This is a genomic window from Roseburia sp. AF42-8, assembly GCF_003435965.1.
Taxonomy (GTDB): Bacteria; Bacillota; Clostridia; order Lachnospirales; family Lachnospiraceae; genus Roseburia_C; species Roseburia_C amylophila.
In genome coordinates this window covers 1-57,158 of sequence record NZ_QTVB01000017.1, presented here as the reverse complement: position 1 = coordinate 57,158, position 57,158 = coordinate 1, and the positions used below count along the sequence as shown (strand labels likewise).

At 41.5% G+C, this 57,158-nt stretch carries 58 protein-coding genes, 15 tRNA genes, 1 rRNA gene and 1 pseudogene; 9 read left to right on the top strand and 66 right to left on the bottom strand.

Going from position 1 to position 57,158, the window contains the following annotated elements; all coding sequences use genetic code 11:
* Positions 1–117 precede the first annotated feature (117 nt).
* Complete coding sequence (locus DW059_RS09035) at positions 118–1,566, top strand: nicotinate phosphoribosyltransferase (RefSeq protein WP_117698549.1); 1,449 nt, start codon at positions 118–120, stop codon at positions 1,564–1,566.
* A gap of 174 nt (positions 1,567–1,740) precedes the next feature.
* Here DW059_RS09035 and DW059_RS09030 read toward each other — a convergent pair whose 3' ends face one another.
* The 5 genes from DW059_RS09030 to DW059_RS09010 form a co-directional block, all read right to left on the bottom strand.
* On the bottom strand, positions 1,741–2,757 hold the full coding sequence (locus DW059_RS09030) for a glycosyltransferase family 2 protein (protein WP_117698548.1): 1,017 nt from the start codon (positions 2,755–2,757) through the stop codon (positions 1,741–1,743).
* A 30-nt stretch (positions 2,758–2,787) separates the two neighbouring features.
* Positions 2,788–3,933 carry a UDP-galactopyranose mutase gene (gene glf, locus DW059_RS09025; RefSeq protein WP_117698547.1) on the bottom strand — a complete coding sequence of 382 codons (1,146 nt, stop codon included), beginning with the start codon at positions 3,931–3,933 and terminating at the stop codon, positions 2,788–2,790.
* Positions 3,934–4,279: 346 nt separating this feature from the next.
* Positions 4,280–5,368: an A/G-specific adenine glycosylase gene (gene mutY / locus DW059_RS09020; protein WP_117698546.1), complete on the bottom strand. Its 1,089-nt coding sequence runs from the start codon at positions 5,366–5,368 to the stop codon at positions 4,280–4,282.
* Between the two features lie 52 nt (positions 5,369–5,420).
* Entirely contained in the window at positions 5,421–5,615 is a 195-nt protein-coding gene (locus DW059_RS09015) for a hypothetical protein (protein ID WP_117698545.1), read from the bottom strand.
* A 114-nt stretch (positions 5,616–5,729) separates the two neighbouring features.
* A complete protein-coding gene (locus tag DW059_RS09010) occupies positions 5,730–6,899 on the bottom strand; it encodes a pyridoxal phosphate-dependent aminotransferase (protein ID WP_117698556.1) in 1,170 nt (389 codons plus the stop codon).
* A gap of 691 nt (positions 6,900–7,590) precedes the next feature.
* Between DW059_RS09010 and DW059_RS09005 the strand changes: the two genes are divergently transcribed.
* Positions 7,591–8,385 carry an enoyl-CoA hydratase-related protein gene (locus DW059_RS09005; protein ID WP_022243431.1) on the top strand — a complete coding sequence of 265 codons (795 nt, stop codon included), beginning with the start codon at positions 7,591–7,593 and terminating at the stop codon, positions 8,383–8,385.
* A gap of 81 nt (positions 8,386–8,466) precedes the next feature.
* A complete protein-coding gene (proC, locus tag DW059_RS09000; RefSeq protein WP_117698544.1) occupies positions 8,467–9,285 on the top strand; it encodes a pyrroline-5-carboxylate reductase in 819 nt (272 codons plus the stop codon).
* A 94-nt stretch (positions 9,286–9,379) separates the two neighbouring features.
* Here the strand turns inward: proC and DW059_RS08995 are convergent, their stop codons facing one another.
* Positions 9,380–9,763 (bottom strand): hypothetical protein, encoded by a 384-nt coding sequence (locus DW059_RS08995; RefSeq protein WP_022243433.1) that lies wholly within the window; start codon positions 9,761–9,763, stop codon positions 9,380–9,382.
* Positions 9,764–9,781: 18 nt separating this feature from the next.
* Positions 9,782–10,540, bottom strand: a complete 759-nt coding sequence (locus DW059_RS08990) for an adaptor protein MecA (RefSeq protein ID WP_117698543.1) — start codon at positions 10,538–10,540, stop codon at positions 9,782–9,784.
* 165 nt (positions 10,541–10,705) lie between these two features.
* On the opposite strand from DW059_RS08990, the gene DW059_RS08985 reads away from it, so the two are divergent.
* Complete coding sequence (locus tag DW059_RS08985) at positions 10,706–12,025, top strand: DNA polymerase Y family protein (RefSeq protein ID WP_117698542.1); 1,320 nt, start codon at positions 10,706–10,708, stop codon at positions 12,023–12,025.
* On the opposite strand, the gene DW059_RS08980 is transcribed toward DW059_RS08985, so the two are convergent.
* From DW059_RS08980 to DW059_RS08930, 11 genes and pseudogenes are all read right to left on the bottom strand, one after another.
* Positions 11,931–12,362: a hypothetical protein gene (locus tag DW059_RS08980; RefSeq protein ID WP_117698541.1), complete on the bottom strand. Its 432-nt coding sequence runs from the start codon at positions 12,360–12,362 to the stop codon at positions 11,931–11,933. The genes DW059_RS08985 and DW059_RS08980 overlap by 95 nt on opposite strands.
* Complete coding sequence (locus tag DW059_RS08975; RefSeq protein ID WP_117698540.1) at positions 12,355–13,170, bottom strand: metal ABC transporter permease; 816 nt, start codon at positions 13,168–13,170, stop codon at positions 12,355–12,357. Before DW059_RS08975 ends, DW059_RS08980 begins: the two co-directional genes overlap by 8 nt.
* Positions 13,167–13,913, bottom strand: a complete 747-nt coding sequence (locus DW059_RS08970; protein ID WP_117698539.1) for a metal ABC transporter ATP-binding protein — start codon at positions 13,911–13,913, stop codon at positions 13,167–13,169. The genes DW059_RS08975 and DW059_RS08970 overlap by 4 nt, the downstream gene beginning before the upstream one ends.
* Positions 13,910–14,902: a metal ABC transporter substrate-binding protein gene (locus DW059_RS08965; RefSeq protein ID WP_117698538.1), complete on the bottom strand. Its 993-nt coding sequence runs from the start codon at positions 14,900–14,902 to the stop codon at positions 13,910–13,912. The genes DW059_RS08970 and DW059_RS08965 overlap by 4 nt, the downstream gene beginning before the upstream one ends.
* The gene (yihA, locus tag DW059_RS08960; protein WP_022243441.1) at positions 14,892–15,485 is read right to left on the bottom strand and encodes a ribosome biogenesis GTP-binding protein YihA/YsxC; all 594 of its coding nucleotides are present in this window, start codon (positions 15,483–15,485) and stop codon (positions 14,892–14,894) included. The genes DW059_RS08965 and yihA overlap by 11 nt, the downstream gene beginning before the upstream one ends.
* A 14-nt stretch (positions 15,486–15,499) precedes the next feature.
* The gene (gene lon / locus DW059_RS08955; protein ID WP_117698537.1) at positions 15,500–17,827 is read right to left on the bottom strand and encodes an endopeptidase La; all 2,328 of its coding nucleotides are present in this window, start codon (positions 17,825–17,827) and stop codon (positions 15,500–15,502) included.
* A gap of 16 nt (positions 17,828–17,843) precedes the next feature.
* Positions 17,844–19,097, bottom strand: a complete 1,254-nt coding sequence (clpX, locus tag DW059_RS08950; RefSeq protein ID WP_117698536.1) for an ATP-dependent Clp protease ATP-binding subunit ClpX — start codon at positions 19,095–19,097, stop codon at positions 17,844–17,846.
* A gap of 129 nt (positions 19,098–19,226) precedes the next feature.
* A complete protein-coding gene (gene clpP, locus DW059_RS08945) occupies positions 19,227–19,808 on the bottom strand; it encodes an ATP-dependent Clp endopeptidase proteolytic subunit ClpP (protein WP_022243444.1) in 582 nt (193 codons plus the stop codon).
* A 115-nt stretch (positions 19,809–19,923) separates the two neighbouring features.
* Positions 19,924–21,264, bottom strand: coding sequence for a trigger factor (gene tig, locus DW059_RS08940; protein ID WP_117698535.1), 1,341 nt, complete (start codon positions 21,262–21,264; stop codon positions 19,924–19,926).
* Positions 21,265–21,519: 255 nt separating this feature from the next.
* Complete coding sequence (locus tag DW059_RS08935) at positions 21,520–21,735, bottom strand: alpha/beta-type small acid-soluble spore protein (RefSeq protein WP_022243446.1); 216 nt, start codon at positions 21,733–21,735, stop codon at positions 21,520–21,522.
* A 124-nt stretch (positions 21,736–21,859) separates the two neighbouring features.
* Positions 21,860–22,410, bottom strand: a pseudogene (locus tag DW059_RS08930) (DJ-1 family glyoxalase III).
* Positions 22,411–22,603: 193 nt separating this feature from the next.
* On the opposite strand from DW059_RS08930, the gene DW059_RS08925 reads away from it, so the two are divergent.
* Positions 22,604–23,059, top strand: coding sequence for a CYTH domain-containing protein (locus DW059_RS08925; protein ID WP_117698534.1), 456 nt, complete (start codon positions 22,604–22,606; stop codon positions 23,057–23,059).
* On the opposite strand, the gene DW059_RS08920 is transcribed toward DW059_RS08925, so the two are convergent.
* Both DW059_RS08920 and DW059_RS08915 read right to left on the bottom strand, forming a co-directional pair.
* Positions 23,052–23,606 (bottom strand): DUF1653 domain-containing protein, encoded by a 555-nt coding sequence (locus tag DW059_RS08920; RefSeq protein ID WP_117698533.1) that lies wholly within the window; start codon positions 23,604–23,606, stop codon positions 23,052–23,054. The two genes, DW059_RS08925 and DW059_RS08920, sit on opposite strands and share 8 nt — an antisense overlap.
* Positions 23,607–23,635: 29 nt before the next feature.
* Entirely contained in the window at positions 23,636–24,163 is a 528-nt protein-coding gene (locus DW059_RS08915) for a hypothetical protein (RefSeq protein WP_117698532.1), read from the bottom strand.
* A gap of 302 nt (positions 24,164–24,465) precedes the next feature.
* Between DW059_RS08915 and DW059_RS08910 the strand changes: the two genes are divergently transcribed.
* Positions 24,466–25,809, top strand: a complete 1,344-nt coding sequence (locus tag DW059_RS08910) for a TrkH family potassium uptake protein (RefSeq protein WP_117698531.1) — start codon at positions 24,466–24,468, stop codon at positions 25,807–25,809.
* Between the two features lie 33 nt (positions 25,810–25,842).
* On the top strand, positions 25,843–26,493 hold the full coding sequence (locus DW059_RS08905; RefSeq protein WP_117698530.1) for a potassium channel family protein: 651 nt from the start codon (positions 25,843–25,845) through the stop codon (positions 26,491–26,493).
* Positions 26,494–26,621: 128 nt separating this feature from the next.
* On the opposite strand, the gene DW059_RS08900 is transcribed toward DW059_RS08905, so the two are convergent.
* From DW059_RS08900 to dltA, 11 genes are all read right to left on the bottom strand, one after another.
* Positions 26,622–27,251 carry a cytidylate kinase-like family protein gene (locus tag DW059_RS08900; protein ID WP_117698555.1) on the bottom strand — a complete coding sequence of 210 codons (630 nt, stop codon included), beginning with the start codon at positions 27,249–27,251 and terminating at the stop codon, positions 26,622–26,624.
* Between the two features lie 9 nt (positions 27,252–27,260).
* The gene (locus tag DW059_RS08895) at positions 27,261–27,971 is read right to left on the bottom strand and encodes an ABC transporter ATP-binding protein (protein ID WP_117698529.1); all 711 of its coding nucleotides are present in this window, start codon (positions 27,969–27,971) and stop codon (positions 27,261–27,263) included.
* Positions 27,972–27,984: 13 nt separating this feature from the next.
* Positions 27,985–28,743 carry an ABC transporter ATP-binding protein gene (locus tag DW059_RS08890; RefSeq protein ID WP_117698528.1) on the bottom strand — a complete coding sequence of 253 codons (759 nt, stop codon included), beginning with the start codon at positions 28,741–28,743 and terminating at the stop codon, positions 27,985–27,987.
* A gap of 1 nt (position 28,744) precedes the next feature.
* Positions 28,745–29,824: a branched-chain amino acid ABC transporter permease gene (locus tag DW059_RS08885; protein WP_117698554.1), complete on the bottom strand. Its 1,080-nt coding sequence runs from the start codon at positions 29,822–29,824 to the stop codon at positions 28,745–28,747.
* Positions 29,825–29,833: 9 nt separating this feature from the next.
* A complete protein-coding gene (locus tag DW059_RS08880) occupies positions 29,834–30,709 on the bottom strand; it encodes a branched-chain amino acid ABC transporter permease (RefSeq protein ID WP_117698527.1) in 876 nt (291 codons plus the stop codon).
* Positions 30,710–30,806: 97 nt separating this feature from the next.
* Positions 30,807–31,958, bottom strand: coding sequence for an ABC transporter substrate-binding protein (locus tag DW059_RS08875; RefSeq protein WP_117698526.1), 1,152 nt, complete (start codon positions 31,956–31,958; stop codon positions 30,807–30,809).
* 213 nt (positions 31,959–32,171) lie between these two features.
* Entirely contained in the window at positions 32,172–32,321 is a 150-nt protein-coding gene (locus tag DW059_RS08870) for a teichoic acid D-Ala incorporation-associated protein DltX (protein ID WP_117698525.1), read from the bottom strand.
* Positions 32,290–33,486 (bottom strand): D-alanyl-lipoteichoic acid biosynthesis protein DltD, encoded by a 1,197-nt coding sequence (gene dltD, locus DW059_RS08865; RefSeq protein ID WP_117698524.1) that lies wholly within the window; start codon positions 33,484–33,486, stop codon positions 32,290–32,292. The genes DW059_RS08870 and dltD overlap by 32 nt, the downstream gene beginning before the upstream one ends.
* 2 nt (positions 33,487–33,488) lie before the next feature.
* Positions 33,489–33,728: a D-alanine--poly(phosphoribitol) ligase subunit DltC gene (dltC, locus tag DW059_RS08860; RefSeq protein ID WP_117698553.1), complete on the bottom strand. Its 240-nt coding sequence runs from the start codon at positions 33,726–33,728 to the stop codon at positions 33,489–33,491.
* 86 nt (positions 33,729–33,814) lie between these two features.
* Positions 33,815–34,969: a D-alanyl-lipoteichoic acid biosynthesis protein DltB gene (gene dltB, locus DW059_RS08855; RefSeq protein ID WP_117698523.1), complete on the bottom strand. Its 1,155-nt coding sequence runs from the start codon at positions 34,967–34,969 to the stop codon at positions 33,815–33,817.
* A complete protein-coding gene (dltA, locus tag DW059_RS08850; RefSeq protein ID WP_117698522.1) occupies positions 34,966–36,504 on the bottom strand; it encodes a D-alanine--poly(phosphoribitol) ligase subunit DltA in 1,539 nt (512 codons plus the stop codon). The genes dltB and dltA overlap by 4 nt, the downstream gene beginning before the upstream one ends.
* 259 nt (positions 36,505–36,763) lie before the next feature.
* Here dltA and DW059_RS08845 point away from each other — a divergent pair, with 259 nt between their 5' ends.
* Positions 36,764–37,015, top strand: coding sequence for a kinase to dihydroxyacetone kinase (locus DW059_RS08845; protein WP_117698552.1), 252 nt, complete (start codon positions 36,764–36,766; stop codon positions 37,013–37,015).
* A gap of 49 nt (positions 37,016–37,064) precedes the next feature.
* Positions 37,065–37,144, top strand: a tRNA-Leu gene (locus tag DW059_RS08840).
* Between the two features lie 69 nt (positions 37,145–37,213).
* Here DW059_RS08840 and DW059_RS08835 read toward each other — a convergent pair.
* The 35 genes from DW059_RS08835 to DW059_RS08670 all read right to left on the bottom strand — a co-directional run.
* Entirely contained in the window at positions 37,214–38,035 is an 822-nt protein-coding gene (locus tag DW059_RS08835; protein ID WP_117698521.1) for a hypothetical protein, read from the bottom strand.
* A 110-nt stretch (positions 38,036–38,145) separates the two neighbouring features.
* The gene (locus DW059_RS08830; protein ID WP_117698520.1) at positions 38,146–38,664 is read right to left on the bottom strand and encodes an RNA polymerase sigma factor; all 519 of its coding nucleotides are present in this window, start codon (positions 38,662–38,664) and stop codon (positions 38,146–38,148) included.
* Between the two features lie 101 nt (positions 38,665–38,765).
* On the bottom strand, positions 38,766–39,167 hold the full coding sequence (locus tag DW059_RS08825) for an FtsX-like permease family protein (RefSeq protein ID WP_117698519.1): 402 nt from the start codon (positions 39,165–39,167) through the stop codon (positions 38,766–38,768).
* A 35-nt stretch (positions 39,168–39,202) separates the two neighbouring features.
* Positions 39,203–41,317, bottom strand: coding sequence for an ABC transporter permease (locus tag DW059_RS08820; RefSeq protein WP_158552091.1), 2,115 nt, complete (start codon positions 41,315–41,317; stop codon positions 39,203–39,205).
* The gene (locus tag DW059_RS08815) at positions 41,310–42,017 is read right to left on the bottom strand and encodes an ABC transporter ATP-binding protein (RefSeq protein ID WP_330408355.1); all 708 of its coding nucleotides are present in this window, start codon (positions 42,015–42,017) and stop codon (positions 41,310–41,312) included. The genes DW059_RS08820 and DW059_RS08815 overlap by 8 nt, the downstream gene beginning before the upstream one ends.
* Positions 41,993–42,913 carry a sensor histidine kinase gene (locus DW059_RS08810; RefSeq protein WP_022243469.1) on the bottom strand — a complete coding sequence of 307 codons (921 nt, stop codon included), beginning with the start codon at positions 42,911–42,913 and terminating at the stop codon, positions 41,993–41,995. Before DW059_RS08810 ends, DW059_RS08815 begins: the two co-directional genes overlap by 25 nt.
* On the bottom strand, positions 42,901–43,569 hold the full coding sequence (locus DW059_RS08805) for a response regulator transcription factor (protein WP_117698517.1): 669 nt from the start codon (positions 43,567–43,569) through the stop codon (positions 42,901–42,903). Before DW059_RS08805 ends, DW059_RS08810 begins: the two co-directional genes overlap by 13 nt.
* A gap of 242 nt (positions 43,570–43,811) precedes the next feature.
* Positions 43,812–44,300, bottom strand: a complete 489-nt coding sequence (locus DW059_RS08800; RefSeq protein ID WP_117698516.1) for a pyridoxamine 5'-phosphate oxidase family protein — start codon at positions 44,298–44,300, stop codon at positions 43,812–43,814.
* Complete coding sequence (locus DW059_RS08795; RefSeq protein WP_117698515.1) at positions 44,297–44,485, bottom strand: hypothetical protein; 189 nt, start codon at positions 44,483–44,485, stop codon at positions 44,297–44,299. The genes DW059_RS08800 and DW059_RS08795 overlap by 4 nt, the downstream gene beginning before the upstream one ends.
* Before the next feature lie 271 nt (positions 44,486–44,756).
* A tRNA-Lys gene (locus DW059_RS08790) sits at positions 44,757–44,829 on the bottom strand.
* A gap of 73 nt (positions 44,830–44,902) precedes the next feature.
* A tRNA-Gln gene (locus tag DW059_RS08785) sits at positions 44,903–44,971 on the bottom strand.
* A gap of 35 nt (positions 44,972–45,006) precedes the next feature.
* A tRNA-His gene (locus DW059_RS08780) sits at positions 45,007–45,080 on the bottom strand.
* Positions 45,081–45,126: 46 nt separating this feature from the next.
* A tRNA-Arg gene (locus DW059_RS08775) sits at positions 45,127–45,200 on the bottom strand.
* Positions 45,201–45,222: 22 nt separating this feature from the next.
* Positions 45,223–45,293 (bottom strand) — tRNA-Gly (locus DW059_RS08770).
* A 6-nt stretch (positions 45,294–45,299) separates the two neighbouring features.
* Positions 45,300–45,373, bottom strand: a tRNA-Pro gene (locus DW059_RS08765).
* Positions 45,374–45,497: 124 nt separating this feature from the next.
* Positions 45,498–46,007, bottom strand: a complete 510-nt coding sequence (locus tag DW059_RS08760) for a metallophosphoesterase family protein (RefSeq protein WP_117698514.1) — start codon at positions 46,005–46,007, stop codon at positions 45,498–45,500.
* A gap of 13 nt (positions 46,008–46,020) precedes the next feature.
* Positions 46,021–46,620 (bottom strand): XTP/dITP diphosphatase, encoded by a 600-nt coding sequence (locus tag DW059_RS08755; RefSeq protein ID WP_117698513.1) that lies wholly within the window; start codon positions 46,618–46,620, stop codon positions 46,021–46,023.
* A gap of 1 nt (position 46,621) precedes the next feature.
* A complete protein-coding gene (locus DW059_RS08750; protein WP_117698550.1) occupies positions 46,622–47,701 on the bottom strand; it encodes an N-acetylmuramoyl-L-alanine amidase family protein in 1,080 nt (359 codons plus the stop codon).
* Between the two features lie 11 nt (positions 47,702–47,712).
* Complete coding sequence (locus DW059_RS08745; protein ID WP_117698512.1) at positions 47,713–49,428, bottom strand: lectin like domain-containing protein; 1,716 nt, start codon at positions 49,426–49,428, stop codon at positions 47,713–47,715.
* The gene (locus tag DW059_RS08740; RefSeq protein ID WP_117698511.1) at positions 49,425–50,582 is read right to left on the bottom strand and encodes a THUMP domain-containing class I SAM-dependent RNA methyltransferase; all 1,158 of its coding nucleotides are present in this window, start codon (positions 50,580–50,582) and stop codon (positions 49,425–49,427) included. The genes DW059_RS08745 and DW059_RS08740 overlap by 4 nt, the downstream gene beginning before the upstream one ends.
* 63 nt (positions 50,583–50,645) lie before the next feature.
* Positions 50,646–50,936, bottom strand: a complete 291-nt coding sequence (locus DW059_RS08735; protein ID WP_117698510.1) for a rhodanese-like domain-containing protein — start codon at positions 50,934–50,936, stop codon at positions 50,646–50,648.
* Between the two features lie 115 nt (positions 50,937–51,051).
* Positions 51,052–51,228, bottom strand: coding sequence for a hypothetical protein (locus tag DW059_RS15915; protein WP_022243479.1), 177 nt, complete (start codon positions 51,226–51,228; stop codon positions 51,052–51,054).
* Positions 51,229–51,502: 274 nt separating this feature from the next.
* Entirely contained in the window at positions 51,503–53,872 is a 2,370-nt protein-coding gene (locus tag DW059_RS08730; RefSeq protein ID WP_117698509.1) for a Crp/Fnr family transcriptional regulator, read from the bottom strand.
* A gap of 54 nt (positions 53,873–53,926) precedes the next feature.
* A complete protein-coding gene (locus tag DW059_RS08725) occupies positions 53,927–54,370 on the bottom strand; it encodes a DUF1700 domain-containing protein (protein ID WP_117698508.1) in 444 nt (147 codons plus the stop codon).
* A 39-nt stretch (positions 54,371–54,409) separates the two neighbouring features.
* The gene (locus DW059_RS08720; protein ID WP_117698507.1) at positions 54,410–55,018 is read right to left on the bottom strand and encodes a hypothetical protein; all 609 of its coding nucleotides are present in this window, start codon (positions 55,016–55,018) and stop codon (positions 54,410–54,412) included.
* A gap of 79 nt (positions 55,019–55,097) precedes the next feature.
* On the bottom strand, positions 55,098–56,039 hold the full coding sequence (nudC, locus tag DW059_RS08715) for an NAD(+) diphosphatase (RefSeq protein WP_117698506.1): 942 nt from the start codon (positions 56,037–56,039) through the stop codon (positions 55,098–55,100).
* A gap of 75 nt (positions 56,040–56,114) precedes the next feature.
* Positions 56,115–56,188 (bottom strand) — tRNA-Arg (locus DW059_RS08710).
* 31 nt (positions 56,189–56,219) lie between these two features.
* A tRNA-Leu gene (locus DW059_RS08705) sits at positions 56,220–56,303 on the bottom strand.
* A 3-nt stretch (positions 56,304–56,306) separates the two neighbouring features.
* Positions 56,307–56,379: transfer RNA gene (locus DW059_RS08700), tRNA-Val, on the bottom strand.
* 4 nt (positions 56,380–56,383) lie between these two features.
* Positions 56,384–56,457 (bottom strand) — tRNA-Asp (locus DW059_RS08695).
* Between the two features lie 20 nt (positions 56,458–56,477).
* Positions 56,478–56,551 (bottom strand) — tRNA-Ile (locus DW059_RS08690).
* Between the two features lie 6 nt (positions 56,552–56,557).
* Positions 56,558–56,630 (bottom strand) — tRNA-Thr (locus tag DW059_RS08685).
* Positions 56,631–56,705: 75 nt separating this feature from the next.
* Positions 56,706–56,777: transfer RNA gene (locus DW059_RS08680), tRNA-Glu, on the bottom strand.
* A gap of 28 nt (positions 56,778–56,805) precedes the next feature.
* Positions 56,806–56,877, bottom strand: a tRNA-Asn gene (locus DW059_RS08675).
* A gap of 67 nt (positions 56,878–56,944) precedes the next feature.
* Positions 56,945–57,158 (bottom strand): 23S ribosomal RNA (locus DW059_RS08670); the annotation flags it as partial.

Sequence of the window (57,158 nt, the reverse complement as noted above, 5' to 3'; positions counted from 1 at the left end):
AATGGTTATAATGAAGCATATTTATACTCATTACTTGCTTTTTTGTAAGTAAAAGTCTATAAATTCATCTGACAAGACACCTGTATTTACAGATGTAAAAGAAAAGGAATATCACATATGAGTACATTAAATTTGACATTGTTGACTGATCTTTATGAGATGACAATGATGCAGGGATACTTTAAAACCGGCAACCGTGATGTGGCTGTTTTTGACGCTTTTTACCGCACCAATCCATGTGATGGCGGTTATGCAGTCTGCGCGGGATTAGACCAGATGATTGACTATATCAAGAATCTTCATTTTGACGAAGAGGATATTTCCTATTTAAGAAGTTTATCCATCTTTGATGAAGACTTTTTAACTTATTTAAGTAACTTTAAATTCTCCGGTGATATCTATGCAATTCCGGAAGGAACTCTGATTTTTCCAAGAGAGCCTCTTGTAAAAGTGGTTGCTCCGATTATGGAAGCCCAGTTAATCGAAACTGCAGTCTTAAATATCATCAACCACCAGAGCCTGATTGCCACCAAGGCTGCCCGCGTATGCTACGCTGCCCAGGGTGATGGCGTCATGGAATTTGGTTTAAGACGCGCCCAGGGTCCTGATTCCGGAACCTACGGCGCCAGAGCTGCTGTTATCGGCGGCTGTAAAGGTACTTCCAACGTCCTTGCCGGTCAGATGTTTGACGTCCCGGTACTCGGAACCCACGCCCATAGCTGGATTATGAGTTTCCCGGATGAATATACCGCCTTCAAGAAATATGCAGAGCTTTATCCATCTGCCTGCATTCTTCTTGTCGATACCTATGATACTTTAAAATCCGGTATGCCAAATGCCATCAAGGTATTTAAAGAAATGAGAGATGCCGGCATTCCGCTTACCTACTACGGAATCCGTATGGACAGTGGCGACCTTGCTTATCTTTCCAAGAAAGTCCGCAAAATGTTAGATGATGCCGGATTCCCGGACGCAGTTATCTCCGCTTCCAATGATCTGGATGAGTATCTGATTGAAAGCCTAAAGATTCAGGGGGCTACCATTACTTCCTGGGGTGTTGGAACCAACTTAATTACTTCCAAAGACAATCCTGCTTTCGGCGGTGTATACAAGCTGGCTGCTATCCAGAATGAAGCCGGTGAATTCATTCCAAAGATTAAGCTTTCCGAGAATGTGGAAAAAGTTACAAATCCTGGCAATAAAACTGTTTATCGTATTTATGATAAAGAAACCGGTAAGATTAAGGCTGACCTTATCTGTCTGGTGGGCGAAGTCTTTGATGAATCCAAGGACATGAAGCTCTTTGACCCGAACGCCCCATGGAAGAAAACAACTCTTCCTGGTGGAAGCTATACGCTGCGTGAACTTCTTGTTCCGGTTTTCCAGAAGGGCGAATGTGTTTACGAATCTCCAAGTGTTATGGATATTCAGCGTTACTGCACCAGAGAAAAAGATACCATCTGGGATGAGACAAAACGTTTCGTAAATCCACAGGAAATCTACGTTGATTTATCCGACAAATTATATGAAATGAAAACTGCTCTCTTAAATAAAGAGCATATGTAACTACAAGAAACACTCTTTGCGAGCATACAATTTTTCTCGTTACTCGCGTAAAAAAGAAACCGCCTTTACCGTTTTTCCCGGCATAAGGTGGTTTCTTTATATAAGCAATAATGCCCTCTGTTGTTTTTCTTTTCTACAAACCTACGCTCGTTTATTCACATTTTTTCTTTCAGCTTAGTTAAATCCGACAATCTTCTGGGTCAGCTTATATGCTGCAACAGAAATCTTTCTTCCACCCTTACCCGGAAGATTCATGGACTGTCCTAAAATCCCCCTTCTTAAATGATGGAAGAGACGAAGATCATAACCTTTGATATAAGACCACAGTTCCCGTTTCTTCATGAGATTTTCTTCTGTCTCGGAACGCAGGCAAAGTACTGTTGATACTACAGTAATAATTTCAAGGTAATTAAACATATATTTTCTTAATTTTGGGTTTGCAATTTTCCACAAATTCACTTCTTCTATCATCAGTTTATTTACCTTAATCTGCTGATCAATTCTTCCAATCATAACCTTTTCATTGACAGACTGGTCTTCCCTTCCGATAAAATAACGATAGAAATCCACATTCATATAATACATGGTCTTTACATATGGCAATGGATTGTATACAAAAAGATTATCCACATAGAAGGTGTGTCTTGGCAGCTCAAGTCCACAATCCTTTAATAACTGAGTACGGTAAATAACAGAATGCATCAGAATATAATGTCCCTTGCTGATATGCCTTACATCAGACCAGGTAAAGACTTCATTTTCCGGGAACATTCTGGTATATTTCATTACTTTTTTATGCTCTGCGCCCTGCTTCTCATATACGAAATTGCTGATAAACATATCAAGAGTAGTACTTCCGCCCACAAGTTCCCGTAATTTAGCAAGAATCTTGTGATAGCTCTCTTCATCTACCCAGTCATCACTGTCTACCACTTTAAAATACAGTCCGGTTGCATTGGCAATACCGGTATTTACAGCTGCACCGTGTCCACCATTTTCCTGATGGATTGCCTTAATAATAGTAGGATATTTCTTCTGATAACGGTCAGCAATCTCTGCTGTTGCATCCTTTGAGCCGTCATCTACGATTAAAATCTCCACATCTTCTCCACCTGTCAGCAGTGTTTCAATACAATGTTCCATATAATCCTGTGAATTGTAACATGGAATGGTTACTGATAATAATTTCATTCTTTTTCTCCAATCGTTTTTCGAAACATTTTATTTTAAAAGTTCTTTGGTAAGTTCTAATGCTTTCTCTGTCATGGCATCAATATTATAATATTTGTATTCTGCCAGTCTTCCCAAAAGATGCATATTCGGATATTTTCCGGTCAGTGCTTTATATTTTTCATATAATGACTGATTTTCTTCATTTAAAATGGCATAATAAGGAATCTCTCCTTCTGCTCCACTGTATGCAAATGGATATTCCTTTACAATCGTGGTTCCATCTGCCTGCTGCCCGGTCAGATACTTAAACTCCGTAATTCTGGTATAATCCTCGCTTACCGTATAATTTACAACACTGTGTCCCTGATAATCCGGTTTGTCATAATATTCAAAATCAAAGCGGAGGGAACGATATGGCAGCCTTCCATAACAGCATGCAAACAACTCATCCAGTGCTCCGGTATAAATGACATTTCCTTCGAATTTCTTTCCATCAAAATAAATGCCGTCCTCTGTAAATTTCAGTACCTCTCCGGCATCTACACCAGTCCTCACCTCAATATCCGGATGGTCTAACATCTTTTCGAACATTGCGGTATAACCTTCCTTTGGCATACCCTGATATTTATCCTGGAAATATCTGTTATCATAAGAAATCAGCACCGGCACACGTCCTGTTACCTCCGGGCTTATCTCCTCTGGTTTCTGTCCCCACTGCTTCATCGTATAATAAAAGAAAACATTTTCGTATACATAATCCGCAATCTTCCGGATATCTGCATCTTCATTTTCCCGTAATTTCATAATTGGGACCCGGCTTCCCTCTCCGTATGCGGCAATCAGCTTCTGCTCTAACCGGTCTGCCTGCTCTTTCCCATAAACCATATGTAAAGTATTCAGGTTAAATGGTACCGGAATCAGTGTCCCATGCACATTTGCTACTACCTCATGACCAAAGAAATACCAGTCTGTAAATCTTGACAGATACTGATATACTTCTTCCTTATTTGTATGAAAAATATGTGGACCATATTCATGTATTACAATTCCATGGTCATCCGGTCTGTCATAACAGTTTCCTGCAATATGATTTCTCCGTTCCAATAAAAGAACCTTCTGCTTTCCTTCTTCTGCCAGCTTTCTTGCTGCCACACTGCCGGCGATTCCGGCTCCGATTACAATGCTGTCGTACATTTCTGTTCTCCTTCCCCCTTGGTAATCCTCATTCAATTATACACATTTGTCATTTGTTTTCCAATTCATTTTTTCTTAGGATTTCTTTAAGGCACTTCGTTTACAATTTATTCATATTTTATTTACAGCCTTCTAACAATCCGGGCATATTGTTTTCACATTCTGCTTTTATACTATAACTAAGCTGAGAAAGAAAAAAGCGATAATTTTATTTTTTCATAGACCTTGCAGCTGATGCAAGGTTCCTCCCAAAAAATAGTGTTTTTAACACTTACCATAAAAAATCTTTTTCATATGAAAGGCCGGTGATAATCACCGGCTCCCTCTTTTTTCTATGGCTTTTCTGCTATTCTTCCTTATATCTGTCATTTCCAAGACGAATGTTCATATATCCTGTGTATCTGGAAAATGCTGCCGGAATCGGATACTGTTCTTCCGTTTCTTTCACATCCACAAAGAGCATATTCTGATACTCCTGCTCTGTCTCATCAATCTGCACTGCATATCCTGTCATATGCCATTCAATATGGGAAAAAATATGCCTGCTGTCTTCTAATTTTTTCAAACGAATCGGTGACAACCCCATTTTCTTAAGATAGGTAATAACTTCCTCTTCCTTAAGATGCCCTTCCACATTTGGAAATTCATAGAGTCCAGCTAAAAGTCCCTTGTTGGCCCGTTTATGCAAAAGGACCTTATCCTCTGCCTTTATAACAAGAACTGTTCTGTCCTCTATCCTTCTTGCCTTCGCCTTGCTCTTTACCGGAAGTTCTCTCCAGCGTCCGCTCTTTTGTGCCCGGCAGACTTCTTTCCAAGGACATGCTTCGCATAAAGGTGCCCCATTCGGCAGACATACCGTTGCACCAAGCTCCATCAGTGCCTGGTTAAAAGCTCCCGCCCTGTTTTCCGGCATAATTTCCAATAAGTCCTTCTCCATTGCCGTCCGCACAGATGCTTTCATGATATCCGCATCATCCTCTGTTACCCGGGATATGACACGGAGCACATTTCCATCCACCGCCGGTACCGGAATGCCAAATGCGATAGATGCGATGGCACCTGCCGTATAATGACCAATTCCTTTCAACTTTGTCAGTGCCTCATAATCTGCCGGAAGCTCTCCATGATAATTCTCCATGACCGTCTGTGCTGCGATCTGCATATTTCTCACCCGGTTGTAGTATCCAAGTCCTTCCCAGAGTTTCAAAAGCTTCTCCTCCGGGCAGTCTGAAAGTGCTGCCACATCCGGCAGCTCCTCTAAAAACCGGTCAAAATATGGTTTTACCGCTTCCACTCTGGTCTGCTGCAGCATAATTTCAGACACCCACACCCGGTATGGGGTCGGCTCATTGCGCCAGGGCAACACTCTGGCATGGTCTTTAAACCAATTTAATAATGGTTCTATCAGGGTTGTCAGGTCAAATGGTTCTCTCATGGTTCCTCTTTCTAATTCTATTTCTGTTTCGTGGGTGCAGGGTTGTACGTTGCTATCGATAGTTTGAACCGAGCATATCCCGGCAGTCCGTTAAGTTCTGATGCCACATAAAGCCGATAAGTGGCACTAAGAATTTCGAAGGGATACAGCCTTCGCTGGCAACCGGTGCAAATTCACATCCATGTTCATATGCACCTCGCTGGCACATCCCTGTGCCAGCGTTGCCGGATGCCGGACGAAATTCCAAGTGCCACTAACCGCCTTTATCAGGCATCCTTACTTAACGGACTGTCCGGGTATCTTATCAACAATACCATCTACTCACGTAAATCAAATGCATCACATAATAATTTTCCAATTATTAGAACTGTGCTACGAATTCAGCAATTTTCTCCAGACAGGCACGAATGACATCCTGCGAATATGCATAGGAGCACCGTACAAAGCCTTCTCCGCATGTACCGAAGGCATTTCCCGGGATAACGGCTACCTTCTGTTCCTGCAACAGGCGGTTACAGAATTCTTCACTGGTAAGTCCTGTTTTTCGAATGTCCGGAAATACATAGAATGCGCCTTCCGGTTCTGCTACGGATAATCCCATCTTACGGAATCCCTCTACCATCAGTGTTCTTCTGGCATCATACTCTTCCCGCATGACTGCAATCTCTTCATCTCTCACCGGACTGGTCAATGCTTCCAATGCCGCATACTGGCTGGTGGTTCCTGCTGACATAGTTGTAAACTGATGTATTTTATTCATATGAAAAATAACATCCTTTGGTCCTGCTGCAATTCCCATACGCCATCCGGTCATGGCAAATGCTTTGGAAAATCCGTTTAATACAACGCAGCGCTCATACATGCCCGGAAGGGATGCGATGGAAACATGTTTCTTTCCATAGGTTAATTCTGCATAGATTTCATCGGTAATCACGAACAAATCATGTTCCTTTACCACTTCTGCGATTGCTTCTAAATCTTCCTTTTCCATAATGGCTCCGGTCGGATTGTTCGGATAGGAAATCAGTAAGACTTTGGATTTCTCCGTTATCTTTTCCTCTAACTGTTCTCTGGTCAGACGGAATTTATTCTCCGCTCTTAATTTTAATGATACCGGAACACCGCCACATAATTCAATACATGGAATATAGGAAACGTAGGAAGGTTCTGCCACTAAGACTTCCTCCCCCGGATTCACCAGTGTCCGAAGAGCTAAATCAATTCCTTCGCTGGCTCCCATGGTAATCAGTATTTCGTCCTGTTTATCATAATGCAAATCAAATTTTGTCAGATAATCCGCTGCCGCTGCACGCAGCTCTACCGTTCCGCGGTTATCGGTGTATTTGGTATCCCCCTTTTTTATAGAAGCAATCGCTGCCTCTCTTACATGCTCCGGTGTCGGGAAATCCGGTTCGCCTACACCCAGTGAAAGTGCACCTTCCATGGTATTTGCCACATCAAAGAAATCCTTGATTCCGGAATCCGGCATATCCTGTACGATTTTTGATAAGTATGATTTTGTATCTTTCATTTTCATTGACCTCTCTTTGTACAAGTCCTGTCATGTAATTACGCAATTATTTTTTAGAAGCAGTGGTTTTCGAATTTTAAGCAGCTTTTCTATAGCCTTTTTAGAAATCAGAATGCTACAATTCTAAAAAAGTGCTTTTTTCTCTTGGGATAGTGCCTGTTTTTCCAATGTTTGACAGTATGCCTTCTGCGGTTCGCCTGATTACGGATATCATTTAGGTGCCCTGCTAGCAGCTCTTGGCATTTCTTTTGTTAACTGGCAATCCTGGCACATGGATGTGCCAGGAAGGCGCATTGGAGCACGGATGTGACTATGCGCCGGTTGCCGGAAAAACAGCTTTATAAGCAGAAATGCCTAGAGCTGCTTAAAGGTGCCTTAGATATCCGTAACAGACGGACCACAAAAGGCATCCGGTCAAAGCAGGCGGCAAAACAGACAACAATAAGAAAAAAGCACTTTTAAGAATTGTATACATTCTGCTTTCAACAAAAAATCTTATAGAAAAGCTGCTTAAAATTCCAAAAATCCGCTTTCTCACAAAAACCATTGCGTAATCACATGACAAGTCTTTTCCTATTGTAGCACAATCCCTGTAAAATACCAGTTTTTATTGACAAATCCTCCCAAAAGTTATACCATTATAAGTATTGAAACATTGTTAATAATTTATCAATCAGGAGGGTCCTATTTCATGAACAACTTAACTTTAACAGTTGAAAACGAAATTGCAGTTCTTACTATTACCAGACCTGCAGCATTAAACGCATTGAATTCCGAAACATTGGATGAACTGAACACTGTTCTTACCGAAATTGAAGGAAGAGACGATATCAAAGTCGTTATCTTAACCGGTGGTGCTGATAAGAAAGGTAACGAATTCAAATCTTTCGTTGCTGGTGCTGACATCGCTGAGATGGTTAACTTCTCTGCTGCTGAAGCAAGAGCATTCGGTATGAAAGCTTCTGTTCCATTCTTTAAATTAATGAATATGAGACAGGTAACTATTGCTGCTGTTAATGGATTCGCTTTAGGTGGCGGATGCGAAATTTCTATGGCATGTGATATCCGTATTGCTTCTGACAACGCAGTATTCGGACAGCCTGAGTGTGGTCTTGGAATCATCCCAGGATTCGGTGGTACACAGAGACTTGCCCGTCTTGTTGGCATGGGACGTGCAAAAGAAATGATCTTCACCTGCGATAACATCGATGCAAACGAAGCATACCGCATCGGACTTGTAAACAAAGTTGTTGCAAAAGAAGAATTAATGCCAACCGCAAAAGCTATGGCAGAGAAAATTATCTCTAAAGGAAGCTATGCAGTATCTATCGCAAAAGCTGCTATCAACAACGGATATGATATGGATATCAAGAATGCTGTTGAAATGGAAGCTAACCTGTTTGGCGTAACCTGCTCTACCCATGATAAAAAAGAAGGCATGAGTGCTTTCTTAGAGAGAAGAGCTGCTGACTTAACAGATTTCTAATTGAACTTATACTTAGACAATATCAAAGGGGATATTCCAGTATCATCTGGGATATCCCCTTTCATAAAAGGAGAATGCATCATGTTAGATAAAAAAATTGGTTTTATCGGAAGCGGTAATATGGGTCGTGCCATGATTGGCGGAATTATCTCTTCCGGTCTGGTTCCTGCCAGCCACCTGATTGCCAGTGCGAAAACCCAGGTCACACTGGATACACTTTCTGAGCAGTATGGTATCCGCACCACCTTAGACAATGAGACTGTTGCTGTAGAATCCGATATCATTTTTCTTGCTGTAAAACCATATCTTTATGAAACAGTCATCAAAGAAATCAAAGACAGTGTTACCGATGACAAAATCATAGTTGCCATTGCTGCCGGACAGACCATTTCACGGATTGAATCTTTATTCAGCAAAGATATTAAACTGGTTCGTACCATGCCAAATACACCGGCTATGGTTCAGGAAGCCATGTCTGCCATTACCCCAAATGAGCATATCATAGAAGAAGAAACCAAAATGGTTGTCTCTCTCTTTGAAAGCTTTGGTAAAGCAGAAATTGTACCGGAAAGTCTTATGGATGCCGTAGTCGGAGTCAGTGGTTCCTCACCGGCTTATGTCTATATGTTTATTGAAGCAATGGCTGACGCAGCTGTTAATGACGGTATGCCGCGTGCCCAGGCTTATAAATTTGCTGCCCAGTCCGTTCTTGGTGCAGCTAAAATGGTATTAGAGACCGGTAAACATCCGGGTGAATTAAAGGATGCAGTCTGCTCCCCGGCCGGAACTACCATTGCTGCTGTGGCAAAATTAGAGGAAGGCTCCTTCCGCAGCACCGTAATTGCTGCCCAGAATGCCTGCTCTGAAAAATCCCGTGCCATGAGCAAACTCTCCGATTGATATTAAAGGCATATAAGAAACCCCGGAAGGACTAATTTACATACAATCGTTCTTCCGGGGTCTTTTCTATCTTTACTGTTTATTTTACCTGCTTTTATAAATCTTTAAGCACATCATCATAAAGGGCATCTAACATTTCCTTCAACTGCTTTTCAATGGTATCAAAATAAATTTCTGCTGTATCGTTGTCAAATTCCATCTCATTGCCGATTTCCATCACAATGTCAAGGATTCCGCTGTTCAACTCATCAATTGCATTTTCCACAATCTCTTCAAAAGTGCAGTAGGCATCGCCTGTCATATGCACAATAAAATCTTTCTTATCTATCTTTCCACGAAATTTGTATTCATCGGTAAAAAGGCTCCAGCCATCTCCGGCTGCCTCCCGCATCTCATTCCGAATGGATTTATAATCCAGTGGTACATAGTTCTGCTTAAAAAATTCTTCAAACGATGCTTTATCTTTATATTCTTCCATTCCAATTCCTCTGTCTGTCTAAATTTCCTGTAAATGTTCTAACGCCTGCTCCGGCAAAATGCATTTTCCATGCTCCATAATATATGCCCGGGTCGGTCCATGCGCATAAATATCATCTGCAAATTCCAAAGAAGCACTTAAAAGACGACAAAGCTGTTTATCACTAAGTTCTCCCTTCTCAAGCAAAAGATAATAAGCATCCTCTCTGGTCAGATAATAAAGACTACTCTTCATCGGCAGTTCCAGACGGACGCCCTTGGCATAACAAATTGCACGTTCCATGCTTGCAAAGCAAAGCTGATAAAAATTCCGGTCTTTTAGTGTAAAGCCACCGGTAGACTGTTTCTTATCTGTGCTTTCTTCTGCCTTGGATTCTGACTGCTCCGGTTGTATTTCTGCAATGCCTTCATCCGTATGATTCTGATTTGCCAGCTCTTTTGACGTCTGTTTCAGCTTTTCAATATCAGGAGCATTCTTAACCAGACTTTCTACTGCAGACTTCAGATTTTCCAACATATTGCTGATGCCAAGCTCCGGCTTCTCCGAAAAAGTAAGTGCCAGCGTATGCTCCGGCAGTACTGCAACCTGAATGGTAATATTTCCACCCTGTACTTTATATCCGACCTCTTCTTCTGCCATGGAAATAATCTTACGCAGAAACGATTCTGTTCTTCCGTCATTCTGCAGAAAATCATCTACTTCCAGTCCATTTTCCATTAATTCTTCTTCTGAAATAATACAGCGCACCGTATCCACATCGATTCTTTTAAATCTCATAAACAATCACCTGCCATTATTCTCGCTGCGTTTTCCCTTATTTGTAACCTTACTATACACTAAAAGCCCTTTCTTTTCAACCGGAAAGCTTTTATAATATAGGTATCCAAGGTATTAAGCCCGTAAGCAACTGGCAATTCCATAATACGGTAAAGGAGGAGCATTATGCACCGGATTATCTTTCATATTGATGTCAATTCTGCTTTTTTAAGCTGGAGTGCTGTCGACCGCCTAGAGCATGGTGAAACTTTAGATATCCGCACTATACCGGCAATTATTGGCGGTGACTCTGCTACAAGACACGGTGTGGTTCTTGCCAAGTCTGTGCCTGCCAAAGCCTATAAGATTGTCACCGGCGAACCGGTTGCCAATGCTTTACGTAAATGTCCCACCCTTATGCTGGTTCCGCCGGATCATGCCATGTACCAGAGAAAAAGCCATGCACTTATGGAACTGCTACATACCTACACCGATGATATCGAGCAGCTTTCCATAGATGAATGTTTTCTTGACTTTACGCCCATTGCCCACCAGTATGAATCTCCTCTTGCAGCAGCCAAAATCATTTCTGCAAATATTAAATCACGATTTGGTTTTACCGTTAATATTGGAATTGCTCCAAATAAGCTTCTGGCGAAAATGGCAAGTGATTTTACCAAGCCGGATCGGATTCACACTCTTTTTCCGGATGAAATTGCCAAAAAAATGTGGCCGCTTCCAGTGGATGATCTCTACATGGTAGGGCATTCCAGTGCTGCCCGGTTGAAAGCACTTGGCATCCGTACTATCGGAGAACTTGCAGCCACTGACCCGGATTACCTCCGGCAGGAATTCAAAAGCCACGGCACACTGATGTGGGAATATGCCAATGGAATCGGAGATGACCATGTGCATTCTACCAAGCGGGAAGCCAAGGGGATTGGCAATTCCACCACTTTAAAGGAGGACGCCCGCACCTTAGCAGATGCAAAAAAGGTTCTTCTCTCTCTTTCCGAATCTGTATCCATGCGCCTCCGGAAAGAAAAAATGTTGGCCCAGAGTATCACGGTAGAAATCCGCTATCATGATTTTACGAATACTTCCCACCAGTGCGGTCTCCTCTCAGCCACAAATACTACAGATGCCCTTTATAAAACTGCCGTTTCCCTTTTCCAGCAGCTCTGGAATAAGGAACCTGTCCGGCTCCTTGGCATCCGTACCAGCCGTCTGCTTCCTGAAGATGCACCGGTGCAGCTTTCTATTTTTGATTATGCAGCCGATTCATCAGCATCTGCCATGATTTCTACAGAAAGTACAGCTTCCGGCAGTCCGCTCCCAGATGGCAATAAAAAAAGCTGCACCCAGATGCCTTCTGCCAATAAGCAAAAGCAACTGGATGCAGCCATTGATTCTATTCGGAAACGTTTTGGGTCGAAGGCTCTTGTCCGGGGGAGTTTTCTTCCGTCTCCTGAGTCAGATCCGAAAAAGAATCATCCATCGGACTGACGTTTGAGATGGTATAGTAGAATAATGGATCCGGAAGTTCATCCTTATATCCATTATCGTTTAATATAAACTGGAAGGTTCTGTTACTGCTTCCCTCTGCATCACTATAGGTTAAGAGGGAGGCAGTTACAAGATAACTTCCATCCTCTTGTGCAATCCAGTCGTCAAGCTGTGCCTGCACCGTCGTATCCTCACCATAAGGCATCTGAAATGCCCCTTTATCTATAATGTAACTCTTACTTTCATTCTCATAGCGGATTGCAGTAAACTTCCTGCCAGAAGAAAGGTAAGTAAAAGTGCGCCTTTTCTTCCTTTTTTCGTGGTTCTCATCATGCATTTCTCCTTCCGTATACATAAGTTGCAAAATAAATGATGGCTGCTACAATCACAATCATCGGACCGGTTGCAACATTGGTAAAATAGGAAATCATCAATCCGAGCAATCCCGAAAACAAGGAAAAGATAACAGAAAATAAATGATATTCCCGCATGTTGACCGAAATATTCCGGCTTGCTGCTGCCGGAAGAATCAGCAGTGCATTGATGATCAAAATTCCAATCCATTTAATGGAAAGCATTACAATTAATGCAATAAAAATTGCAAAAATATTTTCTATCAGCTTCACCCGGATTCCCCGGCTCTTTGCCAGTGCCCGGTGCAGGCTTACTGCATTTAACTTATTAAATGCCATGCCCCAGAAAATCAGTGTTGCTGCAAAAATCAGAATCAGATAAATAATTTCTTTTTTTGAAATGCTTAAAACATCACCTACCAAAAGACTGGAATATTTACTGAAATTTCCGCCTTTCGATAAGATGGCCAGTCCCACAGCAATACATGCTGAAGAAAAAACGGAGATAATCGTATCTCTGGATGCCGATGCTTTACTGCTGATATAGTTTAGTAATAATGCAAAAATTACTGCAAAAATAATCATGGATAAGGTCGTATCTGCAACTCCCATCACAACGCCAAGAGCAATTCCCGTCAATGCAGAATGGCCTAATGCATCTGAGAAAAATGCCATTTTGTTATTTACAATCATGGTTCCAAGGATTCCAAACAATGGTGTGATAATCAGGATTGCGATAAATGCATTCCGCATAAATCCATAAGACCACCACGCGGTAAAAAATTCTATCATCCCCGCACCTCCATATCTGTAAATACCTGTTTAAAAGCATCACTGTCATAGACTTCCTTCGGTGTTCCCTGGGTCAGCACTTTGCCATCTATGAGCACCACATGGTCTGCATATTTTCTTACATAATCAAGGTCATGGGAAATCAGTAAAACTGCCAGGTCAAAATTTTCCTTCAGATATTCGATATTCCGGTAAAATAACTCCATACCATTCTGGTCAATACCAGACACCGGCTCATCCAAAAGCAGCAGATTCGGTTCATCCATCACTGCCATGGAAAGAAGTACACGCTGTAATTCCCCACCGGAAAGATTACATACCTGCTTGTCAATCAAATGCTCGGCTTCAAACATTTTTAAGCTTTCTTTGATTTCCTGATACAGCTTTTTACTCTTATATAAAAATACCGGCCGGTTGGACTGATAGCTTGCAATCATATCATAGACACTGACCGGAGTGGATTTCTCGATATTTAGATTCTGTGGTACATAACCAATCCTAAGCTTCTGGATATGACCATTTTCCCTGTCCTTAAATTCAATGCTTCCCGTGTGTGGAATGTCATTTAAAATAGCCCGGATCAGAGTTGATTTTCCTGCTCCGTTCCGGCCAATCAATACTGTCAGTGTTCCACAATGAATATGCAGATTCACATCTGACAATATCTGCTGTTCTCCAATGGTAACACCCAGATGGTTAATCCGGATACAATGCAGTCCACATGGTTTTACTATTTTTCTCATTCTGTAAAAGCCTCCTTCAGCAGTTCCATATTCTGTCTCATTGCATCAAGATAGCTGTCCTTTTCATACTCCCCGCGGGTTAAGGTATCAAGATAACATACTTTCGCATCGGTCTCCCGCTCTACTGTATCTCCCATATCTTTGCCATAGAGTTCTTCTGCCAGCACCACTGATATATCATTCTTTTCAATGACGCCCATCACATCTGCCACTTCACCGGCACTGACCTGACGCTCCTCATCCAAATCCATGGTATAGGAAATCTCCATATCATAGTCCTCTGCCACATAAGCATAAGCTTCATGGAAAATAACAATATGCTTTCCTGCTAATTCTTCCTTTAAGGACTGCTGCTCGCTCTCTAAATCCTCAAGCTTTGCAAGGTACTCTTTCGCATTGCTTTCATAAACATCCTGATGCTTTGGATCTATGTTGCAAAGTCCTTCTAAAATATTTTGCACCTGCTGCTTATAAAGTGCAATGCTCATCCATGCGTGGGCATTCACATCTCCGTGATTATGTCCTTCTTCATGGGTATCCTCGGTATCTCCGTGGATATGCTCCTCTGCTGCATCTTCGTGAGCATGTTCCTCTCCTTCATCCTCTTCAGATAAAAGATTAAGTCCCTCGCAGGCATTTACAATGGAAAGATTCTTATAATCTGCTGCCACATCCGATAAAAAAGATTCGATTCCGCCACCATTTACAATAAACACATCTGCACCGGAAAGGAGCTTCATGTCCGCCGGAGTCAGCTGGTAATCGTGAAGACAGCCAGTCTGCGGCTCACTGAGATTCTGCAAATTTACACCCGGAGTGTCTCCGATGACATTCATTGCTGCAATATACATCGGATAAAAGGATGTTACTACCGTAAGTTCACTATCCTGCTGTTTTGTCTCTTCTTTTACATATAATTGTGTCAGTCCTGCACCAGTCAATAAAAGTACCAGCAAAAGAACCGTTACAAATACATATTTATTCTTCATAGCCAACAGCCTCATCCATAATCTGCCAGATTTCTTCCCTGCCCTGCTTGGTTACTGCAGAAAACGGAACAATTACCGTTCCCGGTTTTACTTTCAGACCTTCTTTTACTGCCTTGATACATTTTGGCACCTGGCTTCTCTTCAGCTTGTCCAGCTTGGTTGCCACAATAACCGGATCAAAGCCCTGATGGATAATCCAGTCATACATCAGTTTATCATTGGCAGACGGGTCATGCCTGATATCAATTAGTAAGAATACCCGGCGCAGCTGCTTTGAGGTATGCAGATAATTTTCAATCATTTTACCCCATTTTGCTTTCTCACTCTCTGCTACTTTCGCATAACCATATCCCGGCAAATCCACCAGATACATGGCATCATTGATATTATAGAAATTAATGGTCTGTGTCTTTCCCGGCTGTGCAGAGGTTCTTGCAAGGGATTTCCGGTTCATCAGTGCATTAATTAATGACGACTTTCCAACATTGGATTTTCCTGCAAATGCCACCTCCGGCAATGTATTCTCCGGAAGCTTACTGGTAACACCACACACCGTTTCCAAGTTTACTTCTTTTATAACCATTTTCTGCTCCTTTACTACTCTTTTACAAAAGCAACCTTTAAGATATCTTCGATGGTATCTGCATAGACAATTTCTAAATCCTTTTTAATCTCTGCTGAGAGTTCCTCGATATCTTTTTCATTTTTTCCCGGCACACAGACTGTCCGGATACCGGCATTTTTCGCTGCTAATGTTTTCTCTTTTAATCCACCAATCGGAAGCACTCTGCCGCGGAGGGTAATCTCTCCTGTCATGGCAACATCAGCACGCACCTTTTTCCCGGTAATGGCAGAAAGCATTGCGGTTGCCATGGTAACACCGGCGGACGGTCCATCCTTTGGTACGGCTCCTTCCGGAATGTGGATATGTATATCATGTCTGGTAAAGAAATCGTCCGGTATCTGATACTGCTCACTGACAGAACGGATATAACTGATTCCAGCCTGTGCAGACTCTTTCATGACATCGCCAAGCTGTCCTGTCAGTTTAAATTCACCTTTTCCCGGCATTACATTTACTTCGATTTCTAATGTATCACCACCGACACTGGTCCATGCCAGTCCCCGGACAATACCAACCTCGTCCTTCTCATTCTTCTTATCAAAGGTATATTTCTCTTTGCCAAGATAATGTTCTAAGTTCTTTGTGCTTATAGTAACTTTCTTTTTCTTGCCCTCGTAAATCTCTCTTGCTGCTTTTCTGCAGATTTCACCGATTTTGCGTTCTAAGTTACGCACACCGGCTTCTCTTGTATAGCTGCGAATCAGCTGCTCAATTGCACCATTCTGGAATGTAAGCTCTGATTCCTTTAAGCCATTTTTCTCAATCTGCTTTGCTATAAGATGCTCTTTTGCAATGTGAGCCTTTTCATTTTCCGTATAACTGCTTACCTCAATCAGCTCCATGCGGTCTAACAGAGGTCTTGGTATTGTCTGTACGGAATTGGCTGTCGCAATAAACAATACCTCAGATAAATCTACCGGAAGCTCCACATAGTGGTCCCTGAAATGGCTGTTCTGCTCATTATCCAATACTTCCAGCAGTGCAGAAGATGTATCTCCCTTATAATCACTGCTAACTTTATCAATCTCATCTAAAAGCATCAGCGGGTTCTTTACTCCGGCACTCTTTAAACCATTGATAATTCTGCCCGGCATTGCCCCCACATAGGTCTTTCTGTGTCCACGAATCTCTGCCTCATCACGGACACCTCCTAGACAGATTCTGACATACTTTTTATTCAATGCTTTTGCCACAGAACGGGCAATGCTTGTCTTGCCGGTTCCAGGAGGTCCCACCAGACAGATAATTGGACTTTCTCCTTTATGAGTCAGATTCCGGACTGCCAAGAATTCCAGCATACGCTCTTTTACTTTTTCCAATCCGTAGTGGTCTTCGTCTAAAATTTTCTCTGCATTAGCTAAATCTTTATTATCCTTAGACGCCTTATTCCATGGCAGTTCCAGCAATGTCTCAATATAGCCTCTGCTGACTGCACTTTCCGAAGAACTGGATGCAATATTCTTAAAACGCTCAATCTCTTTTCTAATTCTCTCTTTAACCGTCTTATCTGCCTTCAGTTTCTTTACTTCCTCTAAAAAGTGTTCCGCATCTGACTGTGTATTATCCTCACCTAGTTCTTCCCGAATCAGTTTCATCTGTTCCCGCAAAAGATATTCCTTCTGATTCTTATCCACGCGTTCTTTCACCTTCGCCTGAAATTCATTCTTTAAGGAAATCACTTCGATCTCATTCAGCAGAATTTCCATTAAAGTCTCATACTGGGAAGTGAGATCTACTGCCTCTAAGATTTTCTGTTTCTGGGTGTAGTAAAGCGGCAGATTGTACGCAACCTGCTGCATCAAAGTTCCAACGTCCTGCTGTTCTTCTACCTGACGCAAGAATTCTTTGCTCATATGTCCATTGGCTTTTTGATATTTCAGTACGGTTTCCCTGATGCAGCGAAGCATTGCTTCCCTCGCTTCCGGCATCAGTTCTTCCTCTTCTGCCGTTTTTTCATCAAAAAGGATGACTTCTGCCATCAGATACTTCTCCTGTGACAGAAAAGAGGCTAACTCGCCTCTTTCCAATCCTTCTACCAAAACACGCACGATTTCATTTGGCATCTTTATTACCTGCTTTACTTCAGCAATAACACCAATCTGATATAAATCATCCCTGGCCGGCTCCTCTACGGAAGCATCCTGCTGTGTAATCAGGAATATTTTCTGGTCTCCAACCATCGCCTCTTCTATGGCATGAATGGAACGGTCCCTGCTAATATCAAAATGAGCCACCATTCCCGGCAGAATGGTCATTCCACGAAGTGCAACTGCCGGTAAATGAATTACTGTCCTGCTCATCTTTTTCTCCTCTTTTTTATGCGTTACGATATTCTATCTCCGCTTTCTTGTCTTCTACCGTTTCTTTTGTAATGGTGCATTTTACAATGCTCTCATCGGAAGGAATCTGATACATTAAATCCATCATGGTATCTTCCATAATTGCACGAAGTCCACGGGCACCGGTCTTACGGGCTAAAGATTTCTCTGCAATTGCTTCTACTGCATCATCTTCAAATTCCAGCTCTACACCGTCAATTTCAAATAGCTTCTTATACTGCTTGATCAGGGAATTCTTCGGCTCCTTTAAGATACGGATTAACGCTTCCTTATCCAGCTGTTCTAATGATACATTTACCGGAACACGTCCGATAAACTCTGGAATCAGACCGAATTTAATAAAGTCTCCCGGCAGTACCTGCTTTAAGACTTCGCTCAAATTACGCTCGGTACGGTCTGCAATATCTGCATTAAAGCCGATGGATTTCTGGTCCATACGCTGCTCGATAATCTTCTCTAATCCATCAAATGCTCCACCACAGATAAATAAAATATTCGTAGTATCAATCTGGATTAATTCCTGCTGTGGATGCTTTCTTCCACCCTGTGGTGGAACGGAAGCCACAGTTCCCTCTAAGATTTTTAATAATGCCTGCTGTACACCTTCACCGGACACATCCCTGGTAATAGATACATTTTCAGATTTCTTCGTAATCTTATCAATCTCATCGATGTAAATGATTCCGCACTGGGCGCGCTCGATATTGTAATCTGCTGCCTGAATCAGTTTCAGAAGGATATTCTCTACGTCTTCACCAACATATCCTGCTTCTGTTAATGTGGTGGCATCTGCAATGGCAAACGGTACATTTAAGACTCTTGCCAGTGTCTGTGCCAGAAGGGTCTTACCGGAACCGGTCGGTCCTAACATCAGAATGTTACTCTTCTGCAATTCCACATCATTCATATCTACATCAGAAGTAATTCTCTTATAGTGATTATATACGGCTACAGAAAGGACTTTTTTTGCTTCGTCCTGACCGATTACATATTCATCTAAAAATTTCTTCATCTCTTCCGGTTTAATCAGGTTGATTTCTTCTAAATCTTCCTTTCCTTTTCCGGAAATCTCCTCATCTTCGAATTCCTCCTCTATGATTTCTGCACAGATGTCCACGCATTCATCACAGATATATGCACCGTTTGGTCCTGCAATCAGCTTGCGTACCTGATCCTGTGATTTTCCGCAAAAGGAACATCTGATTTTGTCCTCGCTATTTCTTCCTGCCATCTTTCCACCTCGATTATTTCCATCTATCTTTTCTAAATCCTTCGTAAAAAAGGTAAAGGCTGCCCGTAGTCGAATTCCGCATATGTGCTTCGGATAATCCGCCCAGAGACAGCCTCTTTCTTATTTCTCTTATCTTGCTGTAATTACACCGTCAATCAGGCCATACTCCTTTGCCTCTTCTGCGGACATATAATAGTCACGCTCTGTATCTGCGGCAATTACATCATATGGCTTTCCGGTATTTGCAGCTAAAATCTCGTTCAAACGTTTCTTGGTCTTTAAGATATTCTCTGCTGCAATCTGAATCTCAGTTGCCTGTCCTTTTGCTCCACCGGAAGGCTGATGTATCATAATCTCTGCATTTGGTAATGCAAATCTCTTTCCTTTTGTTCCACCGGACAACAGGAATGCACCCATGCTGGCTGCAAGTCCGATACAAATTGTAGATACATCACATTTGATATACTGCATGGTATCATAAATTGCCAATCCGCCTGTTACAATTCCACCCGGAGAATTGATGTATAACTGAATGTCTTTTCCCGGATCTTCGGACTCTAAGAATAAAAGCTGTGCCACTACCAGACTGGCTGTGGTCTCATTTACCTCTTCACCAAGGAAAATAATTCTATCCTTTAATAATCTGGAGTATATGTCGTAACTACGCTCTCCTCTGCTGGTCTGTTCAATGACATAAGGTACTAAACTCATATGATAACCTCCATTTCTACCATACATTCTGCTGCAACTTTATCTCTGTTTCAAGTGATTTGCGTAAAACAGACCGACCTGATTCCAAGTCAGTCTGTCTCTTTACGTGCTTCTCTTATGCTTCTGCATTAGCTGCTTCTGCTTCTTTTTCTTTCTTAGTCTTAGCTTTTGCTCTTTCTTTTACATTGTCCATAATGAACTGAACTGCTTTTTCAATCGCAATATCACGTTTCATGGATTCTTTCTCGTTATCGCCAACATACTCTTTGAGCTTATCCGCTTCCATTCCGTATGCTTTTGCCATCTTCTCAATTTCAGCATTTACATCATCTTCTGTAATCTCGAAGTTTTCTTCTTTTGCAATCTGCTCTAATACTAAGCTGCTCTGGATTCTTGTTAATGCTTCCGGACGAACCTGTTCTTTCATCTTGTCCATAGTCATTCCGGAGAACTGCATATACTGGTCAAAGCTTAATCCCTGCTGTGCAAGTCTCTGGGCAAATTCCTGAATCATATTCTGTACCTGTGATTCAATCATTGCATCTGGAATTTCCATCTCAGATTTCTCGATAATCTTCTTGATTGCTTCGTCCTCTTTGGTACGTTTTGCATTGTTCTCTTTGGTCTCTTCTAAGTTCTTCTTCACGCTCTCTTTGTACTCTTCTAAGGTTTCGAACTCAGAAACATCAGATGCGAACTCATCGTTTAACTCTGGAAGTTCTTTTGTCTTAATCTCGTTAATCTTAACTTTGAATACTGCTGGTTTTCCAGCTAAATCTTCTGCATGATATTCCTTCGGGAATGTAACGTTTACTTCTACCTCATCGCCAGTGTTCTTTCCTACTAACTGATCTTCGAATGTATCGATGAAGGAATGGGAACCGATCTCTAATGGATGATTCTCTCCTTTTCCACCTTCAAATGCGACACCGTCTACGAATCCTTCGTAGTCGATAACTGCTGTATCACCTTCTGCAACAGGTCTGTCTGTTACAGTTACAGTTCTTGCATTGTTATTTCTTTCTCTCTCTAATGCTTCTGCAACTTCTTCATCAGATACGGATGTATCGATCTTTGTTACAGTTACACCATTATATTTGCCAAGTTTAACTTCTGGTCTCTTTGCAACTTCTGCTGTGAAGATGAATGGTTTTCCTTTTTCTAACTGAACCACATCAACCGTTGGCTGGGAAACGATATCTACACCGCTCTCATCGATAGCTGCCGGATAAGCTTCCTGCATCATGATATTTGCAGCATCTTCATAGAAGATTTCCGGACCATACATTTTCTCTACCATAGCCATTGGAACTTTTCCTTTACGGAATCCAGGGATGCTGATTTTGTTTTTCTGCTTATTGTATGCAGCTTTCAAAGCCTCTGCCACTTTATCTTCTGCCACTTCAATTGTAAGCTTTACCATATTTTTCTCTAAATTTTCAACCTGTACACTCATTCTTGTTTCTTCCTCCTTATAACTATATATAAAATATACATGTACAAATATTTTCTTATCTTACGACTGCTCCCTAAAAATAGGCATACTTAGAGCTACTAACAGTCATTTAGAGATTATAACACACCGTTTGTAAAATTACTAGCTTTTTTTTCTGTACAAGATTTTAACCCGATTTCAATTGGTGACAGTCATGTAAAAAGCCCCCGGGAAATGCACTTTCGCGCTTTTCCCGAAGGCTTTTTGTCTTTCTTCTTATTTAGACATCTGCTCTTCCTGTCTCATGATCATTTTCTTAACCATTTCTCCACCGATAGAGCCAGCCTGTCTGGATGTCAGGTCACCGTTGTAGCCCTCTTTTAAAGGTACTCCGATTTCAGATGCAACCTCCTGTTTAAAACGGTGCATTGCCTCTTTTGCCTGTGGCACTGCCATCTGGTTACTTGAATTAGAACTGTTTGTTCCACTCATTTGTTTCTACCTCCATAGTTTCTTCTCTTTGTTATCTATTTTCAGATAAGCTTTTGTTGGTTGCTTATCCTGTTTTTAGTATGGCTTCCAGAGAATAAATTATGTTGGTAAGTTCTGGTTATTTTTATTTAAAATACATGATATTTGCTTCCATCGCATCAATATCTGCCTGTGGATCCAGCCACTTTACAATAGCCATGGCAAATTCAATGGCTGTTCCCATGCCCCGGCTGGTAACGATGTTGCCATCTACTGCAACTTTTTCTGCTCCGACCCTGGCTCCAAGAAGCTTTTCTTCAAACCCCGGATAGCTGACTGCATGTTTACCCTCTAATATTCCATTCTCACCCAATACGCTTGGTGCAGCACAGATTGCTGCAGTAAGTTTGCCGCCTGCTGCATAAGATGTAATCACTTTCTTTACAATTTCATGCTTTCCGAGATTTAAGGTTCCAGGCATTCCGCCCGGCAGTACAATTCCATCATAGCTGTCAAAATCAGCTTCCTCTGCCAGTACATCTGCTGCAAACGTAATTCCGTGGCTCCTGCCACTTCTTTCTTTCCGGTAATGGAAATCATATCAATCGCAATTCCTGCTCTGCGTACCACATCCACTACGGTAAGTCCTTCAATCTCTTCACAGCCATCCGCCATAAAAATTCCGATTTTCTTCATATTATCTTCCTCCTGTTTTCTATTCTCTTCTGATATTACATTTTCTGATATTAAATTTTCTAACACGAAATTTTTCTATGCTGTCTCTTATGTTAGCATGGTTACTGCGCTTTTTCAATTCCATGGTTGCAGTGGATTTTAAAATATTTTACAATAAATGTATCATTATTTTCCTGACTATATGGAGGCTATTATGGAAATTGAACGTAAATATTTAATTGATGAGATTCCTTTTGATTTAAAAGACTATTCCTGCAAAGTCATTGAGCAGGGGTATCTCAATACGGACCCTGTAGTGCGGGTGCGCCGCTCCAATGACAAATATATTCTTACTTACAAAGGCTCCGGTCTTATGGTGCGGGAAGAATATAATCTTCCTCTGAATGAAGAGGCTTACCGGCATCTGATTCAAAAAGCAGATGGTATTATCATTTCCAAGAAGCGCTATCTGATTCCATTGACTGGCAGGCTGACCATTGAGCTTGATATTTTCGAAGGAGACCTTGCTCCGTTAAAATTAGCCGAAGTGGAATTTGAAACAAAAGAAGAAGCTGAATCCTTCCTTCCACCGAAGTGGTTTGGGAAAGATGTCACCTTCTCCTCTGATTATCACAACAGCACTTTGAGTCGTGTGGGACTGCCTACCTAAGGCGGGTAGTCTCATAACGGCACATGGTTGCCACGCACTGCTTTAACTGTATATAACGGCCGGTTAAATCTCCTTCCGGAATCACCACATCCAATACTACGGAAAAATCATTAATCAGACGGTCTGTAATATCATTTTCCATCTCATTTAAAATCTTATATTTCTCCTCATAAGTATCTGCATCTAAGAAACGCAGCAGGAACGGATTCGCCTGTTCTTCGGATTCTGAAGTTTCCTGCGGCTGGGCTGTTGCCTGCGGCTGTGTTGTCTCCTGACTAACCTTTACCGCTTCCTGTGGAGTTGCTTCTTCCTGCAGTTTTACTTTTTCAAATCTGTATTTCTGCTCTGCTGCCGGATATTTCTCATGATCAACTTCGCTTACAAACATGGCAAGCGGTCTTGCATATACTTTATAAGCTCCGTAAAGTGCCTGATAAATCACCAGTTCTTCTCTTGTTTCGCTGTGTGTTGCTATGGCTACAATCTGATATAATTTTCCTTTAAAATGTCTGTAAATCTCCCCGGTTGCCGGTCTTCTGCCTTCCATTGCTGTCATCCTCCACTTATCTATGCTCTTTACTGTAATTCAAAACGGTTTAACATTTCAATTCCTTCTGCCACAAAATCTCTTTCAAAATTCAGATTGCCGCTGAAGCCAGTTACCATCAGCTCCTGCACTTTCTTCATATTATCACTTTGTGGAATATCATAAGTAAATTCCATCGGTTCTATTACTTCCATGGCAGACATTTCCTCTGCCGCTGCAGACTGATATTTTCCCGCCAGCCGGTTCTTTAACTGCTGCTGTGCCTGCTGTCTGTTCATCTGCGGATCAGGTGCCTGCTGATACATGGGATGCGGCTGGACTGGTGCCTGCTGATATGCCCGTTGTGGCTGGTTCATGGTCTGCTGATATGTATGCTGCTGGTTTGGCACCTGCTGATATGTACGCTGCGGCTGGTTCATCTGTGGACGATATATCTGCTGTGGCGGCCGCCCCATAGCCGGATTATTTCCACGCCTGTTTTGATTATTGCTTTGCTTTACACTCTGGGACAAAGCAACATATATAATAATAATGATAAATACAATAAAAAGTCCCATATAAAAACCTTCCTTTTTCTATCCTCTTCAAGTTTTTTCTTTTCAAGTTTACCCTATTATTTTATTATACTCAAACAAACCAGCTAAGACAACAACTCATTCTATAATTTTTTCTTGCTGTCAGACTGTCTTTTCGTTGCTTTGACACAATCACAGGACTGTCTGTCGAGTACGGATGCAGATAAAGCCTGCAAGGGACACTGCCTTTCTCCATTTGGCAATGGACAAAACGGAGTAAAATTACTATAATAGATAAATAAGATTTATCGAAAATTATTTAAATCAGGAATAGGAATTTTATTATGTTTGGGAAATTTGAAAAACGTATGTCCGGTACACAGATGATAGCGCTTGGTTTTCTATTGCTCATCTTTATCGGAACCATACTTCTGATGCTTCCGGTTTCCAGCCGGAATGGTGAATGGACTCCATTTATAACTGCCCTTTTCACCTCAACCAGTGCTACCTGTGTAACCGGTCTGGTTCTGGTTGACACCTTTACCCACTGGAGCATTTTCGGACAGCTTGTTTTATTAGTTCTGATTCAGATTGGTGGTCTTGGTTTTATCACCATTGGTATTACTGTTTCTTTGATGTTACGCAAGAAAATCGGGCTGAAACAGCGTGGTCTTATTAAAGAAAGTTTAAACACCCTTGAAATCGGCGGTGTCGTGCGGCTTGTCCGCCGTGTCATCGGAGGCACGTTTCTTTTTGAAATGTCGGGTGCATTCATTCTTACACTGCGTTTTCTGAAAGACATGGATGTTTTACATGCCATCTATTATGGTATCTTCCATTCTATTTCAGCCTTTTGTAATGCAGGATTCGATTTAATGGGGCGTTACAGTCCATTTTCATCCATTACCAGATTCTACAATGATCCTATAGTAATTCTTACCATCAGTGCCCTGATCCTGATTGGTGGTATTGGTTTCTTTGTATGGAATGACCTTAGGGAACACGGGCTGCATTGCCGCCACTATGCCCTGCAGACCAAAATGGTTTTAAGTGCTACTGCAGTCTGCCTCTTTGGCGGCACGCTGCTCTTTTATCTTTTTGAGCATAACCGCTTATTTGCCGGTATGAGTTTCGGAGAACAGCTTTTGAATTCTTTCTTCTGTACTGTTACCCCACGAACTGCCGGTTTTAACGCTGTTGATAATGGTGCGTTAAGCGAAAGCAGTAAATTTCTTTCTATTGTATTTATGTTTATCGGTGGTGCCCCGGGTTCTACTGCCGGCGGTGTAAAGGTTACAACCATATTTGTTCTATTGTTATCCGTACGTTCCACCTTAACCCGTACTACCGGAACAAATATTTTCGGACGCAGACTGGAAGAATCTGTTATCACCAAATCAGTCGTCGTCCTTATGTTCCAGTTGACGCTGGCACTCAGCGCCACACTGGCAATTACTGCTATTTCCGGTTATCCAGTCATTGATGTGGCTTTTGAAGCATTTTCAGCTCTTGACACTGTCGGAATGTCAACCGGTATTACAAGCAGCCTTAGTACCAGCTGTCATATCATTCTAATTCTGTTAATGTATTTAGGACGACTGGGAAGCCTTTCCTTTGCCTTATCATTTACGGATAAGAAAAGGATTGCGCATGTGATGCAGCCGGTAGAAAAAATCAATGTCGGTTAATATCAAATATCTTGATTATACTAGGAGGATTCTATGAAATCATTTTTAATTATTGGACTGGGCCGATTTGGCACTCACCTTTGCAAAGACTTATCCAAACTGGATAATGAGATTATGGTTGTGGACGAGAATGAAGCCGTAATGGAAGATGTTCTCTCTTTTGTCACCAGTGCAAAAATTGGTGACTGCACCAATGAAAAAGTACTTGCCACTTTAGGTGTTGGCAATTTTGACGTCTGCTTTGTCTGTATCGGAAGTAATTTCCAGAGCAGCTTAGAGATTACAAGCCTGCTTAAGGAAATGGGTGCCAGATATGTCGTCAGCAAAGCAAACCGTGATATTCATGCCAAATTTCTGCTGCGGAACGGTGCTGACGAAGTTATCTACCCTGACCGGGATATCGCTGAAAAAACTGCAGTCCGTTTCTCTGCCGACCAGGTCTTTGACTACTTTGAATTAGGCGGTGGCTTCTCCATTTATGAGATTCCGCCATTACCAGAATGGATTGGAAAGAGTATTAAGGATCTAAATTTCCGTGCCTGCTATCATGCCAATATCATCGGTATTAAAACAGATGGTGTCATGAGCCTGCTGCCGGATGCCAATTATATTTTTAAAGACACGGACCATCTGATGATATTAGGCCACAGAAATGACATCGATAAAATTTTAAAGAAACTGTAAAACTACAGAAAACATTCTTTACAAGTCCAGCGTTTTCCCACTACCCGCATAAGCATTGAAAGAAGAGGTATCCGATGCCCGAATCATCAGATACCTCTTCTTTCTCATATTCTGCTACAATATTGTTCCTAAGGCTCCTCTGCCTCACTGATTTCTAAATATGCTTTTACAACCTGTACCAGCTTCTCATAACTTAAGGATGTAGTGTCCAGACAGAAATCGTAATTTCTGGCATCGTTCCACTCCCTGCCGGTATAGTATTTGTAATAATCTGCGCGATACTTATCAATGGTGTCTATCTTCTTTTCAATACCCTTCTTAGTTCCACCATTCTGCTGCATGACACGTTCAATGCAGTCCTTACGCGGTGCGTAGAAAAACAGACTCTTTACATAATCACAATCTTTTAAAACATAATCCGCACAACGTCCGATAATAATACAGGACTCTTCTTTGGCTACCTCACGGATAATTTTCGCCTGATAGTTAAAGAGATTGTCGTTGGATACAAACTCATCACTATCCGGTGGAAGCACTTCCCCATGATATGCTTTCTTCGCAATACGAAACAGTGGCATCTTACGCAGTTTCTCATCTGCCTCTCCAAACAATGCCTCATTGATTCCGCTTTCATCAGAAGCCATTCTTATTAACTCACGGTCATAGCAATGAATTCCAAGTTCTTCTGCCAGCTTCTTACCCAGCGTTCTTCCGCCGCTTCCATAACTTCTTGCAATGGTTATTACCGTATGTTTCATATTTAACACCTACTCTCCTAAATATGCCTTTTTAATAGACTCATTATTCATAAGCTCTTTGGCATCACCGCTCAATACAATTTTACCTGTTTCCAGTACATATGCACGGTCTGCAATCGATAATGCTTTCTTTGCATTCTGTTCTACCAGTAGAACAGTTGTACCGGATGCAGATATTTCTTTGATAATGTTAAAAATCTCTTCTACAAAGATTGGAGACAATCCCATGGACGGCTCATCCATAAGGATGATCCTCGGCTTACTCATCAACGCCCGACCCATGGCAAGCATCTGCTGTTCGCCACCACTTAAGGTTCCAGCCAGCTGATTCTTACGTTCCTTTAATCTTGGAAAGCTCTTGTATACACGCTCTAAAGACTCTGCAATTTCCTGCTTATCTTTTCTGGTATATGCACCCAGCTTTAAGTTCTCATATACAGAAAGCTCTGCAAATACACGTCTTCCTTCCGGAACATGTGCCATTCCCATGGATACAATCTTGTGTCCCGGAACCTTGGTGATATCTGTTCCTTCAAAAAGAATGCTTCCCTTTTTGGCACTGAGCATTCCGGTGATTGTCTGCAGTGTAGTTGTCTTACCTGCACCATTGGCTCCGATTAATGCAATGACTTCTCCTTCATTGACATCAAAGGAAATCCCTTTAATTGCCTGAATCACGCCGTAATATACTTCCAAATCTTTTATTTCAAGCATTGCCATTTTATCATCCCTCCTATTCGCCCAGATATGCCCTGATAACCTGTGGATTATTCAATACGTCACTGGTATTTCCGCTTGCCAGTACCTGGCCGAAGTTCAATACAGTCAGTTTCTCACAGATACCGGATACCAGTTTCATATCATGTTCAATCAGAAGAATGGTCATATCAAATTCATCCCTTACAAAGCGGATGGTATCCATTAATTCTTTGGTTTCATTTGGGTTCATGCCGGCTGCCGGCTCATCTAAAAGCAGAAGTTTTGGTTCAGTTGCCAGTGCTCTTGCAATCTCCAGTTTACGCTGTTTACCATACGGAAGATTGGATGCCAGATAATCTGCTTCATCCTCAAGACCAAATACCTTTAACAGCTCCATTGCCTTTTCATTCATCTCTGCTTCTACTTTAAAATACTTCGGAAGTCTTAGAATTCCGGTTAAAGTAGAATAAGTATGATGATTATGCAGTCCGACTTTTACATTATCCAGCACGGACTGGTCTTTAAAAAGGCGGATATTCTGGAAGGTTCTTGCAATTCCGGCTTTATTAATATCTATGGTTTTCTTTCCGGTAATATCTTTTCCATCCAGTACAATGCTTCCATCATCCGGTTTGTATACACCGGTAAGCATATTAAATACGGTTGTTTTACCTGCACCGTTCGGTCCAATCAGTCCGTATAACTGACCTTTTTCAATCTGCATTTCAAATCCATCTACCGCCCGGAGTCCACCGAAGGAAATTCCAAGATTCTTTACTTCTAACATTGCCATCTTATTGTACCTCCTTCGTTTTCTTTGCAAATAAATTCTTCAAAGAATGTGTCTGTCTCCAGGTAATTGCTGCCGGTGCCCAGTTAAAGAGCATCATTGCAATCAGAACAATTGCGTAAATCAGCATACGGTAATCACGCAGTCCACGCAATACTTCCGGAAGCATGGTCAGTACTACGGCTGCAATAATGGAACCACGGAAGCTTCCCATTCCACCGAGTACGACAAATACCAGAATCATGATGGACATATTGTATCCAAAGTTTGCCGGCTGGGCAATCAGGCTGGAAAGGTTATGTGCATAAAGCACTCCACCTGCTCCTGCGATTGCTGCTGAAATAGTAAATGCCATCAGTTTAAACTTTGTAATATTAATGCCAACGGATTCTGCTGCAATACGGTTATCACGGATTGCCATGATAGCACGGCCGCTTCTGGAATTAACCAGATTAAATACTACAAACAATGCAACCAGAATTAAAATAACACCGATTAAGAAAGTAGACTGTCTTGGTGTTCCGGTGATTCCCTTTGCACCATCGATAATCATTTCTCCGGTTCCCGACATATTAAGAGCCTTGTTGTCATTGATTGCAAAATGCAGACCGTTTTCATCTTTGCCTACATAAAGAACATTGATGACATTCTTGATAATCTCTCCAAATGCCAGTGTTACGATTGCAAGGTAATCACCTCTTAAACGAAGTACCGGAATTCCGATTAAGAATCCAAAGAATGCTGCAACAGCAGTTCCGATTAATAAAGCGATGATAAAACGCAGGGTTGGATTCATCGGTGAATTTTCCATACATCTGGTAAAGAAAGCACTGGAAAATGCGCCGACACACATAAAGCCTGCATGACCAAGACTTAATTCACCCAGATAGCCTACACAGAGGTTCAATCCGATTGCAACGATAGAATAAGTACAAAGGGGTACCAAAAGTCCCTGCATCAGACTGGACATGCTTCCGGTTGCTACCAGAATCTGTACTACGGCAAAAATGACGATTACCATAGCATATGTAATCAGATTACTCTTTGTTGTCTTCTTCATTGTTTTTAAATTCATTTTACTCATTCCTGCCACCTACACTTTCTCATGAATTGGCTTACCAAGAATACCGGTAGGCTTAACCAATAACACAATAATCAACACGGCAAAAACGATAGCATCGGAAAGCTGTGAAGAAATATAAGCTTTTCCTAAGATTTCGATAATACCAAGAAGGATTCCTCCGATAAATGCTCCCGGAATGGAACCGATTCCACCAAATACAGCTGCAGTAAATGCTTTGATACCAGGCATAGCGCCGGTATATGGAGTCAGTGTCGGATATGCTGAACACAGTAACACACCTGCAATTGCCGCAAGTCCGGAACCAATTGCGAAAGTAAGTGAAATTGTCCCGTTAACATTTACCCCCATAAGCTGTGCTGCATCCTTATCCTCGGATACTGCCAGCATTGCCTGTCCTGCTTTTGTCTTTTTAATAAAAATCATCAGACCAATCATGATAACAATACATGCCAGGACTGCCACTACCGTAACACCGGTTATGGTAATTCCGCCAATCTTAATATTCTGCAGTGGAACCACAGAACTAAAGGATTTGGTATCTGCACCAAATATCAGTAATGCAATATTCTGCAACAAATAGCTGACACCAATTGCGGTAATCAATACTGCCAGTGGAGATGCCTTACGCAAAGGCTTATATGCCACTTTTTCAATTATCACGCCAAGCACAGTGCAGACTACAACTGCAAGGATTACGCTCAAAAGCGGGTTCATGTTCATGCCGCTCATTGTCATAAATACGACATAGCAGCCAATCATGATAACATCACCATGGGCAAAATTCAGCATCTTAGCAATTCCATACACCATGGTGTAACCCAGTGCAATGATTGCATAGATGCTGCCAAGGCTGATACCGTTGATTAAATACGTTATGAATCTCATAACAACACCTCTTGCTTTCTCTTAGAATATATACCTCTATAATACATAAAAGGGGCTGCCATTGGCAACCCCTCTTTGGCTTATCTGATAAAATACATTACATTCCTACGTATTCACCATTCTGAATTACAACCGCTTTAGGATCTTTGTTTACTTCACCAGTTGCTGACCATGTCATTCCGCTACCTGTTGCACCATCAATGTTGACTTTTGTAATTGCGTCTTTCAATAAATCACAAATATCAGAAGCACTCATATCCGGTGTTGCATTTGCTTCTTCCAATGCTGCTTTGATTGCATAAATTGCATCATAAGCATCAGCTGCAAACTGGTTTGGTGTATCTTTATATTTCTCTTCATATTTAGAAACGAAGTTTGCAGTTTTTTCATCTTTCGAATCTGCTGCAAACGGTGTTAATAACATAAGTCCTTCTGCTAAAGAAGTATCAAAGTTCTTAACACCTAAGATTCCGTCCATACCGTCGCATCCGAAGAATGTCGGTGCATATCCCATAGAATCTGCCTGGGTTAAGATAATAGATGCTTCTGTATAGTAGATTGGAAGGAATACCAAATCTGCTTCTGCATCTTTTGCTTTCTGTAACTGTGTAGAAAAATCTGTCTTGGAATCTGCAGTAAATGCTTCTTCTGCAACTACCTCAAAGTTCTGGTTTGCTGCTTCTTCTACGAATTTTGCTTCGATACCTGATGAATAGATATCTGAACTGTTGTAAATAATTGCCACTTTCTTGGCAAGGTTATTCTCACCGATATACTGTGCGGATTTTGTTCCCTGTGCAGGGTCTGTAAAGCATACCTGGAATACATTGTCGTTCTTGATTACATCTGTAGATGATGCAGATGGTGTAATCTGGAACATATTATCTGCTGCAGTTAAATCTGCCACAGATACACAAGGACCTGTTGTAACAGTTCCCATTAATACCTGCATACCCCAGTCTTTTAAGGTGTTGTATGCGTTTGCTGCTTTTTCAGGGTCTCCCTGATCATCCTGGAAATTATATTCAATCTGATGACCGTTAATTCCACCGGCTTCATTAATCTCATCGACAGCAATCTGTGCACCGTTCTGAACGGCTGTTCCGTAAATTGCTGCATCACCGGTAACCGGTCCAATTCCTCCGATATAGAATGCATCTTCATTTTTTGCTTCTTTTGAGCCACAACCTGCAAGGCATCCAACTGCCATCGCTGCGACCAGTATTACACTGACTATTTTTTTCTTCATAATAGTTCCTCCTTTAACTCCTAGGTTTCATGTGCCTTATCTTACTACATGAAAATTTGAAAAGCAATACTCATTTTCCCTGCTACTCCTTGATTTTTCTAGGTTTTTCATGCCCTTCACCGCGTTAAAGTACTAAAGACGTATTGATTTTACTAGGTTGATTTATTTTAATATATACCGCAGGTTATATATCGCATTCCAAACCGGTATAGTTTAAAACTGCTCATAAATAAACGCCGGTGCTGCAGAATCCTTTGCCAGCATAAAATGCATCCATAGAATCATCAGCAGCAGGTAAAAGAAAATCACTTTACCAAGAAATACTGCCTTCTCATTCTGTCTTATCTTTCCGATAAAATTCATAAATCGCTTCATTTAAATCTACCAGTCCTTTCAATGCTGGATGGGAATTATCCTCAAAGTAATACTCTGTATATTCATTTCCACTCAAATCGGCACACTGCACACCATAATCTTCTGCTATGCATCTTATCTTTTCATAAAATGCACTCCGCTCTTCTGCCGTCAGTTCCGTATAATCATACCAGTATCCATTAAAGGGAAGGATTACTACCAAAGGCTCTATTCCCTCCTCCCTGCAAATTGACAAAAAACATTCCAAATCCGAAAATTCCATGGAATCTAAGGTGTACTTCGGATTCTTATGTTTTCCATTGGCAATCAGCGTCTGGTACGTTCCTTTATATACGCTGTCAAACATGCCATAGTCGTTGCCATCCGAAAGCTTATGTCCTTCTGTTTCAGCTTCCTTTCGAAGCTGCTCCCAGGTAGCCTGTGACAGCTTTGCACCACTTTCCCTGCTCCTATGATTGCTGATTCCATCCATCAGTGCCTCTGCCATCACTTTATAATTATTCTTTTCTTCCAACAGTACCTTATGAAAATCTGCTTTTTTCTGCTCCAGCCAGCCTGGTTGTTCTGCTGTATTATCATCCTTCGGCTGATACCATTCCCTGGCTTTTTTTACTCTTTCTGACATGTTTTCATTATCTGCCATGATATTTTGCAGTCTGCCATTGATATAATCTTTGGTTTCCTGACTGATATCCGGATTTTCCAGCAATGCAATATATTCTTCTTCTGAAAAAGCAGCTTCAAACGCCGTGGATTTTACTCCATTTTCTTTAAACCACTGGGGCGAAACGATTAATACTGCCTTCTTATTGGCTGCCTGACTGCCCACCGCGCCCAGCGTAATGGCATGGGTCAGGCTCTGATACCCTGCTTTTCCTACATAAATGGGATCCATATCCGCACCATCAAAAATCGTATCTCCATGGAATCCACTGCCCTGTCCATGCCGCAGCTCCGAAGAGCCGAATATCAGCAATGCATTTTCATCGGCTGCCATCTTCTTTAATGTACTGCCGCTTTGGGATTTTGCATCACTGACCCAGGTGCCTGCTTTTCCCTCTGCCGAAAAACCTCTGCCGCTGTATAAATGCAGTCCCACTATCGTAAGTGCGCATAACAGCAGCGAAACTGCAAATGCTTTTATCGTTTTCATGCTTACTTCTCCTGTGCTTTCGCTTCTACCAGCGCAATAATTTTCTCCGGTGTATCCATATCCTCTCTTGTTACTTCCGATGGTGAAATTACAACACCAAGGTTATCCTCAAGTTCCACCAGAAGTGCTACAAAGCTTAAGGAATCCAGTAAATCCTCTTCAAAAAGATTCATCGTAAGGTCTTCCCGGATGCTGTCATCCTCACATACTTTTTCAATAATATCCAAAATCTTTTCTTTCATCTTATAATCTCCTTTTTCTCTTTCTATTTTTCTTTGCAAATGATTCTGCATCTAAAATTTTTCTTCTATATATAAGTTGGGATAACCTAAATTGTAATAAAATGTCCTGAGAAAATCAGGAAACCAAACATCACCAGATTTAATGTGATTCCCCATGATGCCAGTGCATACCAGGTTTTCTTCTTATATTTCTTATAGAACTTCGACTTCTTCTGATAGATTTCCGTAACTGCCAGCAATATGCCATGATAGAGTCCGTACAAAATATAATGCACCGTCAGACCATGCCACACACCCATCACCAGCATATTGATAAGAAAGCCTGCTGCTGCACCGTTTAATCTGCTTTTAAACCATTTTTTGTGCATGGATAACATCATAAATCTGGAAAAGACGAAATCCCGGAACCACTCGGACAGGGAAATATGCCATCTTGCCCAGAATTCTTTCATATCCCGGCTGATAAACGGTTTCTTAAAGTTATCCGGTACGCAGATGCCAAGCATATAGCCGGTTCCCACTGCCATCAGACTGTATCCCGCAAAATCAAAAAACATATAAAAACCATAGCTGTATGCATAACAAACCATATTCCCTGCTGTCTGGTTCATGAACTGGTTCATAATCTGATAGAAGAAATCCGCAAATACGAATTTATATGCTGCTCCTAAAACAAGCTTCTGTAAACCAATTCCAAACCGCTCAAGATATTCTCTTCTTCCCGGCACATTATGATAATCCTCCAAGAATCTTCTGCTCCGGTCAATGGGTCCACAGCTAAAGGTTGGAAAAAAGATTAAAAATGCTGAAAAATCAAGGATTTTCACCTCTTCTATGGTGCCATCATAAAGTTCAATGATAATCTGCACCACCCGGAACGTAAGATAGGAAATTCCGGTAAACTGAAAAAGATTCATCTCCTTTAACCATGGAAGATCACATAATTTACATAATGCAAGTGGCAGAATGGAAAGCAGCACAAAACTGCGATAAAATGCTGCCTTTCTTCCATATTTCTTTCTTATGTATTCATATCCTCTGACCAGCATCCACTCAATCAGAAAATATCCTGCAAAATACGCAAGCGCCGTCAGATTTCCGCCTAACACGCAGACAACCATTACACCGGATACGATAAGGTTATACCAGCGCAGGCTCCTTTCCATACAGCCAAGAATCAATGCGAAAAGCAATAACAGAATCAATGTGCCAAAGAATGGTGCTCCGCTGTAAAAACTCATTCTGCCAGACCTCCAAGATATTTTCGGTCTGCCTTGCCATGGTTATTCATTGGCATGTTTTCGATATATTTTATTTTCTTTGGGATCATATAACCCGGAAGGAATTCCTTCAGACCGTTTTTTACCTGTCTTGAAATCTCAGATGCTTTCTTTCCTGCCATCTGTGCTCCTGTCACAAATGCCGTCAGGCTCTTTACCTTTCCTTCTTCCAGATTCGGCACTACGACTGCATGGTCAATCTGAGGAAGTCTTACCATGTTATTCTCAATATCTTCAATTTCAATGCGGTATCCATGCAGCTTCACCTGCAAATCAATTCTTCCATTATAATAAAGCTGCCCGCCTTTTAAATATCCGGCATCTCCGGTCTTATAACCCCGGTAAGCTTTTCCATCAAGGATACAATGGAAAAATGCCTTCTTTGTCAAATCTGCTCTCATATAATAACCACAGCTTACCGTATCTCCGATAATAACAATCTCGCCCTGTTCTCCTTCCGGCAACACTTTTCCGGCTTTATCCCAGATTTCGATATAAGTTCCTGGCTTTTCATGGCCTACCGGAAGGGATTTGCCCCGGGCAATGGTCTCCTGCAATAATTTCTCTGTTATGGTCACATCTGTGACTGCCACCGTAGATTCTGTCGGGCCATAGGTATTGATAATGACTGCCTCCGGGAAACGTTCCTTTAACTTCTCTACCGTAGCTGTAGTAAGCACTTCCCCACAGAATAAGAAAAGTTTTAAGGCTTTGATCTTTTCCCCACAGAAATTCCGGTCTGCCAGACACATATCCGCAAAGGACGGTGTCGATACCCAGATTTCTATTTCTGACTGTTCTAAGAAGCCCAACATCTCACTATAGTCACTCTGCATCTTCTTATCCATGGTATAAAGCGTTCCGCCACAGACCAGGGAAGTATATAAATCCATTACCGATAAATCAAAAGAAAATGGTGCCTGATTCATAAAATGGGCACCGCCCTTTTCTTCCATGGTGCTGCCTAACTGCACCGACCAGTCAAGATAATGGCTGAGGCAGTCTCTTGTAATCTCTACGCCCTTAGGCTTTCCGGTGCTTCCGGAAGTAAATATGATATACCATACTTCATCTTTGGCCAGAGGCTGTAGCACATCGGTCTCGTTTGTCTCCTGTTTTACGATTTCTTCTATCTTCTCTTTTCCGATTACCATTCCGATTTCTGTCTGATAAACACCTTCTACCACAAAGGTCAGTTCCGGTTCTACGCTTAATACCGTCTCATCCACCCGGCTTACCGGAATGCAGATATCCTGCGGCACATAGCTTCTACCTGCCTTGGCACAGGCAAGGAAGCATACCACCATATACGGGTTCTTATGTCCATATACAATAACCGGCCGCTTACGGTTCTGGCTGTTCTTCGCAATCCATACTGCAAGCCGGTTGGAATATTCTTCTAACTCCTCATAAGTCAACTTTTGTTCTCTGCTTTGCACTGCACACCGCTTCGGATGTGTCAGGGCAGTTTCTCTGATGTTCTTTAAAATATCCATATCATCCCTCTTTTCTTTTTTCTAGGGACAACTATAGCACAATAAAATCACAAGAATATCACAGTTACGAATTCTTAAAGAACATTAATCTTTGCTTAGGCAGTTCTTAAAGAAATCTAAAACTTTCTACTTGGTTAATCTGTCTCAACAAAGTCCTGCTGCTTTATGAAATACTTTCTTCTCTTACCACGTTATGCTATACTGTGTTTGAAATTTATTCCTGATAAAAGGGAAATAGACAGAAAGAGAGGATTCGATGATGTTAGAATTCAGATATGACACTCAGCTCTTAATTGAAGGGGAAAATCTAAACGAGGATGCAATTAATGATTACTTTACTGAAAATTTCAAAGGAGACTGCCTTCTGGCAGTTGGTGATGAAGAACTGATTAAGATTCATTATCACACCAACGAGCCTTGGAAGGTCTTAGAATACTGCGCAGGTCTTGGTGAAATCTATGACATTGTAGTAGAAGATATGGACCGTCAGGCACGGGGGCTTCAGGGTTAATCTACACTTGACATGAACTGCATTTTTATATTATTATAGTTCTTGTCTTGCGGGCATGGCGGAATTGGCAGACGCGCTAGATTTAGGTTCTAGTGGGAGACCGTGCAGGTTCAAGTCCTGTTGCCCGCAGTCCAACCACAAAAACGGTTCAGGAATTATCCTGAACCGTTTTTTATTATGCCTTCACAGGTATTTCCACTACTGCTTCCCAGTCTCACAGATAGAAGAAAGATTTAAGCTGTCATAAATCACATGGCTTTCTTCTTCTGAAAAATCTCCCCGCAATGTCAGAACGAAATCACTATATTCCGTAATCATGTGGGCATAGGTAATCGTATAGCCGCTGTCTGCTGTTTGACTGGTAATGGTCAGTGTCACACCATCTGCTGTGGTATAAGTACCGGTGCTGTCATAAGCTTCTTTAAAAATATAATCATCCTCATTTGTTATATCCGATACTTCATACTGGATAGACACCGCCTGACTGTCTCCCTTCCGGTAACTGGCAAAGAATGCTCCCCGGGAAAAAGTGTCTGCATCCCTGGAATCATAGCAAAGCTGACAGGCTTTTTCACTCCAGAGTGTTGGATAATTTGCTTCTATATAAGAAAGGTCAATGCCAATATTCTGGTCTTTAAAAGCATCGCTTAATTTCGGATAGACATAACCCACCTCTATTTTGCCATCAATCTTTTCTTCTGCCTTCAAGCTCCATAGATCATCCTTGGTTCCTTCGGTAACGGTTCCAACGAAATCAGAAGTTTGAATAAATTCCTCTGTCCGGTCGGTCACCTTGCTGTCTGCAAAATCAAGATTTTCTCCTGAAAATTCTTCATAATGAATCGTTGTCTCTGTGACATTTTCCATAAATTCCGTTTCATTATCAATAATAGCAATCTGTTTTTGTGCAAGGATCCGCTCTGCCGCATATACACCACAGCCGGTGACTAAAACAAGAAGTGCCACAGCCGCTGCTGTCTGTGCCATTTTCCATGGTTTCTTCGTTTCTTTCTTCCGCATAGGTACAACCTCCTTTTGGGTTGACTGGTTTAAAATCCTCTCGTTGAGTTCTTCCGAGGGAATATCAGTTGCTATAAGGGAGTTGTGTAATAAATCATCTAAGGTTGGTTTCATATGATAAAATCCTCCAATTCCTGCTTCAGATATCTACGTGCACGCATCAGTTTACTTTTCACATTACTGATAGAGAGGGACAGCTTTTCTGCAATCTCAGCCACCTTGAAATCTTCCATATAATATAGAAGAATCACGATGCGAAGCTGCTCCGGCAATTTGTATACAGCCTTCCACACGGCTTCCTGCTCTTCTTTGCTTACCATATGCTGCTCTAAATTTTCATCTGCCGAAAATGCTTCCAGTCCCTGCTCCTTCGATATGGGAATCTCCGCTGCGATTCGCTTTCGCCAGGCAAATTTCCGCTTCCGGTTCTGCCAGAGCTTTATGGTAATTCCAAGCAGATAGCTTTTGACATTTCCCTCTTCCTTCCAGTCCTCCTTCTCACACATTGCAAGAAAGGTATCCTGATAGAGTTCTTCTGCCTGTTCCCGGTTCTGTGTCATCCGGATACAAAAAGAATAGATGTCCGTTCCGTATGCCTCAATGTAATGTTCCAGTAATTGTTTGTTCATGTTTCCATTCTCCCAGACCGCGCCGTCATTTGTTTTGGGATGTTTCCCTTACACCTATATATTGTAATAACAGAAGAAACGGTTGCAGTGAAAGTTATTTTTTATTCTCCCACATGACGAATCCGCTCTACCAGAGTGCCATCTCCTTCCATAAATCTGCCTGCTGCCAACGGTACGAAAATGCACAGTGCAAACAGTGTCACTATCATGACAACCACCGGAATGACAGGAATGGAAAATGCTACCTTATGATAATTCATCCGCTGAAACAACAGCACATCAATGCCAAGTCCCACCGTTGCCGTCAGGAAAAGCGAAATTCCCGCATAATACATCCCTTCTGTCAAAAGCAGCCTGCGCTGTTGTTTTCCGGTCATGCCAATGCTTTCTAATATTGCAATTTCCCGCCTTCTGCCGGATATACTGCCAAGCTCTGTATTAATATAATTCATCACACCGATAAATCCCAAAACTATAGCGATTCCCATTCCTAGCTGCCACATCTTCTGTTCTGCCGGCTTCTGCTCTTTGATACCCTTTAACTTGCTGCTCCAGGTAATATTTTTTGCATCCTTAGATCCTGTATCAGCTCTTTGACTTTCTTTTCTGTTTCCTTATCGTATTCCTCGTCATAAATCACCGATACCTTGTATGTCCACAGGCTCTCTGCCTTATCCTCTAAAAAAGAGTCACTGACTAAAATTATAATCGTCGGTCCCATAGCATTCGGGCCAAGATACGGACTGTCATCCTCCTGTATTCCCGCAACAGATAAACTTACCTCGCTGGGTCCACGATATGGGCTGTCATCCTTCTGCAGCCCTGCAACAGATGTGCTGTATTTCTTTGTTTCCTGCCCCGGAAAATAAAAGCTTATTTTCTTATTTTTGACATCCGCATTGGTATATCCCATATATTGCTGGCATAAAAGGCAGCTTTCCCCTTCCAAAAATGATTTTTCATCAATTGCCGTTTCGTTCTGCTGATTGATATAATGAAATGTTTTTTCATCGATTCCAACCACCAGCGCCATAAAATCTTCCGGATTCTGCTGATATTCTTCTCTTACATCGTCATATTTTATATACATCCACTGGTCATAGAAATCACGCATCCACTGATCCGAAAAATCCGGCTCCCAGGGTACGACGATTGTACTGTAATCTAATTTGTGGATTTCCTTTACTCCATCTATTTTGGAAAGTTTATCACAAAATGTGTCATCGAAAGACTGTTTCCAGTCTGATGTATCAGCCACCATACTCTTATTGGTCAGTTCCATATCAGCATCCATATATTGTAACTCTGCCGTCCGTTTGCTCTGACTTCCCGCCAGCGTTACCACACATAGAAATACAGTCAGACTGGTTGATAGCGAAAGGATGACAAGGATTGTTTTCTTCTTCATACGGCACAGCTGCTGCCATGCCAGACGGTAAATAATATTTTTCCCGGTTCGTTTTTTCTTTCCGGTATAGACTACCTTCGAAGTCTGATATCCCAGTGCCTCCATGACAGAAATGCGCTCTGCTACTCTTACCGGCTTACGGCTGGCAATATAGACGGTTACTGCCATAATAGCAATCGTCAGCACCAGAAATTCCGGTTTTATCGTTACAGCCATCTTTTCTGAGCGAAGTCCCAGTACCCGGATTGTTCCGGGAATCACAAGATAGGACGTCAGAAATCCTAAAACTATTCCCATTAAAATTCCGATTCCACTTAGAATAATCTGTTTCTGCCACAACAGCCGGTGCATCTGGCTTTCTGTCATTCCAACAGCACGAAGCAATCCATAATAGCGGATATTATCTTCTATGGATAAATACATGATATTGTAAATCAGTAAATAGGCACTGAGGCAGGTTAACATAATGATTCCTATCATTCCAAGAAAAATTCCCTTTACCTTATCACAGTCCCACGTTGTCTGAATGTTCTGCTTCCGTTCCAGATTTAATTCTTCTTTCAGCCGGTTCTCTATCCGGTCTGATGCAAACCAGAAGCGATATTGATAGTAGAGAATGCCACAGCCATAGTCTGCCTGGCTGTAGCCTGCCTGTTCAAACACCTCTTCCGTCACGAAACAGTTGGCAGTTTCTTCATAGTCATCTATGATGCCCGTAATTTTCATGGGCTTTTCTACCTGGGTTCCATCTTTCTTCTGATAGCTTAAAAGCAGCGTATCTCCAATTGTAAGATTTTCCAACTTCCGCTTTTCCAACAGCGTCTTTGTAACCATCACCTCATCGGCTGTCTCAGGATACCTTCCCTCCTGATGCAGAATGCCGGGCTGATGCATTTTCTCCCGGTAATTTTTATCCTCATATATGATAGAAATATTCTTTTCACCGATGTTTCCCAGCATAAATTCTGTAATTCCAACTACCTCAATACCAGGATCTGCTTTTACTGTTTCTTCCTGCTCCTTTGTAACTCCACCCATCAGAATTCCATCATAGAGTTCCCCCACAGAATGCAGCCGCCAGACATACTGCATATGCATGTAGGAAGCCCCTGTCTGCATAACCGTAAACAGCATCAGCACCGCCAATACAATTGCCACAAGATACAGGCTGTTTTTCTTTCTGTTGCTCCTTATGGAACGGACTGCCATCTTACGGATGACAGCCTGATTATTATTTTTAAGCATAGAGCTTTCGTTCCTTCCTGATTTTCCCATCTTCCATGTATACAATCCGGTCTGACAACTGCGCCACGTCCATGTCATGGGTAATCAGAATTGTAGTCTGCTGATATTTTCGTGCCACTGTTTTTAACAATCCCATAACATCATGGCTGGTCTGTGTATCAAGATTTCCCGTGGGTTCATCCGCTAAGAGAATAGCCGGCTTATAGGATAATGCCCGGGCAATTGCTGTTCTCTGCTGCTGACCGCCGGATAACGTATCCGGCAGTGCATCCCGCTTATCTTCTATTTTCAGTTGCCTTAACAATTCTTCTATATATGCCTTGTCCACATAACCTCCATCCAGCTCGATGGGCAGCACAATATTCTCATACACACTCAAATCAGGAATCAGGTTATAGCTTTGAAATACTACACCAACCTTCCTTCTTCGAAAGACTGCCTGCTCTTCCCTCGTCATTGATGCAAGGCTTTTCCCATCAATATAGACTTCTCCGGATGTTGGCACATCCAATGCTCCTAACATATGCAGCAGCGTACTTTTCCCGCTTCCGGACTTTCCGGTGATTGCCACAAATTCTCCCTCTTTTACGGTAAGGTTCACTCCATCTAAGGCCTTTACCGTATGGGTTCCCAACGGATAATATTTCTTTAACTCCTCTGTCCGTACTACTTCTTTTATTTCATTGGCAGATAAATGCAAAATTCTGCCCCCTTTCCACTTTCTGAATGCACTTCCATATAGCCGTCCTGCATCGTCACAATCTTTCGTGCCAGATACAGACCAATCCCGATTCCATCCTCATCATGGACTTCCGGTTCCCGGTAAAACCTTTGAAAAATCTGTGCCTGATGTTCCGCAGGGATTCCCCTTCCGGTATCCCGGATGCTGATTTTTCCAAAAACCTCCTGTTCCATTACTGAAATATAGATGCTTCCCCCTTTTGGAGTATATTTCACTGCATTCTCTAAAAGATTAAAAATTGCTTCCTGTGTCCACTTGGCATCGCAAAACAGTTTCAATGTCTCCGGGCAGTCCACATGGACAGAAATCTCTTTTGCTTCCGCTCCCGGTACCACTGCCGCAACCGCTAGTCCTAACACTTCAAAAATCTTTGTGTCCTTTTCACATATTTCTATGATTCCGGTTTCCAGGCGCGAAAGCTTCACCAGACTCTGCATCAGGAAATCCAGCCGTTCTGTCTGTTTTATCAGCTTTCCAATACACTCCTGCCGCCGCACCTTATCTTCCTGTTCCTCTTCTAAAATTTCCAGATATATTTTAATATTCGCCATTGGCGTTCTACCCTGATGGGAAATATCAGAAATCAACTCTTTTATCTGTTCTTTTTCCTTATGGCTCTGTCGGTTCTTCCTGTTCCAAACATCCATAAGCTCCTGCAAATCCTGATAAATCTTATCCCAAAGGCTGTCCTTAAACTCCGCTTCATTTCCAATGTCTTCGCCTGCTTTCATCAGCGTCAGACACCGCTGTAGTTCTTCCGTAAAATCATAGATTTCCTTCTTCTGCCGATACAGTCTGACTAGAAGATAACTTATCACAATGCCACAGCCTGCTATTATTCCTATCGCAACCATTGATATCCCATCCCATATACATTTGAAATATATTTGTGTTCCGCATCCTCTATCTTTCCACGGAGCCGGTTCACATTGACTGCCAGTGTGTGTCGGTCCACATATGCTTCATCACAGTCCCACAATTGCTCTAACAGCACATTATAAGAAAGCAGCTGTCCTGCATGTTCAATAAATAAGCGTAACATCCGAAATTCTGTAGGTGTTACCATGCACTCTTTCCCCTCTATTTCTACCTTGACCCGGTCAAAGTCTATCCGCAGATATCCATCTTCATAAATATTTCTTGGATTTTCCGTCTCCCGTTTTAAAATGACCGCTATCTTCTTTAGCAGAATATGTATGGAAAATGGCTTTGTCACATAATCCTCTGCTCCCAGTTCATACCCGGATAATACATCTTCTTCCAAATCTCTTGCCGTAAGAAACATGGTCTTCACTTTCCTGCGCTCCATAATCCATTTACAAAAGCCAAAGCCCTCTCCATCCGGAAGATTTACATCCAGTATCATAAGCGAATATTCCTGCTGCAAACCCGCAAGCTTTGCCTCCTGAATGGAATAGGCACTTTCTGTCTCATACCCTGCCTGCTGCAGTGCAAAGCAAATTCCCTGGTTCAGTTCCCGGTCATCTTCCACTACTAATATTCTATCCATCTTCCCTAAACATCCTTTTTCTTATCTGTTGTCATTCGTTTTTTTCTTTTCTACTTTTCCCCGGTTCATTCCTATGTCTCATTATACAAATGCTTCCTACGTCGCGCAACGAATAGATTGTCACAGTTTTGTGATAAATGATTGAGGATAGAAAAAAGCAGGAATTACACTTTCATAATCCTGCTTTCTACTTTATCAATATTTCTTTGTCAATATTTCTTTTTCAATCTTCTGTTATTCTGTTACTTTTTCAATCCTTCCGGAATCGGTCTTCTTTTTGCGCTGAATTCACTTACATCAATCCGAATCACATTGACAATGGATACCAGTTCTTCATTAAAAGTAAAATCGCCTCCGGTCTGGCATTTCATCAAAATGGAAAGTGCCTGCATTTTCTCATTTACATCCTCTACGATAACAGCTTTCCCTTTTCCCATAACACAGGAATAGGAATTACCATACTGACATGCCACCTTTCCTTCAAATGGCACCACATCACACTCCATTTCAAAGCATACCTTCGGATTCTTCTCTATCAAATCATACTTATAACCCTTCTTTGCTCCATGAAGGTAAATCACCATTTTCCCATCTTCATAGGTATAGCCGTAATTCATCGGTAACACATAAGGCTGGTCACCATCCACAAGTCCCACATGCACAATCTTGCAGGCATCCATAATCTTAAGGATTTCATTTATATCTGTTACTTCACGTTCTCTTCTTGTCATGCTTTTTCTCCTCCAAGTACATCAAACATATCTTTCTTTTCTTCTATACACTGTAATAAAACTGCTAAATATTCGTCTTGTTCATTAAACTCTAATTCCATTTCTCCATTTGGATCATAACCAAAAATACCTTCATACTCTTCTCTTGCTTTTTTTAATTCACCTGTTTCTTTTCCATAATACATTATTTCATCTTCCTTTCAATCTTTATATGTTTCTCCAAAGATTTTTGAAAGCCTTCCTAACACCTCATTGTCTTAATCATAAAGCATTCTACCTAATTACGCAAACGCTTCTTTTTCTCCTTTTGAAGATGAAATGAAGACGAAGATATTCAAAAATGCCCTTGAAGATGTGGTGAAGATGAATATTTGGGCTTACTTAGCACTGCTTCCGATTACTCACAAAAATGGCGGAAACACTGTATTTATCAGTATTTCCGCCATTTTTAACTACTGAGACATCGGGGATTCGAACCCCGGACAACTTGATTAAAAGTCAAGTGCTCTACCAACTGAGCTAATATCCCATACATATTTAGTTCGATAAGTGCTCTTTCCAAATCCTTTTGGAATCCTTCAAGATACATCACAGCTTAACTGGGCTAGTTGGATTCGAACCAACGTATGCAGCAGTCAAAGTGCTGTGCCTTACCGCTTGGCGATAGCCATCAATTTTACAAAAGATGCTCTAACCATCGCATCAAGGTGGATACAGGGATTCGAACCCTGGGCCTCCAGAGCCACAATCTGGCGCGCTAACCAACTGCGCTATACCCACCATAAGATTCCGGCCATCAGGCGGTCTCTCTTCCCTCTTGGGAAAATGTGCTCGAAGGGATTCGAACCCCCGACCCACGGCTTAGAAGGCCGTTGCTCTATCCAGCTGAGCTACGAACACATATCTAATTTTCCAATTAGAAAGCGGGTGATGGGAATCGAACCCACGTATCCAGCTTGGAAGGCTGGTGTTCTACCATTGAACTACACCCGCATGAAGTCGGGGTGACAGGATTCGAACCTGCGACCTCCTGGTCCCAAACCAGCGCTCTAGCCAAGCTGAGCCACACCCCGTCAACGCTATTTAAATTTCTTTTTCCGTGACGCAAGACATATTATATTATAGCATATACCAATTGTCAACATTTATTTTCAAATTTTTTCAAAAAATTTTTACAACTCCGAATCTTGCCCCAATTTATAAAGGTTTTTTTGATTTTTCTTCTTCAGAAAGATATTTGAGCTGATAGTCCGGAGTACCATTTGCGTCGATTTCCATCACGATATAAGACGGCAGATGTCCATCCTGACGAGGATATGATGTGCTGCCCGGATTCAATGCCACTACACCATGATCCTTTTCTATAAGCGGTCTGTGGGTGTGTCCGAACATTACAATATCCATGCCTCTTCCCCTTGCCTCTTTCTTGATATCCTCCAGGCCGGCAGAAACATAATAGTAATGTCCATGGGTAATCAATGCCTTTAATCCTCCGATTTCAATTTCCTTTTCTTTCGGAAGTTCAGAGAAAAAGTCATTATTTCCTGCCACAATGTCCAGTGGACATCCTGCCAGTTCCGCAATATAGTCCTCATAACCTTCTGCATCTCCCAGATGAATCATACGGTCAAAAGGTCTTTCTTTTTCCATAATCGTTATCAGATTTTCATGTTTCTTATGGGTATCACTTACTATCAATACTCTCATCTTTTATCTTCCTTTATGATAAACCTTTTCCCATGAGTGCTTCTTTCATTGCGCGTAATGCTTTTCCACGATGGCTCATTTCATTCTTCTTATCCGGTGGCAAGCTTGCTGTGGAGCAGTTATATTCATCCACATAAAAGATTGGATCATAGCCAAATCCATTTTCACCCTGAGGCTCAAATCCAATATATCCCTCAATTGTCTCACGGGTTACCAGTGTTTCTTTATCCGGTAATACAGCCGCAATTGCACATACAAAGCGTGCGGTCCGCTGTTCCTTTGGTACTCCATTCAGACGGTCCAAAAGATTCTGGTTTTTTATGGTATAAGAGGTATCTTCTCCCATATAACGGGCGGAATATACACCCGGTTCCTTATTCAGATAATCAATTTCCAGACCAGAATCATCAGCTAAAACAATAGCATCTGTATATGCTGCCACAGCATTTGCCTTAATCAGTGCATTTTCTTCAAAAGTAGTTCCATTTTCTTCAATATCCACACTGATTCCGGCTTCTTTCATAGAAAGAATCTCTACATCAAGATCCGATAAAATCATGCGGATTTCTTTCATCTTGTCCTTGTTTCCTGTTGCAAATATTATTTTATTCATCTTAATATCCCTCCTGAAATGCCCGGTAAATTGCATTATAAATTGCCTGTGCTGCCTCTTTCTGATATGCTTCATCATTCAACCGGTTCAGTTCATCCTGATTTGTCATAAAGCCTACTTCTATCAATGCTACCGGCATCTCTGCTGTTCGTATAATATAAATCTCGTGTCCTTTTACAATTCCCTTACTGGTACTTCCTAACGCCGCTGTCATTTCTTCTAAGCAAATCTGGGCTAACTGCATACTTCCATTTTCCTCAGATGCCTTCTCTTCATCATACATGACTGCTGTTCCGTTGATACTGGACATTCTTCCGCTCTTGGTAGAATTATTATGTACGCTGATAAAGAGGTCTGCCCCGGCTTTATTTGCCATATCTACACGCTGTTCAAGACTTGGATTGCTGTCATCCGTTCTCGTATAGTAGACTCCGACGCTCTCATCTCCTGCTTCATCAAATAATTCCTTTACTTTAAGCACTATAGCAAGGTCAATATCTTTCTCATTAATGCCCTGCTTTGTAGCTCCCGGTGCATTTCCACCATGTCCTGCATCTATTACCACAACTTTATCATAGACTTCATGTGGTGTCAAAAAATCCATATAAATATAATGCTCGTCAGATGTCTTTTGTAATTCCACCACACTATCTAAAGAGATCTCAATTACACCATATTCCGGCTCACTTTCATAAGTCAGATTATCTATATGATAGCTCTTTCCTATCATGGGATAGTTATAAAGATAATTCTCATCTGCTCCCGGAATTTTAATGATAATGGTCTGGGTCAGATAGTCATTTTCTACGCTGACATCTTCCGGTGTCACATTTTCCGGTAACGCAATACGAAGCTGCTGGTCAAAGCTGATGCCCTCCTGGCTGTCTACATTTGCCGTATTATACTGCAGCATTTCCAGCGCATCCATATTTTCCTTGCGCTCGATGGCTTCCTGTGCCCGAAGTTCCCTGTTTTCCTCTGCCCGGATATGAAGTTGTGGAAAAAACAGCAGCGTTCCTGCCACAATAATGCTTATGGCAGTAATAATCACGGTAGCTGCTTTAATAACTTTCTCTTCCATCCCGCTCTGACTTACCTTTCTTTTGCATATGCTTTTATACAAAGATTTGCAGACTGGGTTTCTTCTACATTTTCCCAGTTTTTGCCGTTGGTACTGATATATCCCTCTCCATCGGAAAGATCTACGTTTCTGGTTGATTCATCTGCCTTATATTCAATTGCCATTGGATGCACGGAATCCGGAGTCTTTATCATCAGTACAATGGCAAATTTTTCTCCCTTGTTCACTGCAATTTTCTTATCAAAAGTAACGGTATAGAAACCTGCATTATCAAACTTTCCGGAAGCTACTTTCTGCCGTTTGGACAGACTTTCCCTTCCATCATAGTCCTTTACTACATATACTTCATATTCCGTATTTTTCCCGGTTGCATAGAAGCCTGCTGCCTCTAAATTTTCATTGCTTTCCGCTGTATATACATTTGCTCCATAAATGGTATCACGGTTGTATCCCAGCTGACCGACCCAGCCACATAAATCGGACTGATAAATCATATCATAATTATCGGTATCTTCTACTCCGGTATAAACCAGATTGTGAATTCCTACATTGGTATCATAATAAGAGACATAGAATACTCCATTGTCTCCAAAATCTTTTCCCCAGCTGTTCTGGCAGATAAATGCACCGTCTCCCTCTAAATCTCCCGGGAAATTCTCTTTCGCATAACTGTCATCCCAGCCAATAATCGCCACATCATGATTCGGCTTTTCTGAACCAACATAGCAATAAGAATTGGTCTCCTGATTAAAATATTCGGAACGGCTGTTGACATTCTGCAATGTACTGTAAATAGAAGTCTCGACTGCACCATATTTAAAAACTGCCTCTTTAATCTTCTCCAAATCCTTGCTTTCAATAATCTGTGCTTCCTGCACATGTTTGACCGGAGCTAAATTCTTTGTCAGCTCACCGTCATATGGGTCGTCCTTTTCCAATACAGGACCCTGCCATGCAGTCAGATATGCCAGACTCATAGTATACTCCCCACCATCATTCTGTCCTAAGCCAAAACTGTTTCCAAGACTCATGTTATCGGTGGAAAATATATCATTTTCTTCCGGAAGCAGCATGGATTCCAGTGCTGCCAGAGAAGATGCAGCCCAGCAGGTTCCCTTATTTCCCTGGTTCTTCACCTGCGGTGCTCTTCCTTTCTCCCGCAAGTCATAATGAGATGGCAGAATGCTTGTCTCAGAAGAAGTATTCACCACCACTGCTTCATTTTTATTAACATCCCATGCATAAGAATAACCAAGCTTCGAGGCAATGACCTCTGCCGGCACATAATAACGGTCATCAATCCGTGTCAATGTAGAAGAAAATTTCTCCTTCTCATCATTTATCTGTACTTCCTGGTCATCTAAGCTCATCCACAAGCTGTCTGAATATTTTTCTATCAAAAGAGCCGTGTCATCGTAAAGATGCACGCTGCAGTTATAACTGTCCCGGATCAAGTCCAATGGTACCATCAGATTCAGATTTTCATCCATATAGATTCCATTGTCCTTGTTGGTATATACTTTATTATCAATCGCTACCGTAAGATTCTTCTCATTGATGCTTTTTGCAATCAGAGGGTTCCAGTCGCTGCTCTGCAAATCTGCACCACGGAACTGTCCGATTTCTTCGGTTACACCCTTAAAATTGGCAAATTTCAGTATCAATGCAAGAACTAAAAGTAACGTGAATACTACATATCTCTTAGAATAACGTACTTTTTCCCTCACTCTTTTGTCCCTTTCCGTTTTGGTGGCTTCGGTCCCATGAACTGATAGAAATATGTCTTTAACATTCCATTATAAATCTTGCGGTTTTTATCCGGTTTTCTTCCGATATCCTTTGGTGCATTCTCATAGCTGGTAATCAGGTACATAGACCATGAATCCAGCCTTCTGTATGCCTCACCAATTGTCCGGTATAATTCCGGCAATGCCGCCTTTTCTTCCAATCGCTCACCATATGGCGGATTGGATATGATAAAACCGTATTTTTTCGGATGGTTCAACTGGCTTACCGGTCTCTGCTGGAAATGAATCATGCCATCCACACCGGCACGCTTTGCATTTTCTCTTGCTGCACGCACAATTTCTTCATCAATATCATATCCCTGGATATCCACCTTAATATTGGTATCCACCATTTCCTGGGCTTCATTTACTGTATCGTACCAGAGCTGACGCGGTATCAGGTTTGTCCACTGCTCTGCTAGGAAACTACGGTTCATGCCCGGTGCTATATTGGCTGCAATCATTGCTGCTTCAATCGGAAATGTTCCACTTCCGCAGAATGGATCTACTAAAATTCTGTCCTTATTCCATGGTGTCAGCATTATCAATGCTGCTGCAAGGGTCTCTGTGATTGGTGCCTTACTGGTAAGAGTCCGGTAGCCTCTCTTATGTAAAGATTCTCCGGAGGTATCTAATGCTGCCATTACTTCATCCTTCAACAGGAAAATTCGTACCGGATAGGATGCACCACTTTCTTCAAACCAATTGGTATGATATTTCTGTTTCAGCCGTTCTACCATTGCCTTCTTAACAATAGACTGGATGTCTGACGGACTGAACAATTTACTCTTTATGGAAGAAGCCTTGGTGACCCAGAATTTACCATTTTCCGGAATATACTCTTCCCATGGAAGTGCCTTGATTCCTTCAAATAATTCATCAAATGTCTCCGCTTTAAATTTTCCTACCCGAAGCAGCACACGCTCCGTTGTACGCAGGAAAATATTTGCACGGCAGATTGCCTCTGCATCACCAATGAAAGTCACTCTTCCATCTTCCACCTCTGAGATTTCATATCCCAGATCATATATTTCTTTTTTCAAAACTGATTCTAAGCCAAAATGACATGGCACTGTTAATTCGTATGTTTTCATATGTTCTTTCTCCATTATCACTACTATCTTATCTGTTCTAAATGACACTGTCAATGTTCTTTTCTATCCATTTAGTGCATTTAGGCCTCCAATCAGAGTATATATCTGATATCCCTGCCGCGTCAGTCTTTTTGCTGCATACATACTTGTATTTCCATACTCACAACACAGCAGTATCTTGCGATTTTTCGGCAGCTTATGCTCCCAGTGTTCTATCTCATCATAAGGATAACAATGGGCATTTCTCAAATGAAATACCTGAAAATCCTCCCTGCTTCTCAAATCAACAATATATATCTGTGGATCATCTTTTAGTTTCCATAATTCCGCTACACTGATAGCCGTAAATCTCATATGCCATCTCCCCCAAAAATCTCCTGACTTTTTCTGCTATGAAAAAACAGATTACAAAGTGTTCCTTGTAATCTGTTTCTTATTTTAATATATGCAGTTTTTCAATAAGATTGACCTAGTAATTGCATTTGTTGGATGTCTTGTTATCCGCCTTGTTATCACTTCTGTTGCTGGTCCTATTGCCTGCTTTGTTGCCGGTTTTGTTATCCGCATTTTCAAAGTCATTATCAGCATTCATTGTGCGGTTTACATTGCTTGTTTTGTTTTTTGCATTATCTGCATTTTTTGCCATAATATCGCCTCCTTTTTTTATCAGATACTTTTTCTTTTGATTCTCTGATACAGTGATATTATTTCTTAATTTCTTATTATTATTCTCATTTGCATTGCATTTTAAAAACTTTTATATTATAATTTTTTTCGTATAAGAATTGTTTTTTTATACAGTTATACCCCTTATTAATTATTTATACTCCCCTCAAGAAAGCACAGGAATCCTAAGATTCATGTGGCTTTCTTATTTACACGAGTAGCTCGCAAAACGTATTTCTCGTAGTTATTGTTCTTTACATATTATAGAAATTCATATTTTCCTGCAGTTCCATATTCATCTCGCCGCCGTTCTTCTCATATCTGGTACGGAATCCATCGATATGACGCAGTTTACGTTCCTGGAATATTTTAAACCGGCTGATCATATCCTGATACATCGGGTTTGCCTCTAATGCATCCCTGTATTTCTTGGCAAACGGACAATAACGGAACAGAATATCCCTTGCTACACGGTTCAGGCGGAAACTGCCGCCTGCCTCGTATTTAATCCATCCGATATAATCAGAAATAAATACTTCACGATAGTTATTCTTTGACTTCCAGAGTGTATTCTTAATCTTCTCCTTTGCCTCTGTGGATAAATCACGGTTTTTCCGATAGTACTGGATATAATCACAATATTCTGAAGTAAGGGATTTCTCTGTAATATCATTCCAACGCATTCCCTGTATCTTACGGCACATTTCCCAACGGAATCTTCCGCAGGTCTCTATCATCATATCCTGCAGGCTGTAGATAGTCATAACCGGGAAAACAAATCGGGCGGATGTATCACGTTTTACTCCGGCAGTCTCCTGCCACATCATTGCTTTCATTCCCACATTCGGCATCAGAATAACATCTGGAAATACTTCTTTTTGCACCGGTTCAGCATTTACACCATGCATCGGATCTGAAAAAATCACTTCACGGTAGAACAACGAATAATCAACTTCACGGACTTTTTTGATTGCCTCCTCAATCCGCTCTGCAGTCACCAGCATCTTCTCTGTTTCCTGCACCATGTCATGCTTGCTCAGAATCGGACAGAAGGTACTTACTTTTCCATAAGTTGCCCGGTTCGTTGACACAAACATATTATTCATCTCATATTTGGTCTTTTCCCAGCAGTCTGTTTTCAACCGCTCCATTCCTGCTGCATCCAGCTTACCCATCCGCTTCTGCTCTGCCAGATATCCATTATAATCCAGGTCAAATTCATTCCGGCTTGGTTCATTCTTTCCTTCATAGATGCTCTTTAGCCACTCAAACATGGTATAGACATGGTCGCTTTTACACTTGAACAGTTTATCTGTCAAATCATAAAGTTCATTAGCGGTATCTTCTCCTACCATTCCCACATCCATAAATCCAAAATTCAAAAACATCTGAATAACCGGGTCTAGGTCATCCGCATCTTTCATGGCATGCTTAAATACATTTTTATAAGTAGCATAGAATAATGCTGTCAACTCTTTCCGAAGTTTTCTCGTTTTCTCATCATTATCAAAATTATCCGGAATTGCATCATATTCATGCATTTTGCTTCGAATTTTATGTACATCCTCTGCTGCCACTCCTGCATATTCTAAGATATGTACCAGACAGTCCTCTGTTTCTTCTTCCTCTTCTCCATCGGTTTCCACATATTCCTGTTCCAGTAAATCTTCCGTTCCCTGAACCAGCTTATCCTCTGCCTGCGGCTTTGGTACTTCACCAATCAGTTCTCCTGCAAAGTTATATATTGCATCTGCCTTTATCTTTATATTGCTAAAATCATAAGTCTGATATTCCGTAATTCGTTTGTCCCGTTCTCCTGCATCTCCCAGACGGTTGTCCTTGATAAACTGTAACAATGGCTCTATTGCCTGTCGTATTTCCTCGATGTCAGCTCCACTTGCTGCTGCACGGGCTGCCATGTCAAAATAAAGCTGTAATAAATCCATTCGATTGGTATCCAGATACAGATTTACATGCTCCTGTAAATATTCTTTTGCATGGTCAATCTCTCTTACCGCTTTGCACATAGCTCTTGCTGCCTGCATAATCTGTCCCGTCAGCAAATCCTCTTTCTGCTGAAAGAAATCCATAGTTCCACTATTCCCAAGTTCTGCCAGTTCATGGAAATAATCCGCTTCCCATTTCGGTGCCATATTGGTTCTTACATAAGGCTGCAGGCTCTCTATTCTCCGGAAACTTTTCTCCTGAATGCAATATTTTCTACATAACTCCTGATATTTCTGATACATTGCCAGTGCAAAGCTATAATATTTTTCTGTACTGTTTTGAAATCTCTGGTTTCGTCCAAGCATATGGTCCGCCTCACGAATTGCCACAGATAAAAATGCTGCTGCATATTTCGGCTGACTGATAAATATCTTACCAAAGTCCTCCGGAACATGATAATGAAACGGATAAAGTGTTACATCATCCGCTGCCACATAATCTGCTATATATTCTTCTTCTGCACAATCCATCAGACCTATTATATTACCGCTTCCAATCTGCACTTCTTCCAGCTTAGACACCTGTCTCACTGTTCCATGAATTACCATATACAGTGCATTTACCGCTGTTCCATGCTTGATAAAGCATTTCCCTGCCGGGACCTTAATCATTGCCATAACACAAATTCCTCTGTTATTTCTATATTAAAATTACTTTATTATACTTGCTTATTAAAATCTTTTGTTCATACCCATTGCTATAAATAAAAAGAAAATGATTGCTACCGGAAGCAGAACCGGAAGTAAAAATGCAACTACCTGTGCAAGCAGAATTATAAGCAAAATTACAAACAGAAATACTGTCGCTAATATAAGCCAGATTCGAATTTTAATCTTCTTAAAAGAATACTCTCCGGAAGCTGTTTCCTGCCCATCCATTCCCTTTTGTGGTTCTGCTGTAGTTTTCTCTGCCGTTGCATTTTCTGCATCAATTATGCTTTTTGCAAGAAGTCTTGGATTTCCTAATTCTGCAATTACTTCAGCCTCCGTCTTTCCTTTATGAGATTCTGTAAGAATATATTCTTCATAATAGCGGAGATTATCATTCACCGCCTGCTGGCTTACCCTTCCCTGCAAAGCCTTTCTTAATTCTGTTAGGAATTCCTCTCTTGACATTTATTTTCCTCAACTCTTCTATTCCATTACTTTTTTGTTTTATTTTTTTATATAGTAGGAATTAGTTATTCTTCCGCTATAAATCAAATAATCAATTCCTACGCTTGTGCCAGAACTGCTCTCACGTTTAATCCAGTCTCCGTCACGCGTATAAGTTCCTTCCGATACATCTCCATTATCATCCTGTACATAAGTTCCATCCGCTTTAAAGGTAATGGAATATACCACATTATTACTATTCTTAAATGTACAGGTAGCATCAAAAGTATCTCCATCCGGTATCTCACCTTCATATAAATAATCTTTTGCAATCAGGTATTTTCCCTGTTTTACAAGATTCTGTACATCGCCACCATCGGAGGTCAGTGTAAGCTTATTTCCATCCATGACAAATGTTCCTGATGCCAGCTCTACTGCCTTGTCTCCCACACTGATATTCTCTTTATAAGTATTATTCTTTTCATTAAATGTAATTTCAAAAACAGTCGATGAATTATCGCTTGACATAATTTCACATGAATAAGTTCCAAGACTTCCACTATCCTTTGTCTTTACAGCAATTACCGCTACAATGGCTACTACTATAATAAGCACTGCTGCAAGAACTGATGTAAGCTTTGCATTCGCCTTTTTACTCTCATTCTTCATTAATAAATCAGTCCTCTCTGAAAAGATTTTTCACTTCTATATCATATATTTTTTATGCAAAACTGTCAAGAAAATGTAGTTATTGCAAACATTTTTCGCCATTCTGATAGAAATTCTCCATCATCTCCCTGGTAAGACTGATTTTATCATCCATGCCTGCAACCTGTTCTCTTGGTACCCATTCAGCCAGTGAAAGTTCATTCTTATCTAAAGTAATGGCATCTGTTCCTTCCACTCTGGCATAAAATCCCATCAGAAGATTGGATTCAAAGCCCCATGGCTGACTCTTATAGTATACAATATCCTTTACTTTCAATCCTACTTCTTCCATGACTTCCCTGCGAACTGTCTCTTCCGCAGTTTCGCCAATTTCTGTAAAACCTGCAATCAATGCGTATTTCTTATATTCCCTGTCTGAATATTTTGTCATCAATATTTTATTATCGTATATTACTCCCACAATTACTGCCGGAGCAATTTTCGGATAAACCATATTGCCACAGCATGCACAACGCATCATCCGCTCCTTCGTATCCGGCTGCAATTCCTTTCCGCATCTGCCACAATAACGGTTATCCCGATACCACACATACAAATGATATGCCGTTGCCGCAGCAAAACAATCTTTCTTTGAAACTGTTTCCCGCAGGCTGCGAATCGTAACCCATTCCATATTTCCAATATTATGGTTCTGCTTTTTGCTCTGCCTATTGACCTGCTCATCAAGCTGCTTTTCTACCTCTTTTTCTGCTTCTTCCTTTGTCCATACATTCAGCAGATAATACTGTACATCATCAATAGAAAACAGATATTGCAATCTTTTGTTACCGAATCCGTCAGCCTCTTGTTCTGTCTCTTTTATAAGTTCTTTTGAAAACTCTTTTATATAGAAGAAACTGATTTTAGAATCTTTTTTTACCAGGAGTTTATTTCCCGAAAATAAAAATACGATATCCTTATCCCGGCATTCTCTCTGTTGATATTCATTGTGAAATTTCATTGGTGCAATATCCTGTATCATACCTGCGCCACCCTTTTTTATATAATAAAAAGACCCCAAATCTCTGCTAAACAAAGATTCAAAGTCCTTTTTCCACGTGCGTGAGAAGATTCGAACTCCCGACACCTTGGTCCGTAGCCAAGTGCTCTATCCAGCTGAGCTACACGCACATATTAAATTATTACATACCATCGGTATGAATGCCCGCGACCGGAATCGAACCGGTACTGTGTCACCACAACAGGATTTTAAGTCCTGCGCGTCTGCCAGTTCCGCCACGCGGGCATATGGGACCTACAGGGCTCGAACCTGTGACCCTCTGCTTGTAAGGCAGATGCTCTCCCAGCTGAGCTAAGATCCCAAAACGACCCAAGCGGGACTCGAACCCGCGACCTCCGCCGTGACAGGGCGGCGCTCTAACCAACTGAGCCATTGGGCCAAATAAATTTAAAATAAAAGTGGACCTTCGGGGACTCGAACCCAGGACCGACCGGTTATGAGCCGGTTGCTCTAACCAACTGAGCTAAAGGTCCATATAAAGCCGATGATCGGACTCGAACCGATAACCTGCTGATTACAAATCAGCTGCTCTGCCAATTGAGCCACATCGGCGTATGCCTTCTGCAGACTATGAACCCAGCCTTTCAGCCAATCTTGCAGTTTACAATCCATGAGTTTTCACCCAAGTGACTCCGACGGGAATCGAACCCGTGTTACCGCCGTGAAAGGGCGATGTCTTAACCGCTTGACCACGGAGCCATATATTATTTATCAATGTTGATAAAAACTCCCCGAGTAGGGCTCGAACCTACAACATCACGGTTAACAGCCGTGCGCTCTACCATTGAGCTATCGAGGATTATTAATAGGCTATGCTATTTTATAACATACCTTCAAAACTTCATACAGATTGTTTCCGAGTTGCTTTGGTCAAGCCCTCGACCGATTAGTAACAGTCAGCTCCACACGTTACCGTGCTTCCACCTCTGCCCTATCTACCTGATACTCTTTCAGGGGTCTTACTGTCTTATAGACAGGGACATCTCATCTTGGGGGGGGCTTCACGCTTAGATGCCTTCAGCGTTTATCCCTTCCGGACTTGGCTACCCAGCTATGGATTTGGTATCCAGCTGATGCACC

Excerpts from the sequence above, each read along its gene's own strand:
- DW059_RS09035 (WP_117698549.1), top strand. The coding sequence starts at position 118 with ATGAGTACATTAAATTTGACATTGTTGACTGATCTTTATGAGATGACA.
- DW059_RS09030 (WP_117698548.1), bottom strand. The coding sequence starts at position 2,757 with ATGAAATTATTATCAGTAACCATTCCATGTTACAATTCACAGGATTAT.
- glf (WP_117698547.1), bottom strand. The coding sequence starts at position 3,933 with ATGTACGACAGCATTGTAATCGGAGCCGGAATCGCCGGCAGTGTGGCA.
- mutY (WP_117698546.1), bottom strand. The coding sequence starts at position 5,368 with ATGAGAGAACCATTTGACCTGACAACCCTGATAGAACCATTATTAAAT.
- DW059_RS09010 (WP_117698556.1), bottom strand. The coding sequence starts at position 6,899 with ATGAAAGATACAAAATCATACTTATCAAAAATCGTACAGGATATGCCG.
- DW059_RS09005 (WP_022243431.1), top strand. The coding sequence starts at position 7,591 with ATGAACAACTTAACTTTAACAGTTGAAAACGAAATTGCAGTTCTTACT.
- proC (WP_117698544.1), top strand. The coding sequence starts at position 8,467 with ATGTTAGATAAAAAAATTGGTTTTATCGGAAGCGGTAATATGGGTCGT.
- DW059_RS08995 (WP_022243433.1), bottom strand. The coding sequence starts at position 9,763 with ATGGAAGAATATAAAGATAAAGCATCGTTTGAAGAATTTTTTAAGCAG.
- DW059_RS08990 (WP_117698543.1), bottom strand. The coding sequence starts at position 10,540 with ATGAGATTTAAAAGAATCGATGTGGATACGGTGCGCTGTATTATTTCA.
- DW059_RS08985 (WP_117698542.1), top strand. The coding sequence starts at position 10,706 with ATGCACCGGATTATCTTTCATATTGATGTCAATTCTGCTTTTTTAAGC.
- DW059_RS08980 (WP_117698541.1), bottom strand. The coding sequence starts at position 12,362 with ATGCATGATGAGAACCACGAAAAAAGGAAGAAAAGGCGCACTTTTACT.
- DW059_RS08975 (WP_117698540.1), bottom strand. The coding sequence starts at position 13,170 with ATGATAGAATTTTTTACCGCGTGGTGGTCTTATGGATTTATGCGGAAT.
- DW059_RS08970 (WP_117698539.1), bottom strand. The coding sequence starts at position 13,913 with ATGAGAAAAATAGTAAAACCATGTGGACTGCATTGTATCCGGATTAAC.
- DW059_RS08965 (WP_117698538.1), bottom strand. The coding sequence starts at position 14,902 with ATGAAGAATAAATATGTATTTGTAACGGTTCTTTTGCTGGTACTTTTA.
- yihA (WP_022243441.1), bottom strand. The coding sequence starts at position 15,485 with ATGGTTATAAAAGAAGTAAACTTGGAAACGGTGTGTGGTGTTACCAGT.
- lon (WP_117698537.1), bottom strand. The coding sequence starts at position 17,827 with ATGAGCAGGACAGTAATTCATTTACCGGCAGTTGCACTTCGTGGAATG.
- clpX (WP_117698536.1), bottom strand. The coding sequence starts at position 19,097 with ATGGCAGGAAGAAATAGCGAGGACAAAATCAGATGTTCCTTTTGCGGA.
- clpP (WP_022243444.1), bottom strand. The coding sequence starts at position 19,808 with ATGAGTTTAGTACCTTATGTCATTGAACAGACCAGCAGAGGAGAGCGT.
- tig (WP_117698535.1), bottom strand. The coding sequence starts at position 21,264 with ATGAGTGTACAGGTTGAAAATTTAGAGAAAAATATGGTAAAGCTTACA.
- DW059_RS08935 (WP_022243446.1), bottom strand. The coding sequence starts at position 21,735 with ATGAGTGGAACAAACAGTTCTAATTCAAGTAACCAGATGGCAGTGCCA.
- DW059_RS08925 (WP_117698534.1), top strand. The coding sequence starts at position 22,604 with ATGGAAATTGAACGTAAATATTTAATTGATGAGATTCCTTTTGATTTA.
- DW059_RS08920 (WP_117698533.1), bottom strand. The coding sequence starts at position 23,606 with ATGGAAGGCAGAAGACCGGCAACCGGGGAGATTTACAGACATTTTAAA.
- DW059_RS08915 (WP_117698532.1), bottom strand. The coding sequence starts at position 24,163 with ATGGGACTTTTTATTGTATTTATCATTATTATTATATATGTTGCTTTG.
- DW059_RS08910 (WP_117698531.1), top strand. The coding sequence starts at position 24,466 with ATGTTTGGGAAATTTGAAAAACGTATGTCCGGTACACAGATGATAGCG.
- DW059_RS08905 (WP_117698530.1), top strand. The coding sequence starts at position 25,843 with ATGAAATCATTTTTAATTATTGGACTGGGCCGATTTGGCACTCACCTT.
- DW059_RS08900 (WP_117698555.1), bottom strand. The coding sequence starts at position 27,251 with ATGAAACATACGGTAATAACCATTGCAAGAAGTTATGGAAGCGGCGGA.
- DW059_RS08895 (WP_117698529.1), bottom strand. The coding sequence starts at position 27,971 with ATGGCAATGCTTGAAATAAAAGATTTGGAAGTATATTACGGCGTGATT.
- DW059_RS08890 (WP_117698528.1), bottom strand. The coding sequence starts at position 28,743 with ATGGCAATGTTAGAAGTAAAGAATCTTGGAATTTCCTTCGGTGGACTC.
- DW059_RS08885 (WP_117698554.1), bottom strand. The coding sequence starts at position 29,824 with ATGAGTAAAATGAATTTAAAAACAATGAAGAAGACAACAAAGAGTAAT.
- DW059_RS08880 (WP_117698527.1), bottom strand. The coding sequence starts at position 30,709 with ATGAGATTCATAACGTATTTAATCAACGGTATCAGCCTTGGCAGCATC.
- DW059_RS08875 (WP_117698526.1), bottom strand. The coding sequence starts at position 31,958 with ATGAAGAAAAAAATAGTCAGTGTAATACTGGTCGCAGCGATGGCAGTT.
- DW059_RS08870 (WP_117698525.1), bottom strand. The coding sequence starts at position 32,321 with ATGAATTTTATCGGAAAGATAAGACAGAATGAGAAGGCAGTATTTCTT.
- dltD (WP_117698524.1), bottom strand. The coding sequence starts at position 33,486 with ATGAAAACGATAAAAGCATTTGCAGTTTCGCTGCTGTTATGCGCACTT.
- dltC (WP_117698553.1), bottom strand. The coding sequence starts at position 33,728 with ATGAAAGAAAAGATTTTGGATATTATTGAAAAAGTATGTGAGGATGAC.
- dltB (WP_117698523.1), bottom strand. The coding sequence starts at position 34,969 with ATGAGTTTTTACAGCGGAGCACCATTCTTTGGCACATTGATTCTGTTA.
- dltA (WP_117698522.1), bottom strand. The coding sequence starts at position 36,504 with ATGGATATTTTAAAGAACATCAGAGAAACTGCCCTGACACATCCGAAG.
- DW059_RS08845 (WP_117698552.1), top strand. The coding sequence starts at position 36,764 with ATGTTAGAATTCAGATATGACACTCAGCTCTTAATTGAAGGGGAAAAT.
- DW059_RS08835 (WP_117698521.1), bottom strand. The coding sequence starts at position 38,035 with ATGCGGAAGAAAGAAACGAAGAAACCATGGAAAATGGCACAGACAGCA.
- DW059_RS08830 (WP_117698520.1), bottom strand. The coding sequence starts at position 38,664 with ATGAACAAACAATTACTGGAACATTACATTGAGGCATACGGAACGGAC.
- DW059_RS08825 (WP_117698519.1), bottom strand. The coding sequence starts at position 39,167 with ATGTGGCAGCTAGGAATGGGAATCGCTATAGTTTTGGGATTTATCGGT.
- DW059_RS08820 (WP_158552091.1), bottom strand. The coding sequence starts at position 41,317 with ATGCTTAAAAATAATAATCAGGCTGTCATCCGTAAGATGGCAGTCCGT.
- DW059_RS08810 (WP_022243469.1), bottom strand. The coding sequence starts at position 42,913 with ATGGTTGCGATAGGAATAATAGCAGGCTGTGGCATTGTGATAAGTTAT.
- DW059_RS08805 (WP_117698517.1), bottom strand. The coding sequence starts at position 43,569 with ATGGATAGAATATTAGTAGTGGAAGATGACCGGGAACTGAACCAGGGA.
- DW059_RS08800 (WP_117698516.1), bottom strand. The coding sequence starts at position 44,300 with ATGACAAGAAGAGAACGTGAAGTAACAGATATAAATGAAATCCTTAAG.
- DW059_RS08795 (WP_117698515.1), bottom strand. The coding sequence starts at position 44,485 with ATGTATTATGGAAAAGAAACAGGTGAATTAAAAAAAGCAAGAGAAGAG.
- DW059_RS08760 (WP_117698514.1), bottom strand. The coding sequence starts at position 46,007 with ATGAGAGTATTGATAGTAAGTGATACCCATAAGAAACATGAAAATCTG.
- DW059_RS08755 (WP_117698513.1), bottom strand. The coding sequence starts at position 46,620 with ATGAATAAAATAATATTTGCAACAGGAAACAAGGACAAGATGAAAGAA.
- DW059_RS08750 (WP_117698550.1), bottom strand. The coding sequence starts at position 47,701 with ATGGAAGAGAAAGTTATTAAAGCAGCTACCGTGATTATTACTGCCATA.
- DW059_RS08740 (WP_117698511.1), bottom strand. The coding sequence starts at position 50,582 with ATGAAAACATACGAATTAACAGTGCCATGTCATTTTGGCTTAGAATCA.
- DW059_RS08735 (WP_117698510.1), bottom strand. The coding sequence starts at position 50,936 with ATGAGATTTACGGCTATCAGTGTAGCGGAATTATGGAAACTAAAAGAT.
- DW059_RS15915 (WP_022243479.1), bottom strand. The coding sequence starts at position 51,228 with ATGGCAAAAAATGCAGATAATGCAAAAAACAAAACAAGCAATGTAAAC.
- DW059_RS08730 (WP_117698509.1), bottom strand. The coding sequence starts at position 53,872 with ATGGCAATGATTAAGGTCCCGGCAGGGAAATGCTTTATCAAGCATGGA.
- DW059_RS08725 (WP_117698508.1), bottom strand. The coding sequence starts at position 54,370 with ATGTCAAGAGAGGAATTCCTAACAGAATTAAGAAAGGCTTTGCAGGGA.
- DW059_RS08720 (WP_117698507.1), bottom strand. The coding sequence starts at position 55,018 with ATGAAGAATGAGAGTAAAAAGGCGAATGCAAAGCTTACATCAGTTCTT.
- nudC (WP_117698506.1), bottom strand. The coding sequence starts at position 56,039 with ATGATACAGGATATTGCACCAATGAAATTTCACAATGAATATCAACAG.